This is a genomic window from Providencia sp. PROV255 (assembly GCF_028478065.1).
In the GTDB taxonomy this organism is placed as follows: Bacteria; Pseudomonadota; Gammaproteobacteria; order Enterobacterales; family Enterobacteriaceae; genus Providencia; species Providencia rettgeri.
On the sequence record NZ_JAMPMI010000008.1, the window covers coordinates 115,344 to 173,014 of the forward strand.

Below are 57,671 nucleotides of genomic sequence, written 5' to 3' on the forward strand. Positions count from 1 at the left end.
CGCAATTCTTTGATTCCTAAATTAAAAATATTCTGAATTTTACGTATCATCACTATGCCTCCTGCTTTTTCAGGAATAAAACACTTAGCCCAATAACCAGTGGTACGGTGATCAGTAATGGAATAAATGATGACTGTAAATCAAATAAATTTAACCCCTTAGAGAAGGTTCCTCGCGTGATAGTCAAAAAATGTGATGTTGGATAAACCATCCCAACCCAGCGGCCAATACCTTCCAATGATGAGACAGGGTCAATCATTCCTGAAAACTGAGTTGCTGGTATCAATGTGATGATAGAAGTACCAAAAATTGCTGCGATTTGGCTTTTCATAAAGCATGAAATTAGCAGCCCCATACCTGTTGCAATACTGATATACAGAAATGCTGCCAGCGTTAATGTCAGAAAACTACCTTTGAATTCAACACCAAATATATACACTGATAATATGCAAAGTAATACAAAGTTAAACATGCCTAATAGAATATAAGGGAGCTGTTTTCCAAGTAAAAATTCTAATTTGGTGATCGGGGTGACATAAAGATTGATAATCGAACCAAGTTCTTTTTCTCGAACAACACTTAACGCACTCAGCATGGCGGGTATCATCATTAATAATAATGGAATAACCGCGGGAACAATCGCCGGCAAACTGCGAACATCTGGGTTATAACGATATCGAGTTTCAATGTCGATAGCGGGCATACCAGCAACACCTACGGGTTGACGAGCAGCCATCGTACTTAGCCATGCTAAGTGCATTGCTTGTACATAGCCACGCACAGTTTCAGCACGGTTTGGCATGGCACCATCAATCCACACGCCAATTTTGACGTTATTACCACGAGCGATATCCCTAGCAAAATTAGGTGGAATTTCAATCGCAACAGTAACATCACCGCTACGCATTTTTGCCTCTAAGTCATCATAATCTTTAATTGGTGGTTGTTCGATAAAGTAACGTGAGCCTGCTAAGTTCAGAGTATATCCCTGACTTAGCCCTGTTTGGTCGCGATCGAGTACTGAAAAACGTAAATTTTCTACATCCATACTAATACCGTAACCCATGATAAACATAAGAATTACAGTTCCCAATAACGCCAATGTAGAACGGACAGGATCTCGACGCAATTCCATGCCTTCCCGGATGGAATAACTAAATAACCGACGTAAACTAAAGCGTTTTTTCAACGCTTCAGTCGCTTGTTCTTTCAGTTCAGGGTCAACATGGAACTCAGGCGCAGTTTCTTGCCCTTGCCCTGCATCACCTACCGCATCTTGCAAATAAGCAATAAAAGTTTCTTCTAACGTCGCTAATCCGCGTTTTTTGGTTAAGTTTGCAGGCGTATCACAATCAAGTACCTTTCCTGCATGCATTAATGAAATCCGGTCACAGCGTTCGGCTTCATTCATAAAGTGAGTTGAGATAAAAATTGTGACGCCGTCACGCCTTGATAAATCGACCATTAAATTCCAGAACATATCTCTGGCAACAGGGTCCACTCCTGACGTTGGCTCATCGAGGATTAACATTTCAGGTTCATGAATAACAGCGACAGCTAAAGATAACCGTTGACGAATTCCTAAAGGCAAATCATCAGGCATAGTACCCCTGACTTCCTCGAGTTCAAATCGTTGACACATATCATCAATGCGTTGTGCGATTTTTTCTTCTGGAATATGAAAGAGTTTTGCATGCAGTTCAAGGTTTTGCTCAACACTGAGTTCACTATATAACGAGAAAGCTTGCGACATATAACCGACGCGTTTGCGTGTTTCGATATCCTTCGGATCAATTTCTTGACCAAATAGCCACGCTTGACCTTCACTGGCTTGTAATAAACCCGTCAACATTTTCATTGTGGTTGATTTACCACAGCCATTGGAGCCTAAAAATCCGAAAATCTCCCCTTTCGGAATTTTAAAATTAACATGGTCAACAGCGACAAAGTTGCCAAAACGCATGGTTAGGTCTTGAGCCTCAATGGCAATAATATTGTCTTTTGTGGTATCACGCGCAGGGATCACAACCTTTTTGTGCCCGCTACGCTTTTCTTCTGGTAGTAATTGAATAAACGCAGCTTCAAGGTCATCACATTGCGTCTGTGCTTTTAATTCAGATGCATGGCCAGTGGCAAGCACCTTGCCATCATCCATTGCCACTAACCAATCAAAACGTTCGGCTTCTTCCATGTAAGCTGTTGCGACCAAAACACTCATATTGGTTTGTCGCAAACGAATACGATCGATTAAATCCCAAAATTGTGCACGAGATAACGGGTCAACCCCAGTGGTAGGTTCATCTAAAATTAATAAATCGGGATCATGAATTAACGCACAGCATAATCCCAACTTTTGTTTCATGCCTCCTGATAATTTGCCAGCAGGACGGTCTTTAAAGGGTGCAAGCCCTGTACTTTCAAGTAAATCTTGAATGCGATATTCACGCTCAGCTTTTGATTGGCCAAATAAACGCCCAAAAAAATCGACGTTTTCATAAACAGATAATGTATGGTAGAGATTCTTCCCTAAACCTTGTGGCATATAAGCGATGCGAGGGCAAACAGCTCGGCGGTGTTCAATGTCATTCATATCACCATCAAGTACCGTTATTTGGCCTTCTTGAATCACTCTTGCCCCCGCGATCAGAGAAATCAAGCTTGATTTTCCTACACCATCTGGACCAATCAACCCAACCATTTTTCTTGCTGGGATGGAAAGTACAATGTCATCCAACGCACAATTATCACCATAATGCTGGCTGACATGCTGTATATCGATAATCACATCATCCATCAGTCTATTGGTCATTGTGGTAATCTCACCTCAAGTTCAGCAGGCCAAGATTCATTCGGATCCAAACGTACATACGCTTTACCAGGTAACCCTGTTTTGACATATTCTAAGTGTTGCTCTAATAACTCAGGGGAAATACGCGCACGTACTCTGAACATCAATTTTAAGCGTTCATTTTGTGTTTCTACGGTTTTGGGTGTGAATTGTGCAACACTTGCCACGAACGTGGTTTTTGCTGGGATCACGATGTTTGGTGCAGCATCAAGGATAATGTGAACATCACTGCCTAAGGCAACTTTACCTGCATCTTCAGTCGGTAAGAAAAAGGTCATATACACATCACTTAAATCGACCATATTCAAGACCCGCCCACCAGCGCCAAGTACCTCTCCAGGCTCAGCGACACGGTATTGAATGCGCCCGTTTCTTGGTGCTTTTAGAATACTGTCATCTAAGTCCGCAATAATGCGACGTTCCGTTGCTGTCGCTGCATCAACACGGTTTTTCGCTTGGACAATACCGGCGCTTGCAGAATCAATCGCTGATGTCGCGGCGGCAACTTGCGCTTTTGACGCCTCCAGTGCTGCGCGAGCACCTTGCATCTGCGCTGTATCGTCATCGACTTGTTGTTGAGAAACAGCGTTGGTTCTTACCAAAGCTCTAGAGCGATTTAATCGTTTCTGTGCGGCGTCTAATTCCGCTTCACGTTGGCGAACAACCGCTTGAGCGGCAACTTTTTCACTTTTTCGTTGGGCTAAAGCAGATTCGGCTGTTGTCACTGCACTAATCGCTTGGCGTAACTGGGCTTGTACTTCATGAAGCTGCTCTTGGAGCGCTCGTGTATCCATACGAGCAAGTTCTTGCCCTTCTTTAACAAAATCGCCTTCTTTTACATTAATCGTTTCAATGCGCCCTGCAGTCTTAGTCGCAATATCAATTTCCGTTGCTTCTATACGGCCATTACTTTGTGCAAATCCAGCAGGTAGCCCACCTGAATTAACATTCCAGTAATAAAAACCACCCGCAACAATAATTATTATTAAAATGATGTAAAAAGATATTTTTTGCTTATTTATTTTCATACCATCCCTTTCCATTAAATGAGAAAACAAGGAACAACAATTATTTTGATTATTAACCTGGTAAATATTAATAAAACGATATAACTGTCCTATATGCTAAATAAATACAACTAAGACAAAAGTAATAATTTTTTATTTTTTAACTATGTTAGTACGTGTAAACACAGTTATTAAATTAGCTATCTATCTAATTTAATAACATTTTATCAGCATTTAAGTTAAGTGAAGTTGCCTTGTGTCACAAAAAGGTAGAATAGACAGATAAAAACAATAATAAGGCATTAATTGTATACATTTAATTCAATATATAAAAAATAAAGCCAGTCAATTAGTTTACTGGCTTTATTAATAACATTTGATTTGAATAAATATTAGCAAGCAAATTCAGCTATCGTTTTTTCGTCCATGCGGTAACGAACCCACTCATCCTGTGGTTGCGCACCTATACTTTTATAGAAATCAATCGCTGGCTGATTCCAATCAAGAACGCTCCATTCCAGACGCTGGCATTTTCGATCTACGGCCAATTTTGCAATATGTTTCAATAGTTTTTTTCCGGCTCCTGCCCCTCTATAATTAGGGGATACATATAAATCCTCTAAATAAATGCCACTATTACCTAACCATGTTGAATAACTTGTAAAGAATACGGCATACCCTGCTGGCTGCCCATCGACATAACAAATCAATGCTTCAGTGCTTGAATTTTCATCGAATAAGGAATTTTCGATATCAGCAACTGTAGCTTTCACTTCATGACGTGCTTTTTCGTAATCCGCAAGTTCAATGATCATATCTAATATCAAAGCGGCATCTTGGTGGGTTGCTGACTTTATTTCTACGTTCATGTGGGGCTCTCTTAGCTTTTGAATCCTAATTTTAAACGTTACCAACGAAGAACCCAATTCACAGCAGTATTATTCATTTCTTCGTGCATGATATAAGTATCATTTATATCTGTGTATATACTTAATTTAACAATAATAATCAAACAACGCATTTCTGGACATTGTTTGCCAAAGACTATGTTTGCTATGATTATCTCATGGATTAACTTAACAAATATTAAGGAGGCTAATCTATGCTGTTGTGTGATCTTATTGAATACTCACACTTCTTTGGTAATCGCCAGAGCTCAGGCTTTCACAGTTTTATACTGCGATAACCCTGCCTGAGCGAAGCCACTAAAGAAAATCTTCCCTCAGCTTACTGGGTTGTCGTGACGACTATGCCCTGGCATTTTTATGCCTAAAATTTGAGTAAGCTATGAGCACTTTATTAACTGTAAAATCACTAAATTACGATACTTCAACCTCGACTTTATTGAATGATATCTCTTTTACCGTTCAACAAGGCGACCGTATTGGTTTAATTGGCCATAACGGAAGCGGAAAAAGTACATTATTGAAGCTAATAACCCAGCAATTGTCCCCTAATAATGGCAGTATTACTTATGCGAACCACTGTGTTACTGCTTATATTGAACAACATTTACCCGATGATATTGCTTCCTTAACACTCCTTGATGCACTGGTTCAAAAATTACCTGAACAAGACAAAGTCACTGAACGCTGGCGGGCTGAAGTTTTATTATCAGAATTAGGTTTTACACCTGAACAGTGGGAACAAAAAGCTTATGCCATCAGTGGAGGGCAACATACTCGTTTGCTTCTAGGTCGTGCTTTAATTGAGCAGCCCGATTTACTACTACTTGATGAACCAAGTAATCATTTAGATTTACCCACACTTATTTGGTTAGGTAATTTCTTACAGTCATGGAAAGGCAGTTTCGTACTCGTGTCTCATGACCAGTCATTATTAGATAAGGTGAGTAACTGCACTTGGATTTTACGAGATAAATCACTGCATTTTTATCGGTTACCTTGCAGTGCAGCACGGCAAGCATTGAGTGAAAAAGACATTACTGATGCACGTCGTAATCAAGCCGAGCAAAAAGAAATTGACCGTATTGCATCAAGTGCCAAGCGCTTAGCTATTTGGGGGCATGTGTATGACAATGAAGCCTTATCACGCAAAGCCAAGCAGATGGAAAAACATATTGATCGGCTTAAAGATGCCCAAACTGAGTTAACTGAAGGCTATCAATGGAAGCTTGCTTTAAATGGCAAAGCGATTCCTGCAGATAGAGTTTTGGAGTTGGAAAACACTGTTGTTTCAACACCGAATGGAAATCAGTTGTTTAAAACGGCATTTCATCAAGTGAAAAGTGGTGACCGTATCGCCATCATGGGCGCTAATGGCTGTGGTAAATCGACACTATTACGTCTACTTTGGCAATGTTATCAACAAGATTTGCGTTATAGCTCGCAATTGAAGTTTCACCCAGCAATCAGTGCTGGTTATTATGACCAACAATTAGAGCAGCTAAATGATAATGATAGCCTACTAGAGGCACTACGTCATTTTGCACCTTTAACCGATGAACAACGAAAAATGGCCTTGATTGGCGCTGGTTTTGCTTATTCACGCCATCAACAGAAAGTAGTAACACTGAGTGGTGGAGAACGCGCTAGGTTATTGTTTATTGGTTTAAGTTTAGCTCAGTACGAGTTGATTTTATTGGACGAACCTACCAATCACCTTGATCTAGAAGGCAAGGAAGCGCTTTGTGAACAAATTAGCTTATTTTCTGGAGCATTATTGGTTGTAAGCCATGATAGATGGCTCATTGAAAATAGCTGCCAACGCTTCTGGTTTATCGATGATAATCGGCTAGAGGAATACCTTAATGTTGATGATATTTATCATAAAATCGAGCTGCAATCCCAGTCATTATTAACGCCTACACTTGGGAGAGATGTCTCTATTAAATCGGCGATTAAAATTCCTTGTGAGGAAGATGCGCATGAAGATGAGCTACTAGAAAAATTACTGATATTAGAGCAAAAGTTACTTGCGGATCAAAAACGCAAACTAAGCCACCAAAAGCCACAGTTACAACAACAGTGGATAAATGAAATAGCCCAAATACACGCTAAATTGGGCTTATAACCGATACCCCCTGATGACGCTAAGTGATCAGGGGGCCTTCTCAATAAGTCGTATACTGATATAGGATGATAGTTACAGTTTACAAAATAATTATATGTACCCTAAAATTGACCTTATTGACGAAATAATAGAAAATTGAGTACTGTTATTCATCAATAATGAAAATAATTGCATTTATTCTTTATGCCTTTCGTATGAATAAAGATTTTGTAAACTATCCAAATTATTATTTTATTTTTTGTTTTTTAGCTCGCTTAAAATATGACGTTGGGACATTGGGGCAAACAACCTCTTTAAATTTAACATCTTTATTCGTATTCACAGGCGGTTCATTTTCAGAAGTAACCGGGTCGTTGCTCTGTGGTATTTTGCTTGTTTCTTTCATATATAAATGCTCTTTTGCTTGTATAATATCATTCGTTTTAGCCATTTGATTTTCCCTCTGCCACTAACACCGCATTAACTTGCTCAATTCGTTCCACTGCGCGGTTAATGATCTCAACGACTCTTGTTGTCTCTTCTTTTGTCAACTGTTGTATCACGATTTGTTGTCTCAACAATGACTTAAATTTATCTACAGCACATTCAATTTCATTAGCAAATTGATTACCTGCTTTTAATTCCTGTGCATATTTTAATTTTAGTTGAACTTCTGCCAATATTTCAGCTTTGAGTAATAAAAAACAGCGACCTTCTGGAGTAATCACATAACACTTGCGCCCTTTTCCATTATCTTTACCCGCTGAAATAAACCCTAACTCTTCTAATAACGTTAGAGTCGGATAAATTACACCCGGACTTGGACAATAAAAACCTGCCGTTTCTTCTGCAATTTTTTTTATTAACTCATAACCATAATTAATTCCCCCCGTCAGTAAATGTAGGATGTAAATCCTTAACTGTTTAGGGTTAAACATACGACTGACACTTTTACCGTTACACAAACACGGGTCTAGTTGTTGTTCACTGGCCATTAAAATTCTCAGGGTTATTTACTCTAAAACCGATATATCTAACATAATAGTTACTTTTACAGAAAATGCCAGCTTTAGATATATCTGTTTTTGTGCATAACGTGCTAATGATAATCATTCTTATATGGATTATACCGACTAAATGTCGATACAACAGTAAAAAATGTGCGGTAAATTGTCTAACTGAGTAAATTATGCCGTAAATTTGAGAAAGGCTTTAAGGAAAGGAACAAGCCAGCTATCAAAAGACAGCTGGCAAGTAAACGGTTTATTAGCCAATATTAGGTAATATGTTGAAAACAATCCCTAACTGAACACCAATAACTATAATGCCACAAATAAATACCAATGATAGACCTAATCCACCACCCAATACTTGATATTTCTGTGGGTTCAATGCCCTTGATTTAAATGCCATTGCACTAGGTAGTAATAAAGCTAGTATTGAAAGTGCAATTGCGGCATACCCTAATGCCATCACAAACCCTTTAGGATAAAATAAAGCAAAAACTAGCGGTGGTCCAAAGGTTAGTAAACCTGTTTGTAGACGCCCTGAAGCATTATCTTGACGTTTAAATAAGTCTGCTAAAAAGTCAAATAACCCTAAAGCAACCCCAAGGAAAGATGTCGCTAGAGCCAAGCTCATGAACATTTGTGCAATTAACTCTGTTTTTCCTGATTGAGCCACATCCTTAATTGCATCTAATAGTCCATTAAGCCCTGCGTTTTCAGCCAAAATACCAACGAACGTGGTTGTACCAATACTCCCTAAGGTTGCGATTTGCCATAAAATATAAGCAATCAATGGGATAGCACTTCCGATGATAAAAATAACCCGCAGTTTTTTGACATCCCCTCCCATGTATTTAACGATACTTGGGACGCTACCATGAAAACCAAATGAGGTAAAAAATACCGGTATCGCAGATAAAATGAGAACTTTTTCAGTTGGCGCAGCCAATAAATTTTGTTGCTCAACATGCGGTATCATTAATGCCAATATAATGACTAGGAAAACAATTTTTGCAGCAAATAAAATACGGTTGATAAAATCTACGGATGAAGTCCCGAAACATACAACGCCACCGCCAATGACGGTAAATACAACAATTCCCATCCAATCGGCCATTTCAATGGCAAAACTACTTTTTAAATTTGAAGTAATGATTTCCCCTGCACCACTGACATAAGCCGCTGTCAGTGCATACATAAGGAACATCATACTGAAACCCGTAATAAATTTGCCGCTAGACCCTAAATACCGCTGCGCAACACTACCAATCCCCGTTTCGTGGGATTCATGTTGATAAACCTCGACCAAAAGCAATGCTGTGTAACACATCAATGCCCATAACACTAATAACATAGCCAAGCTAACTAAAAACCCATTACCCGCAGCCGCGATAGGCATAGCTAACATACCTGCGCCAATCGTAGTACCTGCAACAATAAATACACTACCAAGTGTGCGATTTTTCATATTGAGATCCTAACAATCAATTAAATATTAATTTTATAATTGGAATGATTTGACTTATTTTCTTCATTAATGAGTTGTTGCAGTTTATCTTCAAAGATATTTTTTAACTCCGCCCAATAGGTTTCAAAATGTGCCCTATCACGCAAGCAATGCGTCATGATCGCTGCCCGTAGTACATAAATTGACCGCACTTTATGCCATTCGTTATCAGAGAACTGTGCATCTCGACATAAATTCAATGGATTATCACCATATTCGTCATAAGTTAGCGAAGTTGATGAGGTGAGAAAATCATTAGAATAACTCCGACCAGCTGCATAAGAGCATAATTCATATAGCCGCTTATTGAGCTGATTTTGCTTTTCTAAAGAGGTGTTTCCGATTTCACGAAACATAAAGTTAATCATATGAAAATCAGGCGTAGGCATCGCTATAATTGAAAATTGACGCTCATCAATAATGAAAGGCTCACATTGATTAATTTTGTCAATCATCCAATTAGCTGTGATGATCCCTGCGGCAATCACTTTTCCATACCCTAAAACATTTAATGGGACTAAGCGGTGTGCAGCCCATACCGCTGCGGCGGTTGCGCCCGCTTTTGATCCTTCCATGATGGAAGAGCCAAGTAATACATTTTGCGTTTTTTCTGCTTTACGCTGTTTTTCTTGCACTTCTTCAAATACATAAGCGGCATGGTAAGAAACCAAATCTACAATCCGCTTATCTTTCATACAAATTGCCCCCGCCGCATACGGAATAAACCCCACTTTATGAGGGTCAACGGTAATAGAATCAGCTTGGCTTAATGCTTTAAAACTTTCATACACATCGCGTTTTGGCCACACCATATTTTCAGGGAAAATTCCTTCACTATGATACCGTTGGATTAAATTCTCATACTCCATAAATTGATTTTCTTCATCACGAAACATCGCACAAGCGTATCCCGCATAAGCAGCATCGATATGCACATAAAAAGAAACACCAAAACGTTGCTCACATTCACGTCGTAGCTCAATGACTTCTTTGACATTGTCAATTGCGCCAGTTTCTGTGGTTCCCATAACGGCAACGACTGCTAAAATAGGTTCTTCTTGCTCAATCAATGCAAATACGGTTTCACGCATTTTACACACATCCGTTCGATAACTTGCATCAACGGGTAGTTGCACAATATTCTGTTGGCCTAAACCAAGAATATCCATCGCTTTCATCCATGAATAGTGTTTAGACTGAGGAACCAATAACTTACCGAGTTTTCCTTGCTCTATTCCAACGCCACGACAGGTCAGATCACGAATTTCTTCAAAAATTTGCTGTTTCTTTAATTCGTCAATTAAATCTAGAACTGTAGGCACTGAAAGATTGAGCAACTCTTTTTCGGTTTTCCCCTTTAGCAAGTATTGGGATTTTGGGTGCTGCATAACCGCCAACGGTAGTGTTTTAATATTTCTAGCCACCCATAATCCTTCATAGTTAGCTACTGTCCCACCTGATGTAATATGCCCCCAAGCATGTTGTACGTCATAACCAAACATGGCACATAAATCTAATCCGGCCTCTATTTCTAAAACGGTTGTCGTCGGAGAAGATTCTTGTGCACAATTATTAGGGTTGTACATCATCGCCATAACATAAGCTAAATTAGAAATCATCAGCGTATCTGCATTCATATGGCCCATATAACGTGGAGAGAACCATGGAACTGATGTTGTTTTTAATTTTGAAGAGAGTTGATTAAGAATACCTTCTGTACGATATAACGTATCTCGGTATTCAGGGGCATAGCGGTCAACGGTAGAGATAAGATCAGGGTCTTCTGGATGATAGCTAGAGCGCCAATGCATGTGTTCACTCACTGAATATTCCATCATTTCTTTGAAAAAGACAGCATTTTCAGATTTAGGGCCTAAAAACAATGCATCTACATTCATCTTTGCATTTTTAAAATTATTCATCATTACTACACCTTCAAACTGCAATTAGCAGCCGCTAGTTGCATTTAAGTCACTTAACTTAATATCATTGGAAAGTGCATAACGGGCTGTGTTTATATAAAAGATATCAATATATTAATGATATACATTTAAAAATATCATTTAAGGATTACTTATTGATAAACAAACCGTTAATGGCCAACTTGTTTATAGATATAATCTATTTTTATTAAATTATTAACAAACCAATTGGAATTTCATTCTAATTTGTGGACGAGCACAAAAAATCAAAATTTAGTTAACTGTAAAGAGATATTTACGCTAAAAAGACTTGATTATGTAAATTATTTGTTATAAATGGACTGGTTTTTACTATTATAAATATATCGTAATACAACAATAAAAACCAGATTAAAAAATTATAGTCAATTGTTTATTAGGATAATTTTACCAGTAAGGTCACCTGATTCCATATACTCATGAGCGTCTTTTACTTGGGCTAAAGGGTAGATCTTGTTAACAATAGGTTTAATTTCACCTTTTTGTAACATCCCCCAAACTTGTTCTTTGAGCTCTTGTGCGATCAAAACTTTTTCTTCAATAGTTCGAGAACGCATTGTTGATCCCGTATGAGTTAATCTTTTTACCATTAAAGGCATCATATTTAACTCTTTAGGGTTACCTTTCATCATCCCAATCTGGATAATGCGCCCAAACTTAGCAGCAACTTGATAATTTTTTGCAACATAATCGCCACCGATAATATCCACGACCATATCTACACCTCGAGAGGAGGTATAATTGAGCGTAGCCTCAACAAAATCATCTTTTCTATAGTTAACAGCACAATCTGCACCTAACGATTTTGCAACTTCAGCCTTATCCTCAGAACCAACAGTGGTAATCACTGTTGCACCAAACGCTTTCGCTAACATAATCGCCACACTACCAATACCCGATGTTCCCCCGTGAATAAGTACTGTTTCGTCTTTTTTTAACTTGCCGATTTGAAAAACGTTTGCCCAAACAGTAAAAAAGTTTTCAGGTATTGCCGCCCCCTCGATAAAAGATAAATTCCCTAACGGTAAGGCGATGTGCTTATGCACTAGACAATATTCCGCATAACCGCCCCCAGCAACCAGCCCACAAACTTTATCACCTAGCTGCCATTCCGCTACATCATCCGCCTTGCCTACAATAGTTCCTGCAATTTCAAGCCCCATAATCGGTGAAGCATCAGCCGGTGGAGGATAAGATCCCTTACGCTGAAAAATATCAGGACGATTAACGCCCGCAGCTTCCACCTTAACAAGTAAATACCCTGCAGAAATTCTAGGTAACGGTTTATCAATTAATCGCAGCTTTTCTGACCCACCAGGTTCTATAATGTCAACAACTGTCATCGAAGTGGGTAAAGACTGTTGAGTAAGTGTCATTATAATCTCCTTATTGAGGTTAATTTGAAAAATTGATATTCATAAATTTATTTTCGTGTTAAATTAATGCTAATTAGTTTAATATTTCGTGCTCAAGCACTATAATTTTAAGTATTAATTACAATGGTGATATCTGTCATCTTTTTATCGTTTAGAGGGTGAAATTTAATCTATATCAAATTTTATATTTAGTAATCTTCTTTAATTTAGCATTAATATCTAAATTCACTAATTTCTTCCATGTTCTCTGATTGGCTTTTTTGTTTATTAAGTCGATTCTGTCATACATTACTACTTACCAGTTGCATTATCTTATGTTAAAATTGACTCATATCAATAATTTTAACTTGATTGAGCCTTAAATATGATCCCAGAAAAAAGAGTTGTTCGTCGCATCCAGTCTGGTGGTTGTGCTATTCATTGCCAGGACTGCAGTATTAGCCAACTTTGCATTCCTTTTACGCTGAATGAACATGAACTGGATCAACTTGATAATATCATCGAACGCAAGAAACCAATTCAAAAAGGCCAAGCTTTGTTTAAAGCAGGCGATGAGTTGCGTTCATTATATGCCATCCGCTCTGGTACAATAAAAAGCTATACAATAACCGAAGAAGGCGATGAGCAAATTACCGGTTTTCATTTAGCTGGAGACCTTGTTGGTTTTGACGCCATCATTCATACACAGCACCCAAGTTTTGCACAAGCACTTGAAACATCAATGGTTTGTGAAATACCTTTTGAAACATTAGATGATTTATCAGGCAAAATGCCTAATTTACGTCAGCAAATTATGCGTTTAATGAGCGGTGAAATTAAAGGTGACCAAGAAATGATCCTTTTATTATCTAAGAAAAATGCGGAAGAACGTTTAGCTGCATTTATTCTTAACCTCTCACACCGCTTTGCAGAACGCGGTTTTTCACCAAGAGAATTTAGATTGACCATGACTCGTGGAGATATTGGTAACTATCTTGGATTAACTGTTGAAACCATCAGCCGTTTATTAGGCCGCTTTCAAAAAAGTGGCATGCTGAGTGTTAAAGGTAAGTATATCACCATCGAAGATATGGCTAAACTGACTGATATTGCTGGTAAAGTTTCCGCAATTACATGCTAATATCCCTAAACGGATCACGTTATCAGTGATCCGTTTTCATTTTTTTCCCTAGATTTCTTGCCTATTTAATCTCAATATCATAGTTTATCTATATGGAAATATCCGTGTATCGAGAGGATTTCAATATGGCAAACTATAAAAACCTGCTAGTTGCAATTGACCCAAATCAGGATGATCAACCTGCATTAAGACGTGCTGTCTACATCGTGCAGCGTAATGGTGGACGGATAAAAGCGTTTTTGCCTATCTACGACCTTTCCTATGACATGACAACATTACTGTCCCCTGAAGAGCGTAATGCCATGCGTAAAGGTGTAATAAGCCAAAAAGCAGCGTGGATCAAACAACAAGCTCATTTCTATCTTGAAGCAGGCATTGATATTGAAATTAAAGTTATTTGGCACAACAAGCCATATGAGGCCATTATTCAGGAAGTTATCAGTGGTGAACATGACTTATTACTGAAAATGGCACATCAAACCGATAATTTCGAGTCAATTATTTTTACCCCGTTAGACTGGCATTTACTCCGAAAATGCCCTGCTCCTGTCTGGATGGTGAAAGATAAAGTATGGCCAGACCACGGTTCCGTGGTTGTTGCCGTTAATTTATCAAATGAGGAATCTTATCACGATGACCTCAATATTAAATTGGTCGAAAAAACAAAAGACTTAGCAACACGCATTATTAAAGAACAGGAAATTCATTTAGTAAGCGCATATCCTGTTGCGCCAATGAATATTGCCATAGAGTTGCCCGATTTCGACCCGAGCTTATATAACAACGCACTACGTGGCCAACATTTAATTGCGATGAAAGAGCTACGGCAAAAATTTGGGATTGATGAAAAGTACACCCATGTCCGTGAAGGCCTACCTGAAAAAATTATTCCTGACATGTGTGAAGAATTACATGCGGGGGTTGTGGTGCTGGGTATTTTAGGCCGTACAGGGATTTCAGCGGCCTTTTTGGGGAATACCGCAGAGCATGTCATCGATAAGCTAAAATGTGATTTATTAGCGATTAAACCTGACGGCTTTGTCTGCCCTATCACCCCTGCTGATGAAGATTAATTAATCATTTAAAAATTGCTCCCCCTAATTCACTAACTAGGGGAGCAATTCAATCCTGATTCTGTTTATGTTGGCTGGAATTAAGTACTGGCCAAACCTGCATAGCATTAAAAATAACTTGATTCAGCCTCTCAAGTTCAATTCCGTCACACGCTTGGATGGTAAAACCATCAATTACCGTGATATAAAAATCAACGATAGCTTCAATCGGTGCATCTGGTGCAACATCGCCATCAGCAATACCTTTGCGCATACGCTCTAGTAGAATCTCTTGATAGCTCTTACGTTTTTCTTGAACGTTTAATTGCACATCTTCGATTTGCTTCGCCCCATTCATTGCCGCAGTAATCAACATACAACCTGCGGGTTTGTTTGGCTGAATTAGCCTTTTGGCGCTTTCGTACATCAGTAATTCAATCGCAATTTTCGCCGTTTTAGCTTGCTTTACGATAGACAAAATAGGGCAAGCTTCATTCATCAAATAATAATCAATACATTGATTGAACAACGATGCTTTATCACCAAAAGCACAGTAAAGACTAGGTGCGGTGATACCTAGCTCATGAGTTAAATCGCTAATTGAGGTTGCAACATAGCCATTTCGCCAAAAAAGTAACATGGCTTTAGCTAATGCATCTTGTTGGTCAAAGCCTTTAGGCCGCCCGCGTTTTATTTGATTCATCTTCTCACTTTACTCGCAGTCAACTCACGATGCCATAACTATTTTATAGTGGTCACTACAAAAATAATTGACAGCGCCTAAATTTGCATAAAGAATAGCACTATAATTTTATAGCGGTCACTATAAAATTATTTTTTTGTAAATAACTCAATTTTCATGGAAAGCAAATGACAACAACTCATTTTTCTTCGCACAATGGTAACTGGCTTTCACTATTATCTGCAACTTTTGCTTGCTTCATTATTGTTACTGGTGAATTTTTAGCGATTAGCGTCCTGAATAATATCGCTTATGATTTCCAAATATCAACAGGTACTGCAGGACTTACCGTGACAGTCACATCTATCGCAGGCATGGTATCCTCCCTATTTGTTCCCATTTATGCAAAAAATATCGATAGACGCCAAGTATTACTTTTCTTAGTTGCTCTCATGATATTAGCCAACGCAATTACGGCTTTCGCTTCTAATTTTAGTTTAGTTTTATTAGGTCGTTTCGCATTAGGAATTGCATTAGGGGGTTTTTGGGGTGTTGCTGCTGGCTTAGTCGTACGTTTAGCACCTAAAAACATGTCAATTACCACATCCGTAACAATATTTTTTTCGGCAGTCACATTAGTTACCGTACTCGGCGTACCTCTAGGCGCTTGGCTATCTGATAACTATGGTTGGAGAACACCTTATATTGCATTAGTTATTGCGGGCGCTATCGCATTTTTAATGCAGTATTTTTCTTTACCATCATTAAAGCCGTCCTCGTCTATGCAATGGAAAGAGTTATTATTGATGCCCTCGCACCCTATTGCACGTAAAGGGTTAGTTATATTCACACTGATTTTTTTAGCACATTTCTCTGCCTATAATTATTTTACGGTATTCTTTAAACAAACCGCAGGCTTTATCGAAGGGCAAATTTCAGCATTATTACTCTTTTTTGGAGTGGCTAGCGTCGTTGGCAATATACTGGCAGGTTATGTCGGAAAACATAATGTTCGTTATAATTTTGCGATTAGTGCACTTTTATTGGCCTTAGCTTTTCTCGCATTATCTGTTTTAGATTTTAATTGGGCAACCAGTATCATATTTGTTTTTTCATGGGGAGTTGCTGCGGGTATGGTTCCTGCAACAATCAACATGTGGATGCACGTTCATGTTCCAGAATTAACCGAAAAAGGTTCAGCTTTGATTACCTTTATGTTTTTAATTTTAATTACTATTGGTAGCTTAGTGGGAGGATATGTCATGGATAATTTCAATGGCGGAGTTCTCATGATGAGCATGCTCATAATATCAACACTAGCGTTTTTATTAGTGTTTACCTTTGCTCGAGGGCTAACCAATTGCGCTCGATTTTGCCTCAAATGATGCGTTTATAAGACTGCATCACATAAACTGATTTAACTCTCAAATATCAAGAAGGGGTGACTGGAATTAACCAATCCCCCCTTCTTATTTACTTTGCTAATTTTTTTTGAAATGAATTAGTAACTCATTAAATTACAATGCACGTAAGATTGCATCAACGCTATCTTTCGCATCACCAAACAACATCTGCGTATTTTCTTTGAAGAATAATGGGTTTTGTACCCCAGCATAGCCAGTATTCATTGAACGTTTAAATACAATGACATTGCTTGCTTTCCAAACTTCAAGAACTGGCATACCTGCAATTGGGCTGTTTGGATCTTCTTGAGCCGCTGGGTTAACCGTATCGTTAGCACCAATAACAAGAACGGTATCGGTATCAGAGAAATCATCATTAATTTCATCCATTTCCAATACGATATCATAAGGTACTTTAGCTTCGGCTAATAATACGTTCATATGGCCAGGTAAACGCCCAGCTACAGGGTGAATACCAAAACGCACATTAATACCACGTTCACGTAGTTTAGTGGTGATATCCGCAACAGGGTATTGTGCTTGTGCAACCGCCATACCATAGCCTGGAGTGATAATTACCGATGTTGAATTTTTCAACATTTCAGCGACTTCTTCTGCCGTGCTTTCACGGTACTCACCCATTTCTTCTTCTGTGCCTGTTGAAGAGCCATCTGTACCGAAGCCTCCTGCAATAACACTGATAAACGAACGGTTCATCGCCTTACACATAATATAGGACAGAATCGCACCTGAAGAACCGACCAATGCCCCTGTGACGATCAACAAGTCATTGCTTAACATGAAACCTGCCGCTGCAGCAGCCCAACCTGAATAAGAATTCAGCATTGAAACAACCACAGGCATATCCGCTCCACCAATTGATGCCACTAAATGCCAGCCAAAAGCTAAAGCAATCGCAGTCATGATTAGCATCAAGAAGACTTGTAAGCCCACACTTTCTGTTTTAACGAAAATCACTAACAGAATGAATGAAACAACTAACGCCGCTAAATTCAGTTTATGGCGATTAGGTAACATCATCGGTTTTGATGACATTTTTCCTGATAATTTACCATAAGCGACCACTGAGCCAGTGAAGGTAACCGCACCAATGAAGATCCCTAAGAAAACTTCTGTTAAATGAATGTTTTCCATCACAACATCAGCGTGCCCTTCACTTGCGATAAAGCTGTTGAAACCAACCAGCACTGCTGCTAAACCGACAAAACTATGTAAAATAGCCACCAGCTCAGGCATTTCTGTCATTTCAACTTTTTTCGCTAAGCGAATACCAATCACTGCACCAATAACCATCGCAACGATCATCCAGCCCACATTAGCACTGTGAGGACCTAAAATCGTGGCTACCAATGCAATAGCCATCCCGATGATGCCGTAAGTATTCCCTCGTTGGGAGCTTTCATGACGGGATAGCCCAGCAAGGCTGAAAATAAATAGGATAGCAGCAACTATATAAGCTGCTGTCACAATTCCACTCGACAACATAAGTTACCCCTTACCCTTTACGAAACATTTTTAACATGCGTTGGGTTACAGTGAACCCACCAAAAATATTGATACTGGCGATCAATATGGCGATAAAGGATAAGAAGCTTACCCAGCCACCGCTTCCAATCTGGAGCAAGGCGCCCACGACGATGATCCCTGAAATAGCATTAGTGACTGACATTAACGGTGTATGCAATGCATGAGTGACATTCCACACCACGTAATAACCGACCACACAAGCTAATGCAAATACCGTAAAGTGCGATAAAAACTCTTTTGGCGCTGAATTAGCGAACCAACCAAACAAGATGATGGCTAATGCCATCAAGCCATATTTCAGCGTCGGTGACATCTTTTTCTCAGGCGCTTTAACTTTTTCAACCGATTGCGGTTTCGCCTGCGGTTGAGCAGATACCTGAATTGGGGGGGCAGGCCAGGTGATTTCACCTTGCTTAATCACTGTGACACCGCGAATAACCAGATCGTCAAAATCAATGTTGATTTCACCGTCTTTTTCTTTGCATAGCAGTTTCATCAAGTTAACAAGGTTTGTTCCATATAACTGTGATGATTGAGTTGGCAAACGGCTTGGTAAATCAGTGTAGCCAATGATTTTTACGCCATTGTCAGTCACAACCAACTTATCTGCTTGAGTTAATTCACAGTTTCCCCCAGTTTGCGCCGCTAAGTCGACAACCACACTCCCTGGTTTCATTGATTCAACCATTTCCTTGGTAATCAATTTAGGTGCGGGTTTACCTGGGATCAGTGCCGTAGTCACAATGATATCGACTTCTTTCGCCTGGGCAGCGAACAATTCCATCTCAGCTTTAATAAATGCTTCTGACATCACTTTGGCATAGCCATCGCCACTACCAGCCTCTTCTTTGAAATCTAGCTCAAGGAATTCAGCTCCCATACTCTGAACTTGCTCTTTCACCTCAGGGCGAGTGTCAAAAGCGCGAACAATAGCGCCTAAGCTACCTGCTGCACCAATTGCAGCAAGACCAGCAACCCCAGCACCGATGATCATGACTTTCGCTGGAGGCACTTTACCTGCTGCCGTAATTTGCCCCGTAAAAAAACGGCCAAATTCATGAGCAGCTTCAACAATTGCACGGTAGCCTGCAATGTTTGCCATTGAACTCAGCGCATCAAGTGACTGGGCACGTGAAATACGTGGCACGGCATCCATCGCCATCACGTTAATTTTCCGAGCTTTTAACGCTTCCATTAGCTCAGCATTTTGTGCCGGCCAAATGAAACTCACCAGTGTTGCCCCTTCTTTTAACAGAGGAATTTCATCATCCAGTGGCGCGTTGACTTTAAAAACGATATCCGCAGCAAATGCAGTATCACGATCAACGATTTCTGCCCCCGCTTGTTCGTATGCTACATCATCAAAACTGGCTAAATGACCCGCATTTTGTTCTACACAGACAGAAAAACCTAACTTAAGAAGTTGAGTCACTGTTGATGGTGTAGCTGCAACACGCGCTTCATTGGCAAGTCTTTCTCTTGGTATACCAATACGCATAATGTTCCCTTTTTAATGCCTAACGTAATGTTGTTAATAGAGTGTTTGCTAAAATAATGACTATCATCACAGAGAAAAGTCTTATTTTGTGCATAAACAGATTTTTAATGTTCTAATAACCTACTGAAAATAAGCTTCTTGATCCATAATTGATCTCGATTCTTAGACAGTAAATGGAATTCGCAGTGAAAATCTTAGTTTTAGGTCAATAAAATACTGGATACTTTAAAAAATCTGGTAAATTTAACTAGTCAATAATTATTTATTTCTCATAAAAAGAAAATCATGAGACAACGGGTTCCGTTACGTGTAATAATCACGTACATGTGATACAACTAAGATTCAGCATGTTTATAATAAATTGCGCAAGGCGGAAGGATTTTGTATGAAGCTGAAAACTACGGTCATCGCAGCCGCGGTGTTATCATTAACTAGTATAACTGCTACTCAGGCGGCTGTTGAATTGACTCCAAAACAGGCTACTGAATTAAAACCTTATGAGCGTATAACAGTTACCGGGCGCTTTAATGCTATTTATGAAGCATCCGATGCAGTCTCCCGTAGGGCTGATAAAATGGGGGCATATGCCTTTTACATTCAAAGCCTTGATGATGTAGGTGATAGCGGCAACATGCGTGTTGTTGCAGATGTCTACGCAAAAGATGCACCAGAAGTTGGTACACCGAAACGTCGTGTATTCGGTGGTGTTGAAGAAATGTCAAAAACTGACGCAACAGAATATGAGCCTTTTGATACTGTTACGGTAAGCGGTTTTTACCCTTCTCAACCAGACCTCTATGAGGCTATTGCTAAAAAAGCCCTTGAAAAAAATGCAGCCTCATTCTATGTGGTTCGTAATATCGCAATGAATGATGGTGGAAACACATTAGCAACGGCTTACATCTATAAGAAAGATGCCCCGAAACGACAAGTACTTAATGAAGACGCAGTGGTTCCTGCTGATTCAGAAGCTGGTCGAGCTCTATTAGCTGAAGGCGGTGAAGCAGCTAAAAAAGTACGTATCCCAGGTGTTGCATCTTCTGAAGAGCCAACAAGCGCAGTCGGTCGTTTCTTTGAAACCTCTAGCAGCCAGCCAGGTCGTACTAGTGTGACTCTGCCAAGTGGCTATGTTATTGAAGAAGTGAACAAAACAGCAGCAGCTCAAATGGTTCCATTTGACTCTATTACATTCTCAGGATATTACACCAATACGCCAGAAGTACGTTACCAAATAGCAAAACGTGCTGAAGCTAAAGGGGCTAAGTATTTCCATATTACAAGAGAATGGCAATCTAATGGTGGAAGTGTCACCATCAGTGCTGACTTGTTTAAATAACCCAGTATTACGTGATGTTAAAACCAGCCTACTCGGCTGGTTTTTTTGTTTTTATACTTTCTCTTTACGTTATTTATTTTCTTTGGCTCTATTCACTTCCATTCTTTTAAAAAAGTGCATAAAACATCTTTAAAAATGCATACATTGCCATTGCATATCTGTCATTTCGTTCGTAGAATCCACACCTATGAAAACATGTAGTCATTCTATCTGCTTTTTTAATGGCTACTAGTTAAACTAATTATTGCAATGGCATTTTAACGTCATTTTAACTTTTGATTTCTGAACGTTCAGGATTTACTTTGAAAAATACTTTGAGTCTTACCGCACTAACAGCGCTAGTTCTTAGCTCAATGGTTGGCGCCGGTGTTTTTAGTCTCCCTCAAAATATGGCGGAAGTTGCCAGCCCACTCGCATTAATAATTGGTTGGTCAATTACAGGTGTGGGTATCCTCTTTTTAGCATTTGCCCTATTGTTACTTTCCCGCATACGTCCTGACCTTGACGGTGGAATATTTACTTACGCAAAAGTCGGCTTCGGGGAATTAATTGGTTTTTGTTCAGCCTGGGGGTATTGGCTATGTGCGGTAGTTGCCAATGTGTCTTATCTCGTTATCGTATTCGCAGCAATCAGTTTTTTTACGGATACGCCTGATAACATTGTTTTTGGTGATGGGAATACATGGCAAGCTCTAATCGGAGAGTCCATACTTCTCTGGTTTGTTCATTATTTAGTTCTTCGAGGGGTACAGACAGCCGCTGGGATTAATAAACTTGCTACAATGGCAAAATTGGTTCCTCTTGGCTTATTTATTGTATTGGCTTTTTTTGCGTTTAAACTTGATATTTTCAATGCAGATTTTAGTGGTATCGAATTTGGTGTTCCGGTTTGGGAACAAGTTAAAGATACCATGCTGATTACACTCTGGGTATTTATTGGTATCGAAGGTGCTGTTGTCGTTTCTGCTAGAGCTAAAAATCGCCGTGATGTTGGCTTAGCAACAATTTTTGCAGTAAGTTCTGCATTAATTATCTACATTCTTGTTACCTTACTTTCCCTAGGTATCATGCCTAGAGCTGAACTCGCAGAAATAAAAAACCCATCCATGGCTCCGCTCATGGTAAATTTAATTGGTTCGAGTGGTGATATTATTATTGCGGCAGGCCTAATTATTTCCGTTTGTGGGGCTTATCTAAGCTGGACTATTATGGCTGCGGAAGTACCTTATATCGCAGCCCAATATCAATCATTCCCTAAAATATTCAACAAATTAAATAAAAATGATGCACCATCATCTTCTTTATGGCTCACCAATGGTGCAGTACAACTATCTTTGGTTCTTATTTGGCTTAGTGGGAGTAATTACAACACATTGCTTACCATCGCCTCTGAAATGATTTTAGTCCCTTATTTCCTTGTTGGCGCATTTTTAGTAAAAGTGGCTTTTGAACGTCATAATAAAGCATTACTTGCCGTTGGAGCTATTGCCAGCCTTTATGGTTTATGGCTGCTTTATGCATCAGGGTTAATTAATTTGCTATTATCTGTCGTTTTGTATGCTCCAGGTATTTTGGTCTTTTTCTATGCTCGTCAGCAGCAAACCAACCAAATGCCATTAAAAGCGATTGAAAAAATTATGGCATATGCCATTGCGATAGCCGCTATTCCTGCGCTCTATTATTTGGTTGCCTAGTCTTATATAAAGGGCTTAATTTTTATGAGTAAATTTAAGCCCTAATCTGCTGCAAAATCCTAGTCCCTGGTCGCTTAATAGCCCAATAATTTTCTATTACCCCCACCTCTTTCACTATTTTTCGCTCTCTTATTTTAGTGAAAATGACTGTTGTACGAACTCGAAAGTTTATATTTTTAATTTCCTTTAGTATGTTGTAACTAAATAAGCCAAGATTAACTAAAATAAAAAACGCTTCACATAAACAATATGTGAAGCGCCAATGAGTAAAAAATAATAGTTCTTACAGCTGTTGTGATAAGTGTTCCATCAACTGCATAATGCGTTTATCCGAAATTGGGTATGGTGTTCCAAGCTGTTGGGCAAACAAGCTAACTCGCAATTCTTCAATCATCCAACGAATTTCTTGAACTTCTGGCATATTTCTCTGAATTGGAGATAATTTAGCTAGCCATTGTTGCCACATATTCTGAACATGCTCTACCTTACTCATTTGAGCACGATCTCGGTTAGGGTCAATCGCTAATTTTTCTAATCTCCGCTCTATTCCATTTAAATAACGAAGAATATCAGGTAAGCGCTTCCAACCATGAGTGGTCACAAAGCCTTTAAATACCAAATTCGACATTTGTGTTTTTATATCCGATAACGCTATCGCCATCGAAAAATCAACCCGCCCTTTTAGACGTTTATTGATAGCAAACACCGCTGTTAATATTTGTTCAACTTGCTTAGCAATATTAACAACCACATCATTTAATTCTGCACGTGCAAACTCTTTCAGTTTTTCAAACTGCACTTCATCCCATACCGCACCACCAAAATCAGCAATTATTTGGTCGACGCCGCAAGCAATACAGTCATCAATTAACTCTAATACCTTACCATAAGGGTTAAAATACAGACCTAATTTTGATTTATTTGGTAATTTTTCATGTAGATATTTAATTGGCGATGGAATGTTTAACAGCAATAACCGACGCACTCCGGCCCACATTGCTTGCTGTTGTTCCAATTCGGTTTCAAATACCTTGATACCAACGCTATTTTTCTCATCGACTAACGCAGGATAAGCTTTAACGGAATATCCGCCTCTTTTTTGCTCATAACGTTGAGGTAATTCGCCAAAACTCCAAATATGTAACCCGTGTTGCTCAATACCGTCATCCACAACTTCAGATAACGTTTCTTGCACTTTTTCTTTTAAGCTATTTTTTAGCTCATCAAGATTTTGCCCTTCCGCAACGGTTTTATTTTTGTCACCCACAACACGATACGTCATTTTTAAATGGGCTGGAAGCTGCGCTAATTGCCATGATTCACGTTCAACAGTGACACCTGTCATACGGCGTAATTCACGTTCAAGTTTATCCAATACGCTGCCTTCAGGCTCTGGCACTCGTTCTAAAAATGCAGAAGCATAATTAGGTGCAGGGACAAAATTTCGTCTAATAGGTTTAGGTAGTGATTTAATTAAAGCAACGATTAGCTCATGACGCAGCCCAGGAACTTGCCAATCAAAGCCAATATTCTGAACCTGATTTAATACAGCAAGAGGTATATGTACCGTCACACCATCAGCATCAGTTCCAGGTTCAAATTGGTAACTCAACCGAAATTTTAAATCTCCTTGATGCCAATAGTTAGGGTAATCAAGTGCCGAAACATTGCTGGCATCCTCTTTAATCAGCATACTTTTTTCAAAGCTTAACAGGTCAGATTGTTGCTTAGATGCTGTTTTCCACCAATTATCAAAATGACGGGAAGAAATCACATCATTCGGGATACGTTGGTCATAAAATGCAAATAATGTTTCATCATCAACTAAAATGTCACGTCGACGTGATTTATGCTCCAAATCCTCTACTTCTGATAATAATTTCAGATTTTCTTTAAAGAATGCGTGGCGAGTGACCCAATCCCCTTCAACCAAAGCGTGACGAATGAATAACTCACGGCATAGTAATGGGTCAATATTCCCATAGTTAACCTGCCTTGACGCAACAATAGGTAGCCCATATAGAGTCACTTTTTCGGATGCCATTACCGCGCCTTCAGATTTTGACCAATGAGGCTCACTATAACTATGTTTAGTTAAATGTTCAGCTAAGGGTTCAACCCACTCAACATCGATGGATGCGGCAATTCTTCCCCATAATTTCGATGTTTCAACAAGTTCCGCAACCATTGTCCATTTTGGTGGTTTTTTAAACACCCCCGAACCTGGGAAAATAGTAAAACGTGCATTCCTAGCCCCAGTGAATTCGTGTTTATCGGCATCTTTTTGACCAATATGTGAAAGTAACCCAGCCAATAGCGAAACGTGAATACTTCGAAAATCAGCCTCAGAACTATTAATTGCAAAACCTTGCTCTTTTACCACTTGCCTCAGCTGAGTATATAAATCTTGCCACTCTCGAATACGTAAATAATTGAGAAAATCTTGGCGGCACATTTTTCTAAATTGGGCGTTAGAAAGCTGCGTTTGTTGTTCTTTTAAGTAATCCCAAAGATTTAAAAAGGCTAAGAAATCTGATTGCTTATCATGGAAACGGCGATGTTTTTCATCAGCAGCTTGCTGTTTATCTAACGGTCTCTCCCGCGGATCTTGAATTGATAATGCAGAAACAATCACCATTGTCTCACGTACTGCACCATGTTTACGTGCTTCAATCACCATCCGAGCAAGTCTTGGGTCAACAGGAAGCTGAGCTAGCTGCCGACCTGTATCTGTCAATTGATAGCCTTTATCTGCCTGTTTGTGGGACTTAATTGCACCTAGCTCTTCCAGTAATTTCACACCATCTTGGATATTACGTTTATCTGGAGCCTCTACAAATGGAAATGCAGAAATATCACCAAGACCAATAGAAGTCATTTGTAATATAACTGATGCTAAATTCGTCCGTAAAATTTCAGGGTCTGTAAACTCTGGGCGTGATAGAAAGTCATCTTCTGAATATAAACGAATACAAATCCCATCGGAAACACGGCCACAGCGCCCTTTACGTTGATTAGCGGAAGCCTGAGAGATAGCTTCAACAGGGAGACGCTGTACTTTTGTACGGTAACTATAACGACTAATACGTGCATAACCGGTATCAATGACATATTTGATACCAGGTACAGTTAATGATGTTTCTGCTACGTTTGTTGCAAGAATGATCCGACGTCCTCCATGAGGATGAAAGATGCGATTTTGCTCACTATTAGAAAGCCTTGCGAATAATGGTAAGATTTCAGTATGACGTAAAGAAAGTTTTGATAACGCATCTGCGGTATCACGAATTTCCCGCTCACCACTCATAAAAATCAATATATCGCCATTACCTTCAACAGATAGCTCATTTACTGCATCTATAATCCCATCTATTTGGTCACGGTCGCTATCGTTCTGATCTCCCATAATAGGACGATAACGGACTTCAACCGGATAGGTACGGCCAGACACTTCAACAATCGGAGCATGATTAAAGTGTTTCGAAAAACGTTCTGGGTCAATAGTTGCTGATGTAATAATAACTTTTAAATCAGGGCGTCTTGGTAATAATTGACGTAAATAACCTAAAATAAAGTCGATATTGAGGCTTCTTTCGTGAGCTTCATCGATGATAATAGTGTCATACTGCAACAGCAATTTGTCATTTTGTAGCTCCGCAAGCAAGATACCATCAGTCATCAATTTGACTTGAGTTGTTTCACTCACTTGGTCACTAAATCGCACTTTATAGCCAACATTTGAACCTAATTCACATTCAAGTTCTTGAGCAAGACGTGTCGCGACTGAGCGTGCGGCTAAACGTCTTGGCTGAGTGTGGCCTATAAATCCTAGGACCCCTCTGCCAAGTTCTAGACAAATTTTTGGAATTTGGGTGGTCTTTCCAGAGCCCGTTTCACCTGCAACAATAACTACTTGATGCTTTTTAATGGCATCTAAAATAACCTCTTTTTTCTGGCTGACGGGTAAATTATCCGGATACACAATTTTAGGCACATTTAATCGTTTAATTTCAACTTTTTGTTTGGCCTTTTCAATATCTATTTTAATAGCGTCAAGTACCGCAGAGCGCGATTTTTCGTTCTGGATCTTTGCAATACCTTGCACTCTTTTCTTTAGTAACCATTGGTCACGTAATGAAGTTTGTCCAATATCAGCGGTTAATGCTGTCAGAATGGATTTCACCTGTTAAATCCTTATCTTTAATAAATTTCAATACACGCTAGCCAATCCACTTCGCAATTTGTAAGGGCTAAATTTCGTTTTTATTTTTAATTGTTATTATCACATAAAAATACCATCAATTTTTTTGAAGAAGGCTATCTAATTTTTTTCCTATCAATCAGTTACACCTTACGTATCATTACCAATAAAGTTTTACCTAAAAATAGAGGAACACATGAGTAAAGTATTACTATTGAAATCAAGTATTCTGGCTGACTATTCACAAAGCAATAAAATGGCAGATTACTTTATTCAACAATGGCAGGAAAAACACTCAGCAGATACAGTAACTGTACGAGATTTAGTCAAAGAGCCAATTCCAGCGATTGACGGTGAAATTTTAGCAGCTTTTAGCCCGAGTGACACGAAAACAGAACAACAACAAGCACATTTGGACCTGTCAAATACGTTGATTGATGAAATTAAAGCTCACGATGTGATTGTTATTGCAGCTCCAATGTATAACTTTACGATTTCTTCTCATTTAAAACATTACTTCGACTTTATCGCTCGCTCAGGGCACACGTTTAAATATACAGAACAAGGTTCTGTTGGCTTATTAAAAGACAAGCGTGCCTATGTATTAACGAGTCGAGGTGGTATCTATAAAGGTACACCAACAGATACCATGGTGCCTTATTTAACATTATTTTTAGATTTCATTGGCATTACAGACGTTGAGTTCGTTTTTGCTGAAGGAACATCGTTAGGCCAAGAGTCCGTTGAACGAGCACATCAACAAGCACAAAACCATATAAATACTATTATCGCTTAAGATATAGTCTTTTTAAGTCATATATTATTAAAACCCAAAGCTACCATTGTTATATTTTGCGCACTTTCTGAGTGCGCTTTTTATTTCTTTTGTAACCATTGGCCATTAATGCCACGCACAAACTCCCCAGGACTTGCCCGTTCTACGAGTTTTTGCCCTGCTATCCTAGCGACCTCATTTGTTTTTAGGTTATTTTTTGCAGCAATTTCGCTGTATCTTTTTTCTCGTTCTTGGTTAATTTGTGCTGCTAGCTTAGTTGCCTCCTGGTTACTCGTATTAATCGGAGCTAAATAGCCCGACAGTGTTTCCCCTAATAGGCCTGTTTCTTTGGCTTCATCAACCGTAATTGCTATCGTCTGAAAAGCAGTCAATAATGAACATAGTGCTAGTACCTTGATAATTCGACTCATTTAGGATTTACCTCACCGAACAAATCACTATTTTCTTTCAATAATTCTTCTACTTGCCTATCCGCTTTTATTTGGATTTCATGTTCAATTTTTACATTCATATTAATATTGATGGGCTTATCCGGTGTTGCGACCTCAACTCGCAAGCAAGCTGATAACAACAATGCGATCGATATAGCTGTAGTGAATTTTAATATTTTCACGTTCATTCTTATGCTCATTATAAATTTTTTTCCAACCACTCTTCTAAAGAGCTACCAAATCGTAAACTACGCCATAATTGAAAGATATTTTCTTCATGTTGATAATGCAAATGAACTTCACGTTTTTTCTTTTCTTGCGTGTTATACCCTTCAAGGATTGTTGTCATCTTTAACATCCCTAAATTTGTAACATTAACATCTGTACGGCTGCGTTTTATTTCCAAATATTGTAACCACCCCATTGCGGAACCTGCAGATATATTATCTTCTCGGATAGAATCAACAAATTGGGGATCTAATCGTAATGTTAATGGCCCACTATTTTCTAACCATCCATCTTTAACTATCCATTCTGGGTTATTTAAATAAAAAGGTAATTCACCATTAACTTTACCGGAAACAGCAAATTGCGACACTCTTAGTATGGTAAATAACTGGCTAAGTTCAATCTGCCTTAATTTTATCGTAGCGGCTTGAGTTTGTGGCCAACGCAGTAAATCCATCGATATTTCACCCCCTAATGTTTTAAAGCCTACATTAGTCAGTTTTAATGGCGAATTTTCCGTTGGCGGATAAGAACCAGAGAGATCTGCTTTAATATCAGTTAATTCGAATAAATTATTGAGCTGCTTAATACGCAACTCAACAGGTACTTTAGCGCCCAAAGTCCAAGTACTTTGTTTTAAACGCCACGGTAAAACAAAATCTAATCCTGATAATTCGCCATCTTTTAACCAAAGACTAGTATTCTCTACGCGCCAGTGTCCTCCTGCAATAAAACCATCTTCCGGCGTTATTGAAAAAGCGGCTTGAGAAAATAATTTTCCTTGTTTTAATTCAATACCAAGGTCAGCAGGAATTAACGTTTGAAAAGCCGTGACCGACTGTTCAGGCCAACGAGCTTCCCCTCTTAATCTTTCACCGTCCCAGCGCCCAAAAATGACTATTGGCCCTACATCTTTAGTACTTAAATCGCCTTTAAGTTGAAATTCAGCAGGAGATTTTCCACTAAGATCTGCGTTTAATGTGATCCTTGGCAGATAACTTTCAGTACCGAATTGCATCCGTTCACTGGTAAGCTGTAATTTTCCATTAAAATTGGCTTTATTCTGATCACGCTGCCAAACCAATGGCTTACTTAGCTGTAAGCGTGGAGCTCTCATCGATAAGAGCCCATATTGTATTTGGTCAAACCCTGTATTTAAGCTATTTAATGTGATTAAAGTGTCCTGCCAACTCCCATTACCCTTAATATCCCAATTAGCTGATAATGAAGGCAAATTGGCATTTCCCCAATAATTCCAAAACCATTTTCCCTTATCTAAAGCAAACTTATTGGCTTTACCATCCAAATGAATGTCGAAATCTCCCCAGTACTGTTCTTTAACCTTAAGGATAGCTTGTAAACGCCCTGAAATACCATCTTCACTTAATGATGTTCCCGCGAGTGGTAATCTAACTTCATTCAGAACAAGTGTTTCAGAAAGGCGGCCATAAGCTCTTAATAATGAACTGGATAAAAAAGAAATTTTTGGGGCTGCTAGCTGACCTGAAAGCTTAGCGGGTAAATTAATATCCAGCACCATGTCATCATATTTAACTTGGCCATTTAAACTAAAATTAATATTCGTATCGAGTAAGTCTATTTGAGTGGCTGGCAGTGTTAAAACAATATTAGCTTTACCTTTCTTCGCTTGTGTAAGCATATTGACACGCCCTGAGAAAACCATTTCACTTAACGTTTTATCCCAGTTATCGACTTGAAAATTAACTCCCCCCTGCAAAGGAATATCTGCTTCTTTCCATTGCCATTTTCCTTGAGATATCTGTATGTTAGATGGTGTTAGCGCCCATGGTAGATAAAGTAATTCTTCTTGTGTTTCTGTATCCTTGACCGTTAATACCCCTTGGCCATTCACCCAACCAAATTCAGCCAGTAAAAATTTTTCTGGGTTGATTAACTTAAAGTAAGCATTCAATTCCCCCTTTTCGGGAAATTGATTAGCCATTAATGGCAATTGAACATCACCAAATAACTCTATTGTTTGCTTTTGTTCTGGTAGGTACGCAGAGAAATCTTTAATAACCAATTGATGCTCAGCCGTAATTAAAGATGATAATCTTAAATTATCCCCTCTAAAATCAAACTGTAGAGAGTTAACCTGATTTTTACGCAACCAGATACTACCTTGGTAATCACTCCATGGTTGTATATTGGTATTATTTATAACTAATGAAAAAACAGGGAGATTATCGATAAACTCTGCAATATTAATCGGTTCATTAACTGTTTCATTAGTTGGCTCAAGAGCACTTAAACATTCAGTTTTAACATCAAGACCATCCACAATAGCATGCAAGGGAAAGACAGAAAACCTTGTGCTATTCAATTGAACCAAAGTGCAATTGTTTGCTGTTATACTGATACTTGCTATATCCAATTGACCATAACTAATTCTTGGTTCTGAAAATGAAAGTTTAAGTGGCTTAGGAAGATAGTGCGATGCGACAACTGGCACCCAGTGGGATATCGTTATCCATAAGAGTATTAAGAGAGCAGCGCTTCCACCCAAAAAGTAGAGTAATGTTCTGAATGCTCTTTTTATTAACTGCATTACTGCGTCCCTTGTTCGAATTGTTCTATAGCGCACGTGATAATTTTCAGCAAAATTTTCTTATTAAACGTGATACTAACAAAGATAAACCACATTCAATCGTAAACAGATACCTATTTTCTTAATTTATAGGTGATTTACAAACTTAATTGCCTTATTCTGAGTTTATATTTTGTAGGTACACCTTTTTACCTACTCTTTTCTAATTGGTTCCTAAAAATTGGAGTCTTTATGATGAAAATTGTTTCTTATAGTACCAAACAGTATGACCGCAAGCACATGGAACAAGTTAATCAAAATTCTGGATTTAATTTTAGTATTGAATATTTTGATTTTCCATTGACGGTTCAGACCGCTAAAAATGCGGTTGGTGCCGATGCCATCTGTATTTTCGTTAACGATGAAGCTAATCGCGCTGTTTTGGAAGAGCTTGCCGCACTAAATATTCGAATTTTAGCTTTACGTTGTGCTGGCTTTAACAACGTTGATTTACAAGCAGCTAAAGAATTAGGTATTCAGGTTGTCCGCGTGCCCGCTTATTCTCCTGAAGCTGTCGCCGAACATGCTGTTGGTATGATGCTATGTCTTAATCGCAGGATCCACCGTGCGTACCAGCGTACTCGAGATGCAAATTTCTCTCTCGAGGGATTAACAGGCTTTAATATGCATAACCGCACTGCGGGTATTATCGGCACAGGAAAAATTGGTCAAGCAACACTACGTATTTTAAAGGGATTCGGAATGCGTTTACTCGCACATGACCCCTACCCGAACCAAGCTGTTTTAGATTTGGGTGCTGAATATGTTGACTTAGATACTTTATATGAGCAATCAGATATTATTTCTCTTCATTGTCCATTAACACCAGAAAATCATCACTTACTCGATGAAGACGCCTTTAAGAAGATGAAAAATGGCGTCATGATCATCAATACAAGCCGAGGCGCATTAGTCGATTCTGTTGCGGCAATTAATGCACTAAAATCGCAGAAAATTGGCGCTTTAGGTATGGATGTATATGAAAACGAACGCGATTTATTTTTCGAAGATAAATCTAATGATGTCATACAAGATGATGTTTTTCGTCGACTTTCCTCTTGCCACAACGTATTGTTTACAGGGCATCAAGCTTTTTTAACGGAGGAAGCATTAACAAGCATCAGTCAAACTACGCTTAATAATATCCGTCAAATAAGTTGTGGGGAAATTTGCCCTAATGTTGTTGACGCATAGTTGGGTCTGGAACTATGAAACGCCTAATTCCACTTACAATTTTGGGTTTATTGCTAGCTGCTTGCCAAACTCATCAAGTCAATGCGAAAAATGATGACCAAGCACTTGAAAATAAATTAATGCATCATCGTTTTATTCTCACTGAAGTGAATGGTAAGGCCATTAACAGTAAGCAAACAGCTCCTTCCCTTTCTTTTGGCGAGAAAATGTTTGTTTCTGCATCAATGTGTAATGATTTTAACGGGTTTGGCGATATCAAAAACACAAAAATTACTGTAAAAAACTTAACTAGAACGGAACTCGAATGTGTTGATGAAGATTTATCTAAATGGGATTCAATGATAAACCGAGTACTGTCTGATGGTGCTGTTATTTCTTTAAAAAACAATCAGCTAATATTAATTCAGGGTCATTACAAATTAGTTTATACACTACGTGACTACGTCCATTAATGGATTATCCTGCACAACCTGCCTCTTTTAGAGGCGGTTGGCATTTAACAAAACCCACTAAACTGGCAACCAAGTAAGCTATTTAACCTTATCAAATAGCAAGTTAATATTCGTAGATTTTGCAATTCGCTCCATATAATTCCGAATGTTTGTGCTAAATGATAAGTGCTCAACAATACTCAAACTGCGTAAGGTTGGAAAAATAATAAAATCATTAATATCAATATCTTCGCTCCGTGTTTCTAACCACGCATCTAATAAAGATAATTGCGGCTCTAATTCAACTAGCAACGTATGTGTTTCTTTTTTAAGCTCATTTAAGTCGCCGTAAGATTTTGATGTTCTGCTTATATATGCTGCTCTAGCTTCCGCTGTACTGATTTCGGGAAAATCCGTTTGAGTAAAGCGTGGTGTTACAAGCTTATATACCACCGCCGAAACCGTTTTAGACCAAGTCTCTATTTCAGGAGCAATACTCCCTTTTGCATATTTAGGTTCATTAATACTATCAACATAATGAACAATATCTAAACTTTCAGGTAAATAGCTTCCATCATCTTTTTGTAAAATAGGTAACATTTTTCGACCAATCATTTTTGTCGGTGTTTCTATATCATCATCGAATAAAACGATTTGCTCTACTGCTAACTTTTTTAAACCAAAAATCATTCTTGCTCTGACACAAAACGGACAGTGGTCATAAATATATAATTTCATTGTTAACCTCACTAATTTGATAATAAAAGTTACAATAGGTTTATACAGTATACTTGAGTGCTTACATTTATGTCTTATCACGCTTGTAAAATTTTGTTTAGCGCAAGGAAAAATAAATGTAATAGAGTGCACAAAATCCCAATAATGAAATACAGATCATGGCAAAATACGTTTAATAATGGCTACTCCTGAAAAAAATATGCAGCTAAATTCCATCGCAATTATCCTTTTGATAATTTTGAAACCCTTGATGTTATGGGGCCTGTTGAAGTATTTGGCCGCTTAGAACATTGCCAAATTGAATTTATATCACCTTCAGGAAAGGCAATGACTAGCTCTCAAGGGGTTACAGTCAATACACGCCCTATACTTACCCCATTCTATCAATATATTTTGATACCTGGAGGGCAAGGTACTCGCTCATTATCGCAGAATGATGATTATATTCAGTGGCTGAAAAAACAGGTCGAGTATGCGGAAACTGTCATTTCAGTTTGTACTGGTTCCGCACTTCTTGCTCAAACGTCCCTTTTAAACGGCTTTAAGGCTACAACAAATAAGCTCGCTTATCAGTGGGTAACTTAACTCAATGACCGAGTATTATGGCAATCTAAAGCAAGATGGGTTCATGATAATAAGTTTTATACCTCATCTGGCATTAGCGCAGGTATTGATATGTCATTACAGATTATCTGCGATTTTTATAACCGAGACATTGCAAATAATATTGCGCTTAAAATGGAGTATATATGGAATAAAGATGCTAATCATGATCCTTTTTCAAAAGTAATCATTTAAGATGTTTATAGCTTTATTTAAATCAACTTATTTGATAGCTAATAAATATTATTGATTTATTAGTCATCTTTAATTATTCAAATAATAACTCCGCCAACCCATAAAAACAAAAAATTAACATTTATTCTCATGATTTAACTTTACACTTTCAATCTTACACATCCCAAAAAGAAAGCAACTAACTGAAAACAAAGAAAATAATTAACCATTTTTTATAACCATTAAATTTTAAGTATCAATTTAAATTTGTTAATATTAATTCTTATTTTAACAATCTTAGTTTGATGAATTCTTGCATTAGCTATTTTACTTATTTTCGTCATAATCCCTTACTATAAACAATGTTATTATTTATTAATGTTTAAAGCTCTAAATCGCGATTTTCATCATATTTATGTTCATTAAATCTTTTAAAACACTTTAGTTTTTAATATACTATAAAATGTAATTTTAATTTAGTGCATTAAATAATAACCCTTCATATAAATTGAGGATGTCATATGGACATTCATACTATAATTGGTATTAAAATAAAAAACCGGAGAAAAGAACTCGGTCTATCTGGAGCTAATTTAGCTAATAAATTAAATTTAAGTCAACAGCAAATCTCACGTTATGAAAATGGAATTAATAAAATACCTATCAATCATTTAGTTGATATCGCTGAAGCGCTAAATTGCCCCATTGAATGGTTTTTCCAAGGTTATACTAGTGGATTAAAAAATGAAAAAAATGATGCATCCGAACATATCAATAAAGAACGACAGTATGTTGCTGAAAGCATAATTGTTGATTTGAAATAAGTCTTCTATAATAACTACGAATTATCATTTTTAATATAAAATAAAGGCTGACTCTAAATATAAAATCAGCCTTTATTATTAAATAAAATACTTTTAATAATTAATCATATGTAATATCAAAGCGCATTTGAGCATAAACTTCACCTGGTGAAGTTCTACCTTCATATTGAAAATAACGAGCGGTAAGTTCTATATCGATATCTTTTGTATCATTATTATTTAATGATGCTACACGATATGGGCGGCCAAAATTGATTGGGCTTTTATCTTTTCGTTCTATAACTTGAACACCAATTCCTTTTGCTGGGCTATTGGTACTTTGGTTTGCTAAAACACCATTTACTTGAGTCCCTGTCGCTTTTATCCCGCTAAAAGTAACATCAATATTAGTCTTACCCGTAAAACTAGTACCGCCACTACATTTCAACTTTATGGTAAAATCTTTTTCACCTGCAGGTTGGTCTCTCGCTGTTAATTGAACTCGTTTTATAGGGTCTAACATTACATTTTGATTTTCACCACTTGTCACTTGGCAGGATGGAGAAACGATAGTAATAGCATTTGCATCTAAATAACTAACTAAGATTGGACTGTTATTAGGTTTATATCCATAAGTGGTATAAATACCACTTGCTAGTGTTCCGGTTCCTGTATATTTAGCCGTTTTTATTATACTTAGCGTAAAAGTAGAATCATTTAATGACATTGGGGTACTATAATATCCCACATTTGTAGGAAAAGTACTTGGGTAAGTCATAGAATGCTGCCGACCCGATGAACGGTGGAATTTTAAACCAATACCTTCAACATTCGTTTGGTAAACTTTCCCACCAATATCGCGTAAATCAGGCATGACCACTTCAGCCTCAATATTCACCTTTCCACGACACCAGAGGTAGGTTTGGTTAGTATTCATTGAATAATCTTGTGTTTTAATTACACTCCCAACCGGAAGGTTAGGATCTACAACAATTTTTCCAAGTCTCATATCTACTCTATATGCCGGCTGACTTGTTCTTTCGCAACTATTCATATAGATGTATCCAGGGCGCCCATTATTTGCAGATACGCCATTTGCGGTAAATAGTAACCCTACCCCAATATACCAAAACCATTGATTTTTTATTGACATAGAACTTCCTTACTATTTCCTGCAGCTAATGAGAATGTACATTGACCTTTATCCCACGTAATAATGGCATTAGTTGCAATTTCACTGCTAATGAACACCATACCACCTTGCCCAACAATACCGATTGCCTCACCTTTTTGGTCTGTCACATTAGCGCCAAATGGTAGTGGTTTGTTATTAGATCTTTTAACGTTATAAACCACATTTTTTTCAATCTTAGTACCAAATTTAACCTTAACGACACTACCTTCATAAGGAACTATCTGTGATGACATATTTTCAAAAATAATACCTTCAGAACTGCCTTTCGGGTCAATTTCGATTTTATTAGTGCGATAAGCTCTTACATAAGGCGCAATAGCATAACCATGACTATCAATTGTCGTCCCCATCGCCCCTACCACTGATGCACCTTCTGCGTCTTTCGCCTCAATCAATGCAATTGTGGTTGCATTATTCGGCGTTAGCGTTATTCCACCGGAGTGCAAAACTAATGACCCATTTGCGCCTACACCATATTGGCGATAACCTTCACCTTGGCTGTAATTCGCATTTGTATTGACCGACGATGTACGGTAGCTAGTATTAAGACCGATATTTTTCGCACCACCATTTGCAACTGAGGTATTGATTCTGTATGTCCAATTATTATCACGGTCAAACGTACCACTGGTACCTATTTGGCTACTTCCGAACTTTTCATTATTAAATGTAGTATTAGACGTTAAGGTGGACACCTGATTCTCTCCCCAATAAAGAGGAATGCTCAAGTTCACACCGAGCCTGTCATCTTTTTTATCATGGCTATTTTGTGTATATACCCTCATAAATGACAAACCATATGAAAGGCGATTGATGCTATTGTTGTAACTTAGTTGATATTGTTTTTCTGTTCCTGACTTATCCCAATAACTTGAAATACGCCCCATGAAATAAATTCCACCGTAACCTTCAGGTAAATTTTGGTTAATAGTGTAACTGAAACCATTTTTTTCACGCCCTAATGTATCGACAACGCCACGTTTATCGTTATCAATAGCATAAAGTGCATTATTAATATTGTAATAATCTTTCGTTGAATATCGATATGCTGCTAACACAAGATTAGTGTCTGTTTCAGTGAATAACTTATTAAATGTAAAACGATAACTTTGCCCATAATCTGTACGATGATTTAATACAATGCGAGATTGCGTTACATCAATTGCAACCGCACCAATCCCAGTATTAATACCACTTCCTAACAAATAAGCTTGGTAATCATCAAAAGCAGTGACCCCACCATAAAGGGTAAATGTATTATTAATCCCATGCTGAAGAGTCGCTTGCATAACAAAAGGACGATTTCTTAAATTTTCAGAATCAGATTTACCGCCCGCTATTTGGTAACGCGTAAACCCTGGACGTAATAATTGTGCTAACGAAGAATACGGCACACTAAAATTAGTCTCGCTACCATCAGCCTCTTTTACTGTAACATTCAAATCATTACCATAACCCGATGGGTAAACATCATTCAAACTAAATGGCCCAGGAGACACGGTTGTTTGATAAATAATATTGCCATTTTGCCGAATCGTCACTAAGGCATTACTTTGAGCGATCCCCCGAATTTCAGGCGCATAAGTTGTCATCCCATCTGGATACATATTGTCATCCGTTGTTAGCTTAGCCCCTCTTAAGCCAATACTATCGAATAAATTACCATCCGTATAAAACTGCCCAATAGTCGCTTTTGATTTTAGTGTGGCAATGGGCCTTTGCAGATAAGTTTGATTGCTATTCCATTCAGAACCTGTAGAACGTTGCCAACCCAAATTCCCTATATGTTTCAATAGCCAACCATCATAACTTAAGCCAGCATTAACGCCTAAATAGGCGCTAGAGCTATTTGAACCTTGGTTTCCACTGATATGGCTATCATAGTAATTAGCCATATAGCCAATATTTAATGCAGGAATTCCTGTTTCCCAAAATTGCGAAGAAACATAACCCCGAGAAATTTTTTGTTCGTAAATTTGCGGTACAGAAATATCTAAACGTAGTGTCGACGTATGAAATATATCTTTAACTTCTTTGTCGCTGTTCCACTCATCCAACGGCAGACAAGTAGCACTGTTTTTATCAATTGATGGATTAAATTTTTCAGTATCAATACCTAAGTTTGAAAGTAACTCTCGGGTATAACAAACCCCTAATTGTTTATTTTTTTGTTCTTCAAAATTAAGTTCGTAACGCCCTTTCCAATCATTATTCGTATATACATCAACTGAATACTTTCCTGGACTAATCCCTGTCGCATTAAAACGGTCTAAATCAACGTTGTCTTTACTTCCCATAATAAAGCCACTATTGAATTCATAGGTTTCTTCTTCAGCTGAGGCATGGAATACGGGAACAATCCATGACGTAATAAAGCAGACTACAGAGAGTGTATTGCTATATTTATTGTTTAACTCTCGCTGTTTCATTATATATTCCTATTTTGCAGTTAGAGTCACCGCAACATCTGAACCATAGTCATTAATATTGTTAACAACAACCTTACTGCCAGACTTAATTGCCTGCTTTAATTCAACTAATGTTTGATTTTTGGGTTCTATTAAAACAGTTTTATCTGTAAGGCCAACCTTTCCATCGGTGGATATTTTTGTGACCGTAATATAAAAAGGTGTTGGATTTTCAATAACAATATTCTTACCATTTGTTTTGATAACTAACTGTTCAGGAGCTAATTCTCGGCTACCTAGCCCAACAGGCCGGTAAAAAAACTTAAAACGAGAACGAATTGCTAGCTGTAAAACATTCTGCATTTCCCCATCTTTGCCTTTTACAGTAGGCGGAATATCTAGAATATTAAGCCACCATAAACTTTCCCTATCTTGGGGAATTTGCCCTTTATCCATTAACTTTATGCGTAAATTTTGACCACCCTTTGCTTCTACTCGAGAAACAGGAGGAGTAATTTGAAATGGGGTTTTTATCGTATCAGGTGTTTCTGATGCATTACCTGTATCAAGCCAAGCTTGAGCAACCGCAGGACGTTCTGCTGTATTTGAAAGTTGTACGGTGATCTCTTTCTCATCTCCAGGGTAAATAAACCTCGTACCATTAACAATTATATTGTTAGCAAACGAATTAATACTGAAGATAAAGCAACATGCTAATACGATAGCTTTCATTTAAACCTCAAAACATAAAAGCGGCAGTGTTCTACCGCTTATTGCAATAATATCCATTAGTGTTTTACTACAACGTCTAATAACACTAACTTAAAACAACCAACCTATTCTTATTGATAAGTGATTTCGTAAGTTGCGTAGCTTTTAACTTCACCTGCAGTAACTTCTGTTGGTTTATCGGTGATATAACCTACGTAATATTGGAAACGTGAACCTTGGTCAATTTGGGTAATAAGTTCGGATGGTTGTTGATTGTCGCCGCCTGGTACGATGAATTTTTTAGCATCATCAGCCGATAAGACAAATTGGATATTCTTCGCACCAGTAGAATCAGTATTCGCTAAATAACCTAATTTTTCGCTACCACTTAATAAGTTACCACCAGTCCACACCACACCGATCGTTTTAGCGTTGCCGCCAACTGATGTTGCTGAACAGTTAGTCACATCAATTGCAAATGTTTTTGGTTTTAATAATGTACCTTTACCACCTGCTTGAATTTCTTCCAATGAAATTGGTGCTAAGTATACGCTTGCATCGCTACCTTGACCGTCAACAGAAACAGTACAAGAAACATCAGTTACTTTACCGTTAAAGTTAACTTGGCCACCGCCAACTTTATTTGCTGCATTAGCTGTTGATAAGCCGATGATTGTTGTAGCAACAGCGGTCAGTAGTACTTTCTTCATTTTCATTTCCTAATATGAGATTTTTATTCTTACATTTAAAGAACTTATTAAGTTTTTATTTAATTTATTGGTAAATAAAGAAAAATAAAAACTCCACCGCATATTGAATACAGTTAGTCATTTATGTTTCATTTTTAAACCATTTTTACTAATGCAAATAAATATCTTTCTTAATTAGTCCTATTTAGAATTTATAATCATATGCTCTATATGATTTCGAAGAGAGGATACATAATAACTTAAATTTTATTAAATCGTTTTTTTCATCACTTATTAATTTTTTGATAGGTAAAGACTATTAAAACAAACCTATTGATTGAGCATTTTGATGTGCTGATTCCACTAATTTACTCGTACAAAGCTTAATATTTAGATTTTAATATCTATTAATTTTGTATTATCTTATTTTAATTCAACCAAACTAAAAAATGAAAAATATTATAAAATACAAAAATCGTTATAATTGGATTGAATACATATTTTAATTCACATTTTGATACTTTCTGTCGCAAAATATCCACAATATTAATCTAATAATGAATATCACATAAAGGCTCAAACATTAATATAATTAATATTTATTGATCTGTGAAGATATGTAATACCCGTCAATTACAAATATTAAATTTCGAATTATTATGCTTGAATATCAAATTAACACACCATGGGTGTATAGGCGTTCTTTTATATTAACAGTCTGCTTTGGTCGTTATTAAAGTTTAAAAATGTGAATTTTTACGAGGTAAATGTCGATTTTAATCAAAATTAAAAAATAAATGGAATGAGAGAAATAAAAATGATAAAGGAAATAGCGATAAAATCGCAATATAATCCTTTATTCATTCAACTTGATCTTGTAGTAAAAACCAGAATACCAAATTATTTAGCCGAAGCTATGTTAAAAAAAATTATCATTATTTTTGATATAGGATAAGAAACCCCGATTAATTGTACAAACTATAAACTGTGTTATATCAATTTTCTTGCTTTATAACCTAATGAAAATAATGATGTTTTCTTAAAACGAACACCCCATGGAAATGTGATCTATGCATCAATTTTTAACATTAAGAATATTCCTAAATAACTCATTGCGTGTGTTAAAGTGTGATCAAATCCAAAAAGCCATCGCTAAAAGATGATGTTTTACTCTATTACTTATCCACTAGCAGACAGTTTAACGTCTTTTTGGTAAATCAATCACTCTAATAAGACTAATTTATTTAGCAATTACATAACATAAGGTAGCTGTTTCTATTTTAGTACAACAAATTACCGGTTATGAGACATTAGTGGATAAAAATATTTTATATCAATAATTTGCCATAAACAGATGAGGTCATCCTTACTAAATCTATATGAAGCTATCAAAATATTGCCTCCCCCCTTATGATGAGCTTAATAAGTATTAGTCCTGTTATTACATCGCTATTTAGTTGATCAAATGACAAAAATACGCTGACAACTAGTAGTAATATCGGCTAATTTCAAGAAATAATTAATGCAAAATAGAAATATTATTGGATTGGAACTGTTAGATTGGAACTACAGCAAAATCTTCACTAAGTTTTCGCTGTAGCAGTAATCAAGAAGTGAATAATTGGTTAATGTTCGTTCTGACGGTATAGAGCCCACTCTTCTATTTTCTCACCTGAGGGCAAGATACAGTACCCGAGTTGCCCTTGCTCTGTTCTCTTAATTTCTAATTTCCCACCAATTTGTTCACAATACACCGAAGCAGGGTTGGCCATGCCTACCGCTTTTGACTCAATTGCGGTTGTATTGGAAACACATCCGGAAATAGCAGCAAAACTCACTAACATAAGTGTTTTCTTCATAAGAAATATTCTTTAGTTAATTTGGAACGTTCATTTATTATTATGGAATGAGACGAATATAAACTGATTTTATTAATAAATAAAAGCCATTTTACTTACGCCTTTTGTTGTCAAAAAGGACAATCAAAATGCCAAAAAAGGCAATTAGCAAACTGCCAATAATATAATTCTGCCTATCAAATGCCAGCCCTGAATCCTTCACACTCTCACCATAAACGATAGGAATACTTACATCCATATTGTAAGAAATAATCGCGGTAATGAGACCTATAATTGTGAGTACCACACCAAATGTTTTCATTTCCATCCTCCATGTTACTCTTACAAGAAATAGATTAGCTAAGTATCTTGAGAAAAGCAAAATGAGAGGTCACAAATCATCATTTTTCCTCAAATAAAAATATTATGGTTTTAAGATATAACATAAAAAATTGTGAGAGGTTGGTTTTAAAGATAGATTTTCATGCAGTTAAAATTTTAAGACTGATAAGGCTAATAACTAGAAGGCAATATTGAATATTTATTGAAAACTTCTATAACTAATAGAATAAATAATCACACCTTGTAGTAGTGTGATTATTATTTACTTTCATTTAACACACTATAATGCACCAATTAAAATGAATAAATCATCATCGATGCAACTTGGCTAAATTTTTCAAAAAAAGAAATTATTGCCGGTAAAATAGCAATATTTAGAATGGCAAATAAGCCTACAGTTGAAAGTAATATTTCCATAATAACTTACTGTATCATAGAGGGTTACTACTACCCCCTACCCATCGGCCTATTCATAATGTGTTCTTCCCAATCCACCACATCAATTTCTCTGACCGCGATATGGCGAACAGACACGCCTTCATTATGCATTGCCGCTTTAGAGCCGGTTTTTAATGGGTGCCAGGCCGGGAGAGGCTTCCCTTCTAATAACAAACGGTAAGCACAAGTGCTTGGCAGCCATCCAAATGTTTCTAAGTTATAGCGATTAAGTTTTATACAATCCGTTTCATAACTGAAGCGGTCTTCATAATGCTTACACTGGCAAGTTTTTAGATTTAGCTGATTGCAAGCGACATTAGTAAAATAGATTTCATCTGTATCTTCATCCATTAATTTGTGTAAGCAGCATTGCCCGCAACCATCACAGAGAGATTCCCATTCTTCATCCGTCATTTCATCTAAAGTTTTAAATTGCCAGAACTGCGACATAATACTTTTTAATCCTATACTTAAATAACCCGTGTAGTCAGCGAGTGATCATTAATTGATAATTTTAGCATATCACCAGAAGCTAATGGGCCAACACCTTCAGGTGTACCCGTTAAGATGACATCCCCTGCACGTAATGTGAAAAAGCGGGACATATAGCTAATCAGAGGTAAAATTGGCGTGATCATATCACGCGTTGAGCCCTCTTGGCGAACTTCACCATTTATTTCCAGAGAAAGCTGAACATTTTGTAAGTCATTTGGGTTACTAATAGGAATAAAGCCAGAAATTGGACATGAACCATCAAATGATTTGCTTTTTTCCCATGGCTGACCTGCTTTTTTAAATTTAGCCTGCAAATCACGTAAGGTTAAATCTAATGCAACTGCATAACCGGCGATAGAACGTGATACACGATCTTCATCTGCATTTTTTAATGGCATACCAATTAAGATTGCCATTTCAATTTCATGATGAACAGCACCAAAATCTTTTGGAATAACAATTGATTGAGTAATATCACACAAGGCAGTTTCTGGTTTAATAAAAATAACAGGTTCTTCCGGTATAGCAGACCCCATTTCTTTTATATGCTTTGCATAATTACTACCAACACAAACAACTTTATTTGCAGGGAAATCCAGTAACGCACCTTGCCAGTCACGATGTTGATACATAATAGTACTCCTATTATCGTTATTGTATTTTATTAGCGATACCATCTGCCATCATGCATACACTCAATGCAAAATAATACGAGCGGTTCCAATGCATAATGGTTCGAAAATTTTCGGTCACTAAAAATGTCCTGCCTTCAGGGTCATCCGGAATAACCACCCACGTTTTTACGCCTGAAGGTAACTGAGCGAATGCAGGTAATGTAACACCTAGTTCTTGCCATTCACTAACAGATCTTCCTTGTTCTGCTTTTACACCTTCCAACGTTTTATTAAAATCTACAGGTAAGTTAACTTGGTAACCCCATGGTAATTTAGCTTGCCAACCTTCTGTTGATAAATAATTAGCGATGGATGCAAAAACATCAGATTTATTATTCCAAATGTCCATTTTACCATCACCATCACCATCTGCTGCATAAGACAAATAAGAGGTTGGCATAAATTGACTCTGGCCCATCGCTCCAGCCCATGAACCTTTGAGCTGTTGATCTTCTGGGATATAACCTTTATCCATTATCTCAAGCGCAGCTAAAAGTTGTTTGCTAAAAAGCGCTTCTCTTCGTCCTTCAAAAGATAATGTCGCGAGTGCCGAGATAACATCTTCTTTACCCTGTGAGCGCCCAAAACCACTTTCTAATCCCCATAATGAAACAATAAACTGAGGTGGAACGCCATATTTATCACTTATAGCATCTAGAGTGGATCTGTTTTCTAAATATTTGTCATAGCCTGCATTGATACGCGATTGTGGTAATACGTTTTTTAAATAGCTTGCTAACGTAACCGTCGCCCTTTTCTCTGGTTGGCCTTTATCTGCTTTCACTACACGCTCAATAAAATGGATATTAGCAAAAGCACGTTCAATGGTGGCAGGCTTAATCCCCTGTTCAATAGCATGTTCTTTCAGTAATTCCACATAAGCAGGAAATTGTGATGGTTCACGTTGTTCAATAGGAAATGCTTTATCTAAAGCAACGACTTCTTGCGCTATAGCCGCATTTTGTTCTGCTGTAATCGGTTGAGTAACAATTGATTCGTTATGAGTTGCAGAGCAACTTGTTAAAAACAAACCAGCGACTAATGTATATAATAACGTTGGTTTCATTTGTCTCCTCCAGACTGTCATTGCTTTTCAGGATTTTCTTAATTTGCTCTAGTTATTCAGTTCTTTGTGTTCTGAAAGCAAATTTTCCACCGGAGGTGGGAATTGTAAGTAATAACCAACTTCTAAGAGGTCAGATTTAACCTTTGCCAAGTCAGCATTGGCGAGCTTTTCACGCTTATCTAATGAGACAAGCATAGCAAATTGAGGTGTACCAAATTGGGCTAATAATTCATCAGGAACACGTGAAAAATCATCTTTCTTCTCAATATAAAGATAAGTTTGGTCACGTTTAGGGCTTCTATAAATTGCACAAATCATTATATTTAACTCTTTTTCTTAGTTCATTAGCTTGCTTGAAGTATATAGTAACTATAACATGCTATTGTTTTACAGAATATCTTCACCCGAGGATTGTTTCGGAAATTTTAATTTGCTGAGTCTGGATAGATGCCACAATCGCCAATAGAACTTAAAGGCAGCAGTTTTACTCTTTCAGTTATTCACTTATACAGTGAAGAGCCTAAACTCATCAAAAAAGCGCTGCAAGATAAAGTAAATCAAGCTCCTGATTTCTTTAAAAATGCTCCTGTCGTGATTAACATTGCTGAATTATCCCCAAATGTAGATTTACAGAGCATTCATCGTTCTGTTATATCTGCGGGATTACGTATTGTTGGGGTTAGTGGGTGTACTAACCCGCAAATGCGACAAAAAGCAAACGATGCTGGTTTACCGATATTAAGCGAAGGTAAAAGTCAAAAACCTGTTGAGATTCAGCCTGAGCCTCAGGCTGCTACAGTTCAAACTGAGCCTTTATATCGTAAAACTCGTATTATCAATACCCCTGTTCGCTCTGGACAACGTATTTATGCACCAAATAGTGATCTGATCGTCACAAGTAATGTTAGTGCAGGTGCAGAACTATTAGCAGATGGTAATATCCATATTTATGGCGTGATGCGAGGCCGTGCATTAGCAGGGGCCTCCGGCGATATTGAAAGTCAGATTTATTGTACTCATTTGCAAGCTGAGCTGGTCTCCATTGCAGGTGAATATTGGCTGAGCGATCAAATCCCTGCTGAATTTCTCGCCAAAGCAGCTAAACTTTGTTTAGTTGATAACAAACTTAATATCGAATATTTAAATTAGACCTTATTTACAAGGAATTATTCATGGCACGCATAATTGTAGTGACTTCAGGTAAAGGTGGCGTTGGTAAAACCACTTCAAGCGCGGCCATAGCTACTGGCCTGGCACAAAAAGGGAATAAAACGGTGGTGATCGATTTTGATATCGGCCTACGTAACCTTGACCTCATCATGGGGTGTGAACGTCGAGTAGTCTATGACTTCGTAAACGTTATCCAAGGTGATGCAACCCTGAATCAGGCTTTAATCAAAGATAAGCGCACCGAAAATTTATTCATTTTACCTGCTTCGCAAACACGCGATAAAGACGCATTAACGCGTGAAGGGGTAGGAAAAATTCTTGATGAATTAAGCGATGATCTTGGTTTTGACTTTATTGTTTGTGACTCCCCAGCAGGTATTGAAAGTGGCGCTTTAATGGCACTCTATTTTGCTGATGAAGCCATTATCACTACCAACCCGGAAGTGTCTTCTGTCCGTGACTCTGACCGTATTTTGGGTATTTTAGCATCAAAATCACGTCGCGCAGAAAAAGGTGAAGACCCCATTAAGGAACACTTATTATTAACACGCTATAACCCTGGCCGTGTAACCCGTGGCGATATGCTAAGCATGGAAGATGTTCTGGAAATCTTATGTATTCCTTTGATTGGTGTTATTCCTGAAGACCAATCTGTACTGCGCTCTTCTAACCAAGGTGAACCGGTCATTTTGGATACAGAATCTGATGCAGGCCAAGCCTATGATGATTGTGTTGCTCGTATTTTAGGTGAAGATCGCCCTATCCGTTTCATTGAAGAAGAGAAAAAAGGTTTCTTAAAACGCCTATTTGGGGGATAAATAATGGCTTTATTGGATTTCTTTCTGTCGAGAAAAAAAACGACAGCGAATATCGCAAAAGAGCGATTACAAATCATCGTTGCAGAACGCCGCCGTGGTGATAGCGAGCCCCCATATCTTGCAGATATGAAAAGAGATATTTTGCAGGTTATCTGTAAGTATGTCCAAGTTGACCCTGAGATGTTATCAGTGCAATTTGAGCAAAAAGGGGATGATATTTCTGTTCTTGAACTAAACGTTACGCTACCTGAAGGTGACGAAATAAAAACAACAACAGAAGAAAAGTAATTTGCAAAGAAAGCCGCTGTCTAATTTTAGGATTAATTCAATAGGTCGCGGCTTGCTTTTATCTTATTAATATAAAACAATAAATTAAGAACTACCCTCGGGCGCTAATTTCAAACAGCTATTCAGGTTGAAAGCCCACCGCTATTAGGCAATTTATAACTCGAATTCAATTGACAATGTTATCTGTTTTTTTAAACCCTCTGGTGGTATGCCAACAGGGCGACTCTTTGCTATAGCCGTCAACGCAGCTTGGTCGAGTTGTGTATGCATAGAAGACTTAGCAATACTCACCCTTGTTATCTCTCCCGATGACGTAAGCGTAAAATTCACCAGAACCTTTCCTTGAATATGGGTATTTCTCGCTTTTCTTGGGTAACGTTTATGGCGCTCTATTTCTCTACGTAATTTATCAATATAAGATTGATAATTCGCACTTATATTATCCCCTACTGCCCTCGTATTTTGCGCACCCTGTTCCCCTGCGGCATTTGATAAAGTACTATTTTGGCCAGCTTGCTGTTCTTGTTTTACATCATCGTTTTTTTTATTTTGTTGTTGTTCTTTCCGCTTAATCACTTTTTTATTTGGTTGTTTTTGTTCTTTTTTCTCGATAACTTTTTTCTGTACATCCGAAACTTTATTTTCATCACTATGCGTACTTTTTTTATTAGCAACTTTGATTACCACATTTTCATTTTGTTGCGGTTCAGAAAGTAAACCGCCAGTTAGTTTATTATTTAATGTGACATCACTTATTTGCTTTTCAATTACATTTTGCGTCAATGCAATAGAGATAATCGCCGCCTTTATTGGCGTATAAATTTGTGCGTGACGTGTTTTTTCAGCACTTAAGCAATAAAAAACGATACCAAAATGAAATAATAGCGAAACCATAACAGCAAAATTAAAACGTAGAGTAAGCATTTTAATATCCCTAATAGCCCCTTCGCTAATGCCAAAACATAACTACATCAACGAAGGGGAATCCCTTTTAGAAGCGACTTGTTACATTGAAGCGTATAGTTCTACCCGGTGCCGGCATCATACTGCGGGTTAGAGGATCAATATAATATTCATCAAATAAATTTGTAGCTAATAATTCAAACGATAGGTCTTTATTAAACTGGTAATTAACATAAGCATCAGCAGTAAAAACCGCATTCCAGCTCATTGGGCTATTATTTAATGGTGCATATGAGAATGGATATTTATCTATCATTTCCGCCTCATCCTCATTTTTTGCTTTACTGTGATAACGCATACGGCTACCCACTTCCAAGCTTTCATCTAAGAAACGTAAACCTAGGTTGGCATGAATACTGTATTTGGGTTGCAATTGAGTACGTAAATAGCCGCCGGGGAACCCAGCTGTTGTACACTCTGAGCCCCCAAATTTATTATAGGGGTCCATCACCATCAATGAGACTTCATCACAAACTTCATTTTTTAAGCGGTAATCTACCCCTAAGTCACCAAATACCCAGCCATTATCATAACGTGCCAATAGTTCCAAACCAGCTGTGTTATGTTTATCAACCTGCGTAAAGACTAACCTGTCGTTCCTATCAAAGGCATTTGTGACTACGGTGTTGTAGTAATTTATACGTAAGTCAGCATGATTTTCTGCCGCAACCAGTTCTTGGAAATTACGCACATATCCCAGTTCTATTGTATGGCTACGTTCTGGCAAATAAACCGGCGGCACATAGTTTGCTTCACGTCCCCCTGAAAAACCAATAGTGTCTTCAAAGATACTTGGCATTCTAACGGTCTCTAAATAACGCCCAAATATTCGGTCGTTCTCTGTTAGGTAAATAGTTGCTCCTAACGCTGGCGCCCAAGCCGATTCTTCATTTCTTTTTGGCGCTTTAAATTTTTGGTCATCTGTGAACATAACTTCATCTGTTTTTTTATTACTAAGCGATCCCAATCGATATTTTTTCGCTTTTAAACCTGTTACGGGATCTATTATTTCTTCTTTTAAATCAATCTCGCCATTATAGAATGGGTTATTTTTGCGTATAAACCGGTTATTTTCATCGACCTTCCATTTCACTATATTGTTTCTTTCTGTAATTCTAAACTCAAATTTTTTTCTATTTATATCCTCTCGATAGCTAGCATCCCTTAATGAATTAGCTTTCATTTTTAGTGCTTTTTCGATAAAAATTCTCTGATTATAAAGTTTTTCTTTTATATCTTCGTATGTATTCCCTTTATCATCAACATACTGCTGTATTGTTTGGTATTCTTCTGCACTTAATAAACGGGATAACCTATAGTTTCGAGCGGTTATATGGCTATAGGGCGCATAATTTACATCTTTGGCCGCAATGCGTCTCTCTTTTAATAAATCCCTTGACCAATAGCTAATATATTGAGCCCCCGCATTCAGGCTTAACCAATCAGTAGGCTGCCAATCAAACCGAATAGTACCATTATATTCCCGACGCTTACCTTCCCTTGGGATAGCACGGAACATGTTCCCCTTGGGGCTAGAATCCGAATTAAAAATATCTTCACGACTACCAATGGTTTCATCAATTAAGCTTCCCATTAAAGTCACTTTAAATTCAGGTGTAATTTGAAACTTATTGGATAATGAAACACCATAGCGATCGTTAAGTTGGTTTAATTTAATGCCATCAACTAAGGTGCCATTAATGGCAGGGTTTTTAGCCACATTTTTATCTCGACCAAATTCATAATTCCAATCTCTTTCCATTGGTTCCCTAGGCTGGCCACCTGCGGTATTTGAGTTTAAATTAGTTTTTGTCAACCAATAACCTAAGCGAAAATCAATCCAACCAATGGACTCAGGTTTGAACGAATAATTGGCGTAAAAAGTATTTAGCGCCAAGTAAGCCAAAGGCCATTGCGGAATTTTCCCCTCAAGATCATGATAACGAATTTGTGATGGCATAATTTCGCCATAATGACTCACTGTACGCATATAACCCAGAGATAAATCTTGCGCATTCGGTAACATCAAATTTAATTTAGTCAACAACGTCGACATTTCATTCGAGGTATTCGCCACCTCTGTATTTGGCCCGTAAATTCTGGCTACAAAGGGTATATAGGGGTCTATCGCCTTATTTGTGTTATTAGGGTCATAGGTAATAATATCATCATAAAATTTATCCGCCCCACGGCGCCCTGCAAAATAGTTGCCTTGGTTGCGGTAGCTGTATGCCAGCATCAAATCAAACTTTTCTTGCCGTGTTCCAACGGCAATGCGTGCTGCGTTATCTTGCAGATTAAAGAAATTGGCGTTACCTTTACTACGAGCATCAACAAGCATTTCGTGATCTTGAAAATAAATTCCACGAAACTTCTGCATGTCTAACGTACTCAATAGGCGCTTATCATCACGATAATCTATACCGTGGTTTAAATGGTTAATCCGCGGCTTTGTAGAGTTACTCGATGTTTCTAATTTAATATCAAAACCAAATTTGTCATTTTTATCCATAACATCGTCAATACCAATGGTGGTTATCGCCACTCCACCGCCTGTCGATGTACGCACATTACGGTCTAGCGTTGCGCTTTTCATTACTTTAATACTGCTAATCATATTCGGGTCGATATAATTGCGGTTATTCGCCCCGTTATAGCCACGCCACACAGTGATAGCCTGTTCTGTGCCATCCACAGTCACCGGAACACGCCCTTGCCCCTGTATCCCTCGTACATTGGGGTCTATCGCCCCGCTATTACGGGCGTCACCACTATATACCCCTACTGCATGGTTAATGGTGTCTGCGGGGTTAGTGCCTTTATAACGATCAATTTCTTCTTTACTAATATAAATGTTTGATTCGTCTTTATCATATTGGTCGTCCGCCCCTTTTCTATCACGCTCTTTGATAGTGGTCGCTTTATCATTTACCACAATAGAGCCGATGTTTTCGCTTTGTTGGGCGTAGACTAAACTTGCAATACTGCTAATAGATAACCCTGTCACGATATTAATGGCTATCACTGTTTTGATTTTCATTATCTGTTCCGGTGAAAATTAAAATTTCTTGGTGAAATTGACACCGACTTCACTTTGCTTAAAAGAATAAATAATATCTGCCGTGCTTTTATTCACTTGGCTATTAAAATAAATAGAAGGTGTAAAGGTTAATATTTTATTTTTATCAAATGTCACTTGGGCATTTAAATATCTATTTTGATCTTTTCTTTTTACATTTAAATACACATCAAACTGTTCGAAATTTGTTTGTTTGTAACCTACCGCAACAAGAAAATCACACAGTCCGGTGACCTTTAAAAAACCGGCTCTAATCCCATACTGTGAATAACTATCACTATTGCGTTGTTTTTCCCGATTGGCTCCATGTATTCCTCCAAAAGCGACTAACTGAGAATCAACTAAATAGGTCCCAAATAGTGAATAGATCCATTTATCACCATCATTAAAACTATACTCATGAGGATGCGTTTTATTTTTATATTCAAAATCACCTAAAATAGTTACTCGATGATTTAACGTATATTCTGTTGCTATTTTTCCTCCTAGGCTTAAATTATAATATTGGTTATCATGCCATTTGGCTTCAAATATGGGCAATATGCCGATTTTTGTATTCGCATTCTCAAATTGATAACCCCCGCTAACAAATATATTTATTTTTCTAGCCGTGACTGTTTTCATCGGTTCTAACCCAAACGCACCAAATGATAATAGCCCTGAATGGTTACCCACGAGAGGAAAACGCTTTGTTGATTTAATGTAATAATGCCATTTTCCACCTGCAATAGACTGATTGCTGCTATTCATACATTTACTACGAAAACAGTACATTTCACGGCTATTTGATGCTTCATTTAAATTAAAATCATAACTTGAACCTAGCTTAACCATTCCTTGCCAGCGATTTTTATTCTCTAAATATATTATTTTATTTTCAATATATTCAGCTAACTTACTTGATATTCCCCCGCTATATTTTGTTTTTATATTTTGATATATCGATAATGCTGCCTCATAATGTTTAACATAAGTTAGTGCTCGAGCAAGTTTTAACTCAACCAAAAGCATATTAGGCTTGTGAATTAAAATTTCATTATATAACCTGATTGCCAAGTTATATTCATTATTTAACATCGCCTTTTCAGAGTAAATATATTTAACCAATTCTTTATCATGGTCTTTATGACTAACATAGTTATCAATGATTTTATTTATTACATCAAAATCCCTCTGCTGAATTAGATCATAAAGAATAAAGCCAAGCTCGTCGATATTTTTTTTACTATATTTTACATTATTTATTTCTGATTGATGTTTTTTGTTACTATAACCACTTAGATCATTAGTAACCTCTTCGTTTACATCTTGAACTGCCTGTATTGAGTGTAGAGGGAAAAACAATAACAAAGTTATATATATTAAATTTGTTTTTTTATTAAAAATAAACATATTAAGGCTACCATTTTAATGATAAAAATAAAAAAGTAGACAAAATTCCTTTTGCCTACTTTTTTTATCCAATTATATTTTCAATAATGATTAATCTTTCTGCCCACCAAATGCCGTGTCTAACTCACGATGGTTATCATAAGAAAGAATACCCGCCACTTGTTCTGCATTCTCACCAAATAGTTGCCCCATGCTGTTACCATAATGTGTTTCATTGGCAATGGCAGTACCGCTAAACTTACCATCCTCTTCAATGTTCCCCACCATGGAGTGGCTATTCGTTCCTTCTAATGCACCTGTAAATGATTTATCCGCAAAATTTGCATTAAACCAACCCGTCTGTTTTGCTTCACCTGCGAATTGGTTAATGCCTGCTATAGTATAATTCGCTTGGCCACTGGTTGGGACTTCTGTTGTTGCATTCGCACCGGAGAAATAAACCGTGTGCATTGCATCATCGGCTAAGCCAGTTTGTGACCAATCACCAAAATATACCTCGGCATCTGCAACTTGACTAAATTGGAACTTGCCCATGCCACCGTGCTGGCTACCGCCACTTTCCAAAACATAAACATTGTCTGGCTTTTGTGTTACCATATATTTTAAGCCAGAAAATGATATGGTTTTGCCTTCCTTCATAAAGCGAGAACCAATTCCCGGTGCACCGATACTCCCCCCGTGTGGCCCCATGGTTGATTGAGTTTTATCGACAATAATATTTGTTAGGCCATCATTATAATTTAAACTCTGATTTGATACCGTTTCTGCCATAACACCAACAGAAAATATAGAGAAAGATACTGCAACTGTAATTAATGATAATTTCTTCATTTGCACGTCCTTTTCAATAGAAGTTTGAATTAGGTATTTTTTTACAAAGACACATTAAATAAAAGTTTATTCTTTCCTTTAATGTTCGAGATTGAGTATATGCAAATGATTTTTATTTACAAATGAGGGGGATATAATTCAATTTTTTATTATTAGGCAATAAGAAAAAATAATCTTTTATTTTTTAAGTGGTTAATTAAAAACCCTATAGTATCTAATTTTATTTATTAGGGTTTTCATTAAGAATTAATTGTATTTTTAAGAGTAATTACAATTATTGGATAAAAGTAGAATAAATATATTGACAAACAATAAATAGAAATGAAATACAGGTGGAGAAAGTAAACTAGGTTATTTAAATGAGATACAAGAAGTACTCTTCTTGTATCTCATAATATGCTATACGCTTGCTAAGAGCTTTGCTATGGGCTCAGCGAGTAATCGCCCTCGCCAACCAGCCAATAGCTCAGGAGGTGTAGCTGAAGACTTTAACCCCCAATGAATAGACAGTAATTGGTTAATTTGCCGTCTAGAGGCCAATAATTCTGCATTAAATTTTTCGTTTTCAGCAATATCTTTAACCACTGCTTTAATTTCTTTAAACACGCTTTTGTATTGGCTCTGTTCAGTAATATTCGCCACCGGTGTTGGGTATTGGCTTTCATCAAGTTGTTTTGCTTGTTCGACAATCGCTAATAAACGCTTACCATGGCAACGAATTTCTTGCCCCGTTAAACCAAGTGCATCGAGTTCACCAAGAGAGCCTGGTAAATAGCGGGCTACTTTCCACAGGTGCTCTTCTTTCACTACAAAATTAACCGCCATATCACGTGCTTTAGCTTGGTTTAAACGCCATTGTGCTAATAATTGTAGGCAAGCAAGCTGTTCATCACGTAGTTGCCACGCATTATGGATATTCATGTAGGCTTTTTCTGGCTTTAGTGTTTTTTGCCGACGAGCCACAACACGTTGGCACTCATCTTTTGCATCTTCCAAATAGCCTGCTTCAGTCACTTTTCCCATTAAAATTTCAGCTAATGGTAGCAAATAAAGTACATCCGCCGCTGCATAATCACACTGTTTTTCGCTTAGCGGACGCGCGAGCCAGTCTGTCCGTGATTCACTTTTGTCGAGCTCAATGCCTAAATGTTCAGCAACCAATGACGCAAAACCACAAGAAATTGGGTAACCTAAAAATGCAGCCACAACTTGTGTGTCGATCATCGGCTCAGGTACACAATCGAAATCATGCATAAACACTTCGAGGTCTTCACTCCCCGCATGTAAAAATTTTAGTTGCTCTGGGTTGGTTAAAAGTGCTTTAAATGGGCTAAAATCCGTGATTAATAATGGGTCAATTAACGAAACTTGCTTTCCATCATATAGCTGTAGCAAACCTAGTTGTGGGTAATATGTTCGGGTACGAACAAACTCGGTATCCAAAGCGAGCCATGGTGCATTACTAGCCTCTTGGCATACTTGGGCTAATTCACTATCTGTAGTTACTAAACGATAATTCAAAACAAGTTTCTCTTTTTTATTTTCATCACAATGACGCCGGTTAAAACCGGCGTCATCTATTCTTTGTTTAAGACTAAACCACAATCATACTGGTGATTTTTCTCTTTGCAATTTTTCTTCATCACGTAGGTCTTTACGCAAAATTTTACCCACATTAGATTTTGGTAATTCATCACGAAATTCAAATATCTTAGGTACTTTATACGCGGTTAATGAACGACGGCAAAAGGTTTTTAGCTCATCACCCGTTAAATTCGCATTTTTCGTTACAACGAAAACTTTAACCGCTTCACCCGTACTTTCACTTGGTACGCCAATTGCGGCACATTCTATAACGTCTGGATGTGCCGAAATAACATCTTCAATTTCATTTGGATAAACGTTAAAACCTGAAACGATGATCATATCTTTTTTGCGATCAACAATACGAATATAACCTTCGCTATCTATTTCTGCGATATCCCCCGTCGCTAACCAACCATCCACTATCGTGTCCGCGGTAGAATCAGGCCGGTTCCAATACCCTTTCATGACTTGTGGACCTTTTACCCACATTTCGCCAGGCTCACCAATAGCGACTTCGTTGCCGTCGTCATCAAGGAATTTAACATCTGTTGACGGAACAGGTAAACCAATGCTTCCACTATAACTGGTTAAATTATAAGGATTACCCGTTACTAGTGGTGCACATTCTGTTAACCCATACCCCTCGAGTAAATGTTTCCCTGTCAGCTTCTGCCATTTTTCTGCAACGGCTTTTTGAACGGGCATTCCGCCTCCAACTGAAAGGCGTAAACGTGAAAAATCCAACTTTTTGAACTCTTCATTATGCAGCCACGCATTAAATAACGTGTTAACACCAGTAATTGACGTAACGGGATAACGTCCTAGTTGTTTTACGGTGTCAGGTACATCTCTAGGGTTGGTAATCAATAAGTTAACTCCCCCCACCGTAATAAATAGTAAGCAGTTAACTGTCAAAGCGAAAACGTGATACAGCGGTAAAGCAGTGACAACAAATTCAGCCCCAAATTTCAGTACAGGCCCGTAAGCCGCTCTTGCTTGCTCAATATTTGCTAACATGTTGCGATGAGTTAACATCGCCCCTTTAGCAACACCGGTTGTTCCACCGGTATATTGCAAAAAGGCCAAGTCATCACCGGTAATGTTAGGCTTAATGTACTGCATACGATAGCCATAATGCATAGCGCGGCGAAAGGAAATGGCGTCTGGTAAATTATATTTAGGGACTAAGCGTTTGACATACTTAACTACAAAATCAACGATTGTGGCTTTAGGACGTGAAAGTTGGTCACCCATACGCGTTAAAATGACGTGTTTCACTTTGGTATTGAAAACAATTTTTTCCAGTGTATGCGCAAAATTCGATACAATAACAATCGCTGTTGCACCGCTATCATTCAATTGATGCTCTAACTCTCTTGGGGTATAGAGTGGATTAACATTTACTACAACCATCCCTGCTCGTAATATCCCAAATAAAGCAATCGGATATTGTAATAGGTTTGGCATCATTAATGCGACACGATCCCCTTTTTTAAGGCCAAGTCCATTTTGTAAGTAGGCAGCAAAAGCGCGACTTCTCTCTTCAAGTTTCCGATAAGTCATCACCGCCCCCATGTTAATGAAAGCAGGTTGGTCGGCAAATTGAGAAACCGCATTTTCAAGTAACTCTGCTAGAGAAGCGAAGCTATCAGGATTGATTTCTTCCGGCACATCAGCAGGGTAATTTTTTAGCCAGATTTTTTCCAAAATGTTACTCCTGAATTTAGTGAAGTTATTATACTCAACATCTCTTTTAACAAATTATTAACTCAGCGTACCAGTTTGAAAAACAGACAATGTCAAGGTTGAGAGGTCTATCACTAAATAAATTTTGTTCCTTCAAGAAAAAACAAGGCGGACTAAGCCGCCTTGTTTGTCTTAAATTAGTTAAACAGATATAAATCTGTACAAGATTGCGTAATTATACATGATGTTACGTTGTTTTTGGAGAGCTTATCTAGTCACTTAAGAAAGGATTTAACCTATTACGTTAACTAAAGTCATTTTTATTGAAACTAAATTTTAGTTAATGTTTTTATTACGCACTTTCATCTGTTAGCGCTTATTTAGATAATCTTTTCTATATCAACAAAAAAGCCCCGCTATAAGCAGGGCTTTTAAATAAAGAAAGATAATCATTATTCTGTTAGATACGTTTGTACGGGTACTGGGCCTCCAGGATAACCGTATCCATAACCATAGCCCCACGGGTGGTTATAAAAATACGGGTCACCATAATAACCATAGCCCCACGGGCCAGATGGCGGAAGCATGACACTTTGTGCAACATTCCAGCGTTGGAAACCTGTTACATCTAACGTGACATACTTATAAGGAACTTGCCCTACTTTTCCTTGTTGCTCCCCAGTGATTTTCCCCACCACAGTAATATAACGGTTAGTAAAATCACTTGGTTCACGAAAACCATT

At 37.7% G+C, this 57,671-nt stretch carries 47 protein-coding genes and 1 pseudogene (2 of these 48 cut by a window edge); 14 read left to right on the forward strand and 34 right to left on the reverse strand.

Annotation, left to right across the window (positions count from 1 at the left end; genetic code table 11):
• The 4 genes from PR725_RS07435 to PR725_RS07450 form a co-directional block, all read right to left on the reverse strand.
• Positions 1-47: the 5' portion of an ABC transporter permease gene (locus PR725_RS07435; RefSeq protein ID WP_164529349.1), read on the reverse strand. 1,078 nt of this gene lie to the left of the window's left edge; 47 of the gene's 1,125 nt are visible here — the first part of the coding sequence; its start codon is at positions 45-47; its stop codon lies beyond the left edge, outside the window.
• A 5-nt stretch (positions 48-52) separates the two neighbouring features.
• Positions 53-2,809: a ribosome-associated ATPase/putative transporter RbbA gene (rbbA, locus tag PR725_RS07440; protein ID WP_272568341.1), complete on the reverse strand. Its 2,757-nt coding sequence runs from the start codon at positions 2,807-2,809 to the stop codon at positions 53-55.
• Complete coding sequence (locus PR725_RS07445) at positions 2,806-3,876, reverse strand: HlyD family secretion protein (protein WP_004910790.1); 1,071 nt, start codon at positions 3,874-3,876, stop codon at positions 2,806-2,808. The genes rbbA and PR725_RS07445 overlap by 4 nt, the downstream gene beginning before the upstream one ends.
• Before the next feature lie 371 nt (positions 3,877-4,247).
• Positions 4,248-4,724, reverse strand: a complete 477-nt coding sequence (locus PR725_RS07450; protein ID WP_110731917.1) for a GNAT family N-acetyltransferase — start codon at positions 4,722-4,724, stop codon at positions 4,248-4,250.
• 418 nt (positions 4,725-5,142) lie between these two features.
• Here PR725_RS07450 and PR725_RS07455 point away from each other — a divergent pair, with 418 nt between their 5' ends.
• Positions 5,143-6,888, forward strand: coding sequence for an ABC-F family ATP-binding cassette domain-containing protein (locus tag PR725_RS07455; protein WP_272568346.1), 1,746 nt, complete (start codon positions 5,143-5,145; stop codon positions 6,886-6,888).
• Between the two features lie 226 nt (positions 6,889-7,114).
• On the opposite strand, the gene PR725_RS07460 is transcribed toward PR725_RS07455, so the two are convergent.
• The 5 genes from PR725_RS07460 to PR725_RS07480 form a co-directional block, all read right to left on the reverse strand.
• Entirely contained in the window at positions 7,115-7,318 is a 204-nt protein-coding gene (locus PR725_RS07460) for a hypothetical protein (RefSeq protein ID WP_004910787.1), read from the reverse strand.
• Positions 7,311-7,862, reverse strand: coding sequence for a PadR family transcriptional regulator (locus PR725_RS07465; RefSeq protein WP_196718405.1), 552 nt, complete (start codon positions 7,860-7,862; stop codon positions 7,311-7,313). Before PR725_RS07465 ends, PR725_RS07460 begins: the two co-directional genes overlap by 8 nt.
• Before the next feature lie 271 nt (positions 7,863-8,133).
• Positions 8,134-9,342 carry a tyrosine transporter TyrP gene (tyrP, locus tag PR725_RS07470; protein WP_004910783.1) on the reverse strand — a complete coding sequence of 403 codons (1,209 nt, stop codon included), beginning with the start codon at positions 9,340-9,342 and terminating at the stop codon, positions 8,134-8,136.
• A gap of 20 nt (positions 9,343-9,362) precedes the next feature.
• A complete protein-coding gene (locus PR725_RS07475; protein ID WP_117162203.1) occupies positions 9,363-11,303 on the reverse strand; it encodes a pyridoxal phosphate-dependent decarboxylase family protein in 1,941 nt (646 codons plus the stop codon).
• Between the two features lie 404 nt (positions 11,304-11,707).
• A complete protein-coding gene (locus tag PR725_RS07480; RefSeq protein WP_117161945.1) occupies positions 11,708-12,718 on the reverse strand; it encodes an NAD(P)H-quinone oxidoreductase in 1,011 nt (336 codons plus the stop codon).
• Positions 12,719-13,082: 364 nt separating this feature from the next.
• On the opposite strand from PR725_RS07480, the gene PR725_RS07485 reads away from it, so the two are divergent.
• Both PR725_RS07485 and uspE read left to right on the forward strand, forming a co-directional pair.
• Positions 13,083-13,838 carry an FNR family transcription factor gene (locus tag PR725_RS07485; RefSeq protein ID WP_004254821.1) on the forward strand — a complete coding sequence of 252 codons (756 nt, stop codon included), beginning with the start codon at positions 13,083-13,085 and terminating at the stop codon, positions 13,836-13,838.
• Between the two features lie 125 nt (positions 13,839-13,963).
• Positions 13,964-14,911 (forward strand): universal stress protein UspE, encoded by a 948-nt coding sequence (uspE, locus tag PR725_RS07490; protein ID WP_004910778.1) that lies wholly within the window; start codon positions 13,964-13,966, stop codon positions 14,909-14,911.
• Positions 14,912-14,960: 49 nt separating this feature from the next.
• On the opposite strand, the gene PR725_RS07495 is transcribed toward uspE, so the two are convergent.
• Positions 14,961-15,593: a TetR/AcrR family transcriptional regulator gene (locus PR725_RS07495; RefSeq protein WP_109912182.1), complete on the reverse strand. Its 633-nt coding sequence runs from the start codon at positions 15,591-15,593 to the stop codon at positions 14,961-14,963.
• 167 nt (positions 15,594-15,760) lie between these two features.
• On the opposite strand from PR725_RS07495, the gene PR725_RS07500 reads away from it, so the two are divergent.
• Complete coding sequence (locus tag PR725_RS07500) at positions 15,761-16,957, forward strand: MFS transporter (RefSeq protein WP_004910773.1); 1,197 nt, start codon at positions 15,761-15,763, stop codon at positions 16,955-16,957.
• Between the two features lie 132 nt (positions 16,958-17,089).
• Here the strand turns inward: PR725_RS07500 and pntB are convergent, their stop codons facing one another.
• Both pntB and pntA read right to left on the reverse strand, forming a co-directional pair.
• Positions 17,090-18,478 (reverse strand): Re/Si-specific NAD(P)(+) transhydrogenase subunit beta, encoded by a 1,389-nt coding sequence (gene pntB / locus PR725_RS07505; protein WP_004910772.1) that lies wholly within the window; start codon positions 18,476-18,478, stop codon positions 17,090-17,092.
• Positions 18,479-18,491: 13 nt separating this feature from the next.
• Positions 18,492-20,021: a Re/Si-specific NAD(P)(+) transhydrogenase subunit alpha gene (gene pntA / locus PR725_RS07510; RefSeq protein WP_110731915.1), complete on the reverse strand. Its 1,530-nt coding sequence runs from the start codon at positions 20,019-20,021 to the stop codon at positions 18,492-18,494.
• Positions 20,022-20,406: 385 nt separating this feature from the next.
• On the opposite strand from pntA, the gene ydgH reads away from it, so the two are divergent.
• Together ydgH and PR725_RS07520 are read left to right on the forward strand one after the other, a co-directional pair.
• Complete coding sequence (gene ydgH, locus PR725_RS07515) at positions 20,407-21,357, forward strand: DUF1471 family protein YdgH (protein WP_109912180.1); 951 nt, start codon at positions 20,407-20,409, stop codon at positions 21,355-21,357.
• 353 nt (positions 21,358-21,710) lie between these two features.
• Positions 21,711-23,051: a basic amino acid/polyamine antiporter gene (locus PR725_RS07520; RefSeq protein ID WP_371021248.1), complete on the forward strand. Its 1,341-nt coding sequence runs from the start codon at positions 21,711-21,713 to the stop codon at positions 23,049-23,051.
• A 283-nt stretch (positions 23,052-23,334) separates the two neighbouring features.
• Here the strand turns inward: PR725_RS07520 and hrpA are convergent, their stop codons facing one another.
• Positions 23,335-27,234, reverse strand: coding sequence for an ATP-dependent RNA helicase HrpA (hrpA, locus tag PR725_RS07525; RefSeq protein ID WP_272568358.1), 3,900 nt, complete (start codon positions 27,232-27,234; stop codon positions 23,335-23,337).
• A 214-nt stretch (positions 27,235-27,448) separates the two neighbouring features.
• On the opposite strand from hrpA, the gene PR725_RS07530 reads away from it, so the two are divergent.
• Positions 27,449-28,048, forward strand: coding sequence for an FMN-dependent NADH-azoreductase (locus PR725_RS07530; RefSeq protein WP_004910760.1), 600 nt, complete (start codon positions 27,449-27,451; stop codon positions 28,046-28,048).
• Positions 28,049-28,128: 80 nt separating this feature from the next.
• Here PR725_RS07530 and PR725_RS07535 read toward each other — a convergent pair whose 3' ends face one another.
• From PR725_RS07535 to PR725_RS07545, 3 genes are read right to left on the reverse strand one after another with little or no spacing between them, the layout of a single operon-like run.
• Positions 28,129-28,458, reverse strand: coding sequence for a YdbL family protein (locus PR725_RS07535; protein WP_004910759.1), 330 nt, complete (start codon positions 28,456-28,458; stop codon positions 28,129-28,131).
• The gene (locus tag PR725_RS07540) at positions 28,455-28,667 is read right to left on the reverse strand and encodes a YnbE family lipoprotein (RefSeq protein ID WP_102140371.1); all 213 of its coding nucleotides are present in this window, start codon (positions 28,665-28,667) and stop codon (positions 28,455-28,457) included. Before PR725_RS07540 ends, PR725_RS07535 begins: the two co-directional genes overlap by 4 nt.
• A gap of 11 nt (positions 28,668-28,678) precedes the next feature.
• Positions 28,679-31,276 carry a YdbH family protein gene (locus PR725_RS07545; protein WP_272519743.1) on the reverse strand — a complete coding sequence of 866 codons (2,598 nt, stop codon included), beginning with the start codon at positions 31,274-31,276 and terminating at the stop codon, positions 28,679-28,681.
• A gap of 234 nt (positions 31,277-31,510) precedes the next feature.
• On the opposite strand from PR725_RS07545, the gene PR725_RS07550 reads away from it, so the two are divergent.
• Complete coding sequence (locus PR725_RS07550) at positions 31,511-32,509, forward strand: 2-hydroxyacid dehydrogenase (protein WP_109912280.1); 999 nt, start codon at positions 31,511-31,513, stop codon at positions 32,507-32,509.
• Positions 32,510-32,523: 14 nt separating this feature from the next.
• Entirely contained in the window at positions 32,524-32,961 is a 438-nt protein-coding gene (locus PR725_RS07555; protein ID WP_109912177.1) for an META domain-containing protein, read from the forward strand.
• 78 nt (positions 32,962-33,039) lie between these two features.
• On the opposite strand, the gene grxB is transcribed toward PR725_RS07555, so the two are convergent.
• Positions 33,040-33,678 carry a glutaredoxin 2 gene (gene grxB, locus PR725_RS07560; protein ID WP_109912176.1) on the reverse strand — a complete coding sequence of 213 codons (639 nt, stop codon included), beginning with the start codon at positions 33,676-33,678 and terminating at the stop codon, positions 33,040-33,042.
• Between the two features lie 240 nt (positions 33,679-33,918).
• On the opposite strand from grxB, the pseudogene PR725_RS07565 reads away from it, so the two are divergent.
• Positions 33,919-34,263 (forward strand): annotated as a pseudogene (locus tag PR725_RS07565) (DJ-1/PfpI family protein); the annotation flags it as partial.
• A gap of 713 nt (positions 34,264-34,976) precedes the next feature.
• A complete protein-coding gene (locus tag PR725_RS07570) occupies positions 34,977-35,279 on the forward strand; it encodes a helix-turn-helix domain-containing protein (RefSeq protein WP_004910749.1) in 303 nt (100 codons plus the stop codon).
• A gap of 100 nt (positions 35,280-35,379) precedes the next feature.
• Here the strand turns inward: PR725_RS07570 and PR725_RS07575 are convergent, their stop codons facing one another.
• The 10 genes from PR725_RS07575 to PR725_RS07620 form a co-directional block, all read right to left on the reverse strand.
• A complete protein-coding gene (locus tag PR725_RS07575; protein ID WP_272568364.1) occupies positions 35,380-36,411 on the reverse strand; it encodes a fimbrial protein in 1,032 nt (343 codons plus the stop codon).
• Positions 36,402-38,882: a fimbria/pilus outer membrane usher protein gene (locus PR725_RS07580; RefSeq protein WP_272568367.1), complete on the reverse strand. Its 2,481-nt coding sequence runs from the start codon at positions 38,880-38,882 to the stop codon at positions 36,402-36,404. The genes PR725_RS07575 and PR725_RS07580 overlap by 10 nt, the downstream gene beginning before the upstream one ends.
• 9 nt (positions 38,883-38,891) lie before the next feature.
• Positions 38,892-39,593 (reverse strand): fimbrial biogenesis chaperone, encoded by a 702-nt coding sequence (locus PR725_RS07585; RefSeq protein WP_102140365.1) that lies wholly within the window; start codon positions 39,591-39,593, stop codon positions 38,892-38,894.
• A gap of 110 nt (positions 39,594-39,703) precedes the next feature.
• Positions 39,704-40,282 (reverse strand): fimbrial protein, encoded by a 579-nt coding sequence (locus PR725_RS07590; RefSeq protein WP_004910744.1) that lies wholly within the window; start codon positions 40,280-40,282, stop codon positions 39,704-39,706.
• Positions 40,283-41,886: 1,604 nt separating this feature from the next.
• Positions 41,887-42,120 (reverse strand): putative hemolysin, encoded by a 234-nt coding sequence (locus PR725_RS07595; protein WP_109913289.1) that lies wholly within the window; start codon positions 42,118-42,120, stop codon positions 41,887-41,889.
• A 91-nt stretch (positions 42,121-42,211) separates the two neighbouring features.
• On the reverse strand, positions 42,212-42,421 hold the full coding sequence (locus tag PR725_RS07600) for a hypothetical protein (protein WP_004910742.1): 210 nt from the start codon (positions 42,419-42,421) through the stop codon (positions 42,212-42,214).
• A gap of 467 nt (positions 42,422-42,888) precedes the next feature.
• Positions 42,889-43,329 carry a YcgN family cysteine cluster protein gene (locus tag PR725_RS07605; RefSeq protein WP_004910740.1) on the reverse strand — a complete coding sequence of 147 codons (441 nt, stop codon included), beginning with the start codon at positions 43,327-43,329 and terminating at the stop codon, positions 42,889-42,891.
• Positions 43,330-43,349: 20 nt separating this feature from the next.
• Complete coding sequence (locus PR725_RS07610; protein WP_004910738.1) at positions 43,350-44,006, reverse strand: fumarylacetoacetate hydrolase family protein; 657 nt, start codon at positions 44,004-44,006, stop codon at positions 43,350-43,352.
• A 19-nt stretch (positions 44,007-44,025) separates the two neighbouring features.
• On the reverse strand, positions 44,026-45,114 hold the full coding sequence (locus PR725_RS07615; protein ID WP_004910737.1) for a lytic murein transglycosylase: 1,089 nt from the start codon (positions 45,112-45,114) through the stop codon (positions 44,026-44,028).
• 48 nt (positions 45,115-45,162) lie between these two features.
• Complete coding sequence (locus PR725_RS07620; RefSeq protein WP_004910736.1) at positions 45,163-45,432, reverse strand: YcgL domain-containing protein; 270 nt, start codon at positions 45,430-45,432, stop codon at positions 45,163-45,165.
• Positions 45,433-45,561: 129 nt separating this feature from the next.
• Between PR725_RS07620 and minC the strand changes: the two genes are divergently transcribed.
• Genes minC through minE form a run of 3 tightly spaced genes read left to right on the forward strand, consistent with a single transcriptional unit; the run spans position 45,562 to position 47,390 of the window.
• Positions 45,562-46,263: a septum site-determining protein MinC gene (gene minC, locus PR725_RS07625; protein WP_004910735.1), complete on the forward strand. Its 702-nt coding sequence runs from the start codon at positions 45,562-45,564 to the stop codon at positions 46,261-46,263.
• 23 nt (positions 46,264-46,286) lie between these two features.
• A complete protein-coding gene (gene minD, locus PR725_RS07630) occupies positions 46,287-47,102 on the forward strand; it encodes a septum site-determining protein MinD (protein ID WP_117161948.1) in 816 nt (271 codons plus the stop codon).
• A gap of 3 nt (positions 47,103-47,105) precedes the next feature.
• Entirely contained in the window at positions 47,106-47,390 is a 285-nt protein-coding gene (gene minE, locus PR725_RS07635) for a cell division topological specificity factor MinE (protein WP_004910733.1), read from the forward strand.
• Positions 47,391-47,543: 153 nt separating this feature from the next.
• Here minE and PR725_RS07640 read toward each other — a convergent pair whose 3' ends face one another.
• The 7 genes from PR725_RS07640 to PR725_RS07670 all read right to left on the reverse strand — a co-directional run.
• Positions 47,544-48,314 carry a TonB family protein gene (locus PR725_RS07640; protein WP_272568377.1) on the reverse strand — a complete coding sequence of 257 codons (771 nt, stop codon included), beginning with the start codon at positions 48,312-48,314 and terminating at the stop codon, positions 47,544-47,546.
• 67 nt (positions 48,315-48,381) lie between these two features.
• Entirely contained in the window at positions 48,382-51,393 is a 3,012-nt protein-coding gene (locus tag PR725_RS07645) for a TonB-dependent receptor domain-containing protein (protein ID WP_004910728.1), read from the reverse strand.
• A gap of 18 nt (positions 51,394-51,411) precedes the next feature.
• Positions 51,412-52,824 (reverse strand): surface lipoprotein assembly modifier, encoded by a 1,413-nt coding sequence (locus tag PR725_RS07650; protein WP_196719521.1) that lies wholly within the window; start codon positions 52,822-52,824, stop codon positions 51,412-51,414.
• Positions 52,825-52,914: 90 nt separating this feature from the next.
• On the reverse strand, positions 52,915-53,655 hold the full coding sequence (locus tag PR725_RS07655; RefSeq protein ID WP_272568385.1) for a Slam-dependent surface lipoprotein: 741 nt from the start codon (positions 53,653-53,655) through the stop codon (positions 52,915-52,917).
• Positions 53,656-54,054: 399 nt separating this feature from the next.
• The gene (rnd, locus tag PR725_RS07660) at positions 54,055-55,176 is read right to left on the reverse strand and encodes a ribonuclease D (protein ID WP_004910722.1); all 1,122 of its coding nucleotides are present in this window, start codon (positions 55,174-55,176) and stop codon (positions 54,055-54,057) included.
• A gap of 84 nt (positions 55,177-55,260) precedes the next feature.
• Positions 55,261-56,949: a long-chain-fatty-acid--CoA ligase FadD gene (gene fadD, locus PR725_RS07665; protein WP_004910720.1), complete on the reverse strand. Its 1,689-nt coding sequence runs from the start codon at positions 56,947-56,949 to the stop codon at positions 55,261-55,263.
• 431 nt (positions 56,950-57,380) lie between these two features.
• Positions 57,381-57,671, reverse strand: the 3' end of a protein-coding gene (locus PR725_RS07670) for a Slp family lipoprotein (RefSeq protein WP_004910718.1). 312 nt of this gene lie beyond the right edge of the window; 291 of the gene's 603 nt are visible here — the last part of the coding sequence; its start codon lies beyond the right edge, outside the window — the gene reads right to left on this strand; its stop codon occupies positions 57,381-57,383.

What these genes read in the sequence shown, in the direction of transcription:
- PR725_RS07520 (WP_371021248.1), top strand. Translation starts at nt 21,711, where the DNA reads ATGGTTGGCGCCGGTGTTTTTAGTCTCCCTCAAAATATGGCGGAAGTT.
- uspE (WP_004910778.1), top strand. Translation starts at nt 13,964, where the DNA reads ATGGCAAACTATAAAAACCTGCTAGTTGCAATTGACCCAAATCAGGAT.
- PR725_RS07455 (WP_272568346.1), top strand. Translation starts at nt 5,143, where the DNA reads ATGAGCACTTTATTAACTGTAAAATCACTAAATTACGATACTTCAACC.
- PR725_RS07545 (WP_272519743.1), bottom strand. Translation starts at nt 31,276, where the DNA reads ATGCAGTTAATAAAAAGAGCATTCAGAACATTACTCTACTTTTTGGGT.
- PR725_RS07650 (WP_196719521.1), bottom strand. Translation starts at nt 52,824, where the DNA reads ATGTTTATTTTTAATAAAAAAACAAATTTAATATATATAACTTTGTTA.
- PR725_RS07655 (WP_272568385.1), bottom strand. Translation starts at nt 53,655, where the DNA reads ATGAAGAAATTATCATTAATTACAGTTGCAGTATCTTTCTCTATATTT.
- PR725_RS07570 (WP_004910749.1), top strand. Translation starts at nt 34,977, where the DNA reads ATGGACATTCATACTATAATTGGTATTAAAATAAAAAACCGGAGAAAA.
- PR725_RS07640 (WP_272568377.1), bottom strand. Translation starts at nt 48,314, where the DNA reads ATGCTTACTCTACGTTTTAATTTTGCTGTTATGGTTTCGCTATTATTT.
- PR725_RS07460 (WP_004910787.1), bottom strand. Translation starts at nt 7,318, where the DNA reads ATGGCTAAAACGAATGATATTATACAAGCAAAAGAGCATTTATATATG.
- PR725_RS07645 (WP_004910728.1), bottom strand. Translation starts at nt 51,393, where the DNA reads ATGAAAATCAAAACAGTGATAGCCATTAATATCGTGACAGGGTTATCT.
- PR725_RS07615 (WP_004910737.1), bottom strand. Translation starts at nt 45,114, where the DNA reads ATGAAACCAACGTTATTATATACATTAGTCGCTGGTTTGTTTTTAACA.
- PR725_RS07445 (WP_004910790.1), bottom strand. Translation starts at nt 3,876, where the DNA reads ATGAAAATAAATAAGCAAAAAATATCTTTTTACATCATTTTAATAATA.
- PR725_RS07535 (WP_004910759.1), bottom strand. Translation starts at nt 28,458, where the DNA reads ATGAGTCGAATTATCAAGGTACTAGCACTATGTTCATTATTGACTGCT.
- PR725_RS07465 (WP_196718405.1), bottom strand. Translation starts at nt 7,862, where the DNA reads ATGGCCAGTGAACAACAACTAGACCCGTGTTTGTGTAACGGTAAAAGT.
- PR725_RS07620 (WP_004910736.1), bottom strand. Translation starts at nt 45,432, where the DNA reads ATGATTTGTGCAATTTATAGAAGCCCTAAACGTGACCAAACTTATCTT.
- PR725_RS07500 (WP_004910773.1), top strand. Translation starts at nt 15,761, where the DNA reads ATGACAACAACTCATTTTTCTTCGCACAATGGTAACTGGCTTTCACTA.
- grxB (WP_109912176.1), bottom strand. Translation starts at nt 33,678, where the DNA reads ATGAAATTATATATTTATGACCACTGTCCGTTTTGTGTCAGAGCAAGA.
- ydgH (WP_109912180.1), top strand. Translation starts at nt 20,407, where the DNA reads ATGAAGCTGAAAACTACGGTCATCGCAGCCGCGGTGTTATCATTAACT.
- minD (WP_117161948.1), top strand. Translation starts at nt 46,287, where the DNA reads ATGGCACGCATAATTGTAGTGACTTCAGGTAAAGGTGGCGTTGGTAAA.
- PR725_RS07475 (WP_117162203.1), bottom strand. Translation starts at nt 11,303, where the DNA reads ATGAATAATTTTAAAAATGCAAAGATGAATGTAGATGCATTGTTTTTA.
- PR725_RS07550 (WP_109912280.1), top strand. Translation starts at nt 31,511, where the DNA reads ATGAAAATTGTTTCTTATAGTACCAAACAGTATGACCGCAAGCACATG.
- tyrP (WP_004910783.1), bottom strand. Translation starts at nt 9,342, where the DNA reads ATGAAAAATCGCACACTTGGTAGTGTATTTATTGTTGCAGGTACTACG.
- PR725_RS07585 (WP_102140365.1), bottom strand. Translation starts at nt 39,593, where the DNA reads ATGAAAGCTATCGTATTAGCATGTTGCTTTATCTTCAGTATTAATTCG.
- PR725_RS07600 (WP_004910742.1), bottom strand. Translation starts at nt 42,421, where the DNA reads ATGAAAACATTTGGTGTGGTACTCACAATTATAGGTCTCATTACCGCG.
- pntA (WP_110731915.1), bottom strand. Translation starts at nt 20,021, where the DNA reads ATGCGTATTGGTATACCAAGAGAAAGACTTGCCAATGAAGCGCGTGTT.
- PR725_RS07450 (WP_110731917.1), bottom strand. Translation starts at nt 4,724, where the DNA reads ATGAACGTAGAAATAAAGTCAGCAACCCACCAAGATGCCGCTTTGATA.
- rbbA (WP_272568341.1), bottom strand. Translation starts at nt 2,809, where the DNA reads ATGACCAATAGACTGATGGATGATGTGATTATCGATATACAGCATGTC.
- PR725_RS07555 (WP_109912177.1), top strand. Translation starts at nt 32,524, where the DNA reads ATGAAACGCCTAATTCCACTTACAATTTTGGGTTTATTGCTAGCTGCT.
- PR725_RS07485 (WP_004254821.1), top strand. Translation starts at nt 13,083, where the DNA reads ATGATCCCAGAAAAAAGAGTTGTTCGTCGCATCCAGTCTGGTGGTTGT.
- PR725_RS07595 (WP_109913289.1), bottom strand. Translation starts at nt 42,120, where the DNA reads ATGAAGAAAACACTTATGTTAGTGAGTTTTGCTGCTATTTCCGGATGT.
- PR725_RS07480 (WP_117161945.1), bottom strand. Translation starts at nt 12,718, where the DNA reads ATGACACTTACTCAACAGTCTTTACCCACTTCGATGACAGTTGTTGAC.
- PR725_RS07540 (WP_102140371.1), bottom strand. Translation starts at nt 28,667, where the DNA reads ATGAACGTGAAAATATTAAAATTCACTACAGCTATATCGATCGCATTG.
- PR725_RS07530 (WP_004910760.1), top strand. Translation starts at nt 27,449, where the DNA reads ATGAGTAAAGTATTACTATTGAAATCAAGTATTCTGGCTGACTATTCA.
- minC (WP_004910735.1), top strand. Translation starts at nt 45,562, where the DNA reads ATGCCACAATCGCCAATAGAACTTAAAGGCAGCAGTTTTACTCTTTCA.
- PR725_RS07580 (WP_272568367.1), bottom strand. Translation starts at nt 38,882, where the DNA reads ATGAAACAGCGAGAGTTAAACAATAAATATAGCAATACACTCTCTGTA.
- minE (WP_004910733.1), top strand. Translation starts at nt 47,106, where the DNA reads ATGGCTTTATTGGATTTCTTTCTGTCGAGAAAAAAAACGACAGCGAAT.
- PR725_RS07610 (WP_004910738.1), bottom strand. Translation starts at nt 44,006, where the DNA reads ATGTATCAACATCGTGACTGGCAAGGTGCGTTACTGGATTTCCCTGCA.
- PR725_RS07575 (WP_272568364.1), bottom strand. Translation starts at nt 36,411, where the DNA reads ATGTCAATAAAAAATCAATGGTTTTGGTATATTGGGGTAGGGTTACTA.
- PR725_RS07590 (WP_004910744.1), bottom strand. Translation starts at nt 40,282, where the DNA reads ATGAAGAAAGTACTACTGACCGCTGTTGCTACAACAATCATCGGCTTA.
- PR725_RS07495 (WP_109912182.1), bottom strand. Translation starts at nt 15,593, where the DNA reads ATGAATCAAATAAAACGCGGGCGGCCTAAAGGCTTTGACCAACAAGAT.
- PR725_RS07605 (WP_004910740.1), bottom strand. Translation starts at nt 43,329, where the DNA reads ATGTCGCAGTTCTGGCAATTTAAAACTTTAGATGAAATGACGGATGAA.